Origin of the sequence: Pseudomonas protegens CHA0 (assembly GCF_000397205.1) — a bacterium.
GTDB lineage: Bacteria > Pseudomonadota > Gammaproteobacteria > Pseudomonadales > Pseudomonadaceae > Aquipseudomonas > Aquipseudomonas protegens.
Genome location: NC_021237.1, coordinates 5,148,831 through 5,204,068, shown reverse-complemented (window position 1 = coordinate 5,204,068; position 55,238 = coordinate 5,148,831). Strand labels below are relative to the sequence as shown.

The 55,238-nt window shown below is 61.1% G+C and carries 49 protein-coding genes, 4 tRNA genes, 2 pseudogenes and 1 riboswitch (1 of these 56 only partly in view); of the genes and pseudogenes, 33 read left to right on the top strand and 22 right to left on the bottom strand.

Going from position 1 to position 55,238, the window contains the following annotated elements; genetic code table 11:
* Positions 1-471, bottom strand: the 5' end (the start) of a protein-coding gene (locus tag PFLCHA0_RS23040; RefSeq protein WP_011062795.1) for a glycerophosphodiester phosphodiesterase. Its footprint begins 657 nt before the window's first position; the window shows 471 of its 1,128 coding nt (coding positions 1-471); its start codon is at positions 469-471; its stop codon lies beyond the left edge, outside the window.
* Positions 472-718: 247 nt separating this feature from the next.
* Between PFLCHA0_RS23040 and PFLCHA0_RS23035 the strand changes: the two genes are divergently transcribed.
* Positions 719-1,054, top strand: coding sequence for a DUF2025 family protein (locus PFLCHA0_RS23035; protein ID WP_011062794.1), 336 nt, complete (start codon positions 719-721; stop codon positions 1,052-1,054).
* 55 nt (positions 1,055-1,109) lie between these two features.
* Here PFLCHA0_RS23035 and PFLCHA0_RS23030 read toward each other — a convergent pair whose 3' ends face one another.
* Together PFLCHA0_RS23030 and PFLCHA0_RS23025 are read right to left on the bottom strand one after the other, a co-directional pair.
* The gene (locus PFLCHA0_RS23030; protein WP_011062793.1) at positions 1,110-1,433 is read right to left on the bottom strand and encodes an antibiotic biosynthesis monooxygenase family protein; all 324 of its coding nucleotides are present in this window, start codon (positions 1,431-1,433) and stop codon (positions 1,110-1,112) included.
* The gene (locus PFLCHA0_RS23025) at positions 1,430-2,149 is read right to left on the bottom strand and encodes a CTP synthase C-terminal region-related (seleno)protein (protein ID WP_015636694.1); all 720 of its coding nucleotides are present in this window, start codon (positions 2,147-2,149) and stop codon (positions 1,430-1,432) included. Before PFLCHA0_RS23025 ends, PFLCHA0_RS23030 begins: the two co-directional genes overlap by 4 nt.
* Positions 2,150-2,237: 88 nt before the next feature.
* Here PFLCHA0_RS23025 and PFLCHA0_RS23020 point away from each other — a divergent pair, with 88 nt between their 5' ends.
* Positions 2,238-3,116, top strand: a complete 879-nt coding sequence (locus PFLCHA0_RS23020; RefSeq protein ID WP_011062791.1) for a LysR family transcriptional regulator — start codon at positions 2,238-2,240, stop codon at positions 3,114-3,116.
* Positions 3,117-3,121: 5 nt separating this feature from the next.
* On the opposite strand, the gene PFLCHA0_RS23015 is transcribed toward PFLCHA0_RS23020, so the two are convergent.
* The 5 genes and pseudogenes from PFLCHA0_RS23015 to PFLCHA0_RS23000 form a co-directional block, all read right to left on the bottom strand.
* Positions 3,122-3,661, bottom strand: a complete 540-nt coding sequence (locus PFLCHA0_RS23015; RefSeq protein ID WP_015636692.1) for a DUF1003 domain-containing protein — start codon at positions 3,659-3,661, stop codon at positions 3,122-3,124.
* An 89-nt stretch (positions 3,662-3,750) separates the two neighbouring features.
* Positions 3,751-4,191: pseudogene (locus PFLCHA0_RS32400) on the bottom strand (methyl-accepting chemotaxis protein); the annotation flags it as partial.
* A 105-nt stretch (positions 4,192-4,296) separates the two neighbouring features.
* Positions 4,297-5,004 (bottom strand): annotated as a pseudogene (locus tag PFLCHA0_RS32395) (PAS domain-containing protein); the annotation flags it as partial.
* 411 nt (positions 5,005-5,415) lie between these two features.
* Entirely contained in the window at positions 5,416-6,486 is a 1,071-nt protein-coding gene (locus tag PFLCHA0_RS23005) for a diguanylate cyclase (protein ID WP_015636690.1), read from the bottom strand.
* A 183-nt stretch (positions 6,487-6,669) separates the two neighbouring features.
* Complete coding sequence (locus PFLCHA0_RS23000; RefSeq protein ID WP_041752496.1) at positions 6,670-7,278, bottom strand: TetR/AcrR family transcriptional regulator; 609 nt, start codon at positions 7,276-7,278, stop codon at positions 6,670-6,672.
* A gap of 203 nt (positions 7,279-7,481) precedes the next feature.
* On the opposite strand from PFLCHA0_RS23000, the gene PFLCHA0_RS22995 reads away from it, so the two are divergent.
* A complete protein-coding gene (locus tag PFLCHA0_RS22995) occupies positions 7,482-8,540 on the top strand; it encodes an MBL fold metallo-hydrolase (protein ID WP_015636688.1) in 1,059 nt (352 codons plus the stop codon).
* Positions 8,541-8,709: 169 nt separating this feature from the next.
* On the opposite strand, the gene PFLCHA0_RS22990 is transcribed toward PFLCHA0_RS22995, so the two are convergent.
* Both PFLCHA0_RS22990 and PFLCHA0_RS22985 read right to left on the bottom strand, forming a co-directional pair.
* Complete coding sequence (locus tag PFLCHA0_RS22990; RefSeq protein WP_015636687.1) at positions 8,710-9,027, bottom strand: XRE family transcriptional regulator; 318 nt, start codon at positions 9,025-9,027, stop codon at positions 8,710-8,712.
* A 106-nt stretch (positions 9,028-9,133) separates the two neighbouring features.
* Positions 9,134-9,925: an AraC family transcriptional regulator gene (locus PFLCHA0_RS22985; RefSeq protein ID WP_015636686.1), complete on the bottom strand. Its 792-nt coding sequence runs from the start codon at positions 9,923-9,925 to the stop codon at positions 9,134-9,136.
* Between the two features lie 114 nt (positions 9,926-10,039).
* Between PFLCHA0_RS22985 and PFLCHA0_RS22980 the strand changes: the two genes are divergently transcribed.
* Complete coding sequence (locus PFLCHA0_RS22980; RefSeq protein WP_011062783.1) at positions 10,040-10,855, top strand: sulfite exporter TauE/SafE family protein; 816 nt, start codon at positions 10,040-10,042, stop codon at positions 10,853-10,855.
* A 121-nt stretch (positions 10,856-10,976) separates the two neighbouring features.
* Complete coding sequence (locus tag PFLCHA0_RS22975) at positions 10,977-12,176, top strand: hypothetical protein (protein ID WP_015636685.1); 1,200 nt, start codon at positions 10,977-10,979, stop codon at positions 12,174-12,176.
* A gap of 12 nt (positions 12,177-12,188) precedes the next feature.
* Here the strand turns inward: PFLCHA0_RS22975 and PFLCHA0_RS22970 are convergent, their stop codons facing one another.
* The 3 genes from PFLCHA0_RS22970 to PFLCHA0_RS31395 form a co-directional block, all read right to left on the bottom strand.
* Complete coding sequence (locus PFLCHA0_RS22970) at positions 12,189-13,169, bottom strand: hypothetical protein (RefSeq protein ID WP_015636684.1); 981 nt, start codon at positions 13,167-13,169, stop codon at positions 12,189-12,191.
* Positions 13,170-13,325: 156 nt separating this feature from the next.
* Complete coding sequence (locus PFLCHA0_RS22965; protein ID WP_015636683.1) at positions 13,326-14,573, bottom strand: ribonucleotide-diphosphate reductase subunit beta; 1,248 nt, start codon at positions 14,571-14,573, stop codon at positions 13,326-13,328.
* Between the two features lie 751 nt (positions 14,574-15,324).
* Positions 15,325-15,588: a DUF2790 domain-containing protein gene (locus PFLCHA0_RS31395; RefSeq protein ID WP_011062779.1), complete on the bottom strand. Its 264-nt coding sequence runs from the start codon at positions 15,586-15,588 to the stop codon at positions 15,325-15,327.
* A 411-nt stretch (positions 15,589-15,999) separates the two neighbouring features.
* Between PFLCHA0_RS31395 and acs the strand changes: the two genes are divergently transcribed.
* The 14 genes from acs (at position 16,000) to astE (ending at position 31,970) form a co-directional block, all read left to right on the top strand.
* A complete protein-coding gene (gene acs, locus PFLCHA0_RS22955) occupies positions 16,000-17,955 on the top strand; it encodes an acetate--CoA ligase (protein WP_011062778.1) in 1,956 nt (651 codons plus the stop codon).
* Between the two features lie 603 nt (positions 17,956-18,558).
* Entirely contained in the window at positions 18,559-19,335 is a 777-nt protein-coding gene (locus tag PFLCHA0_RS22950; protein WP_011062777.1) for an ABC transporter substrate-binding protein, read from the top strand.
* A gap of 92 nt (positions 19,336-19,427) precedes the next feature.
* On the top strand, positions 19,428-20,117 hold the full coding sequence (locus PFLCHA0_RS22945) for an ABC transporter permease (RefSeq protein WP_011062776.1): 690 nt from the start codon (positions 19,428-19,430) through the stop codon (positions 20,115-20,117).
* The gene (locus PFLCHA0_RS22940; protein ID WP_015636682.1) at positions 20,114-20,812 is read left to right on the top strand and encodes an ABC transporter permease; all 699 of its coding nucleotides are present in this window, start codon (positions 20,114-20,116) and stop codon (positions 20,810-20,812) included. Before PFLCHA0_RS22945 ends, PFLCHA0_RS22940 begins: the two co-directional genes overlap by 4 nt.
* 1 nt (position 20,813) lies before the next feature.
* Positions 20,814-21,926 carry a succinylglutamate desuccinylase/aspartoacylase family protein gene (locus tag PFLCHA0_RS22935; RefSeq protein ID WP_015636681.1) on the top strand — a complete coding sequence of 371 codons (1,113 nt, stop codon included), beginning with the start codon at positions 20,814-20,816 and terminating at the stop codon, positions 21,924-21,926.
* A gap of 23 nt (positions 21,927-21,949) precedes the next feature.
* A complete protein-coding gene (locus PFLCHA0_RS22930) occupies positions 21,950-22,714 on the top strand; it encodes an ABC transporter ATP-binding protein (protein WP_011062773.1) in 765 nt (254 codons plus the stop codon).
* 112 nt (positions 22,715-22,826) lie between these two features.
* The gene (gene argR / locus PFLCHA0_RS22925; protein ID WP_011062772.1) at positions 22,827-23,807 is read left to right on the top strand and encodes a transcriptional regulator ArgR; all 981 of its coding nucleotides are present in this window, start codon (positions 22,827-22,829) and stop codon (positions 23,805-23,807) included.
* Between the two features lie 362 nt (positions 23,808-24,169).
* Positions 24,170-25,390, top strand: a complete 1,221-nt coding sequence (locus PFLCHA0_RS22920) for an aspartate aminotransferase family protein (RefSeq protein WP_011062771.1) — start codon at positions 24,170-24,172, stop codon at positions 25,388-25,390.
* Positions 25,391-25,523: 133 nt separating this feature from the next.
* Positions 25,524-26,543 carry an arginine/ornithine succinyltransferase subunit alpha gene (gene aruF, locus PFLCHA0_RS22915; RefSeq protein ID WP_015636680.1) on the top strand — a complete coding sequence of 340 codons (1,020 nt, stop codon included), beginning with the start codon at positions 25,524-25,526 and terminating at the stop codon, positions 26,541-26,543.
* An 84-nt stretch (positions 26,544-26,627) separates the two neighbouring features.
* A complete protein-coding gene (gene astA / locus PFLCHA0_RS22910; RefSeq protein WP_015636679.1) occupies positions 26,628-27,653 on the top strand; it encodes an arginine N-succinyltransferase in 1,026 nt (341 codons plus the stop codon).
* Entirely contained in the window at positions 27,650-29,119 is a 1,470-nt protein-coding gene (astD, locus tag PFLCHA0_RS22905) for a succinylglutamate-semialdehyde dehydrogenase (RefSeq protein ID WP_172621772.1), read from the top strand. The genes astA and astD overlap by 4 nt, the downstream gene beginning before the upstream one ends.
* 136 nt (positions 29,120-29,255) lie before the next feature.
* Positions 29,256-30,602 (top strand): N-succinylarginine dihydrolase, encoded by a 1,347-nt coding sequence (gene astB, locus PFLCHA0_RS22900; protein ID WP_011062767.1) that lies wholly within the window; start codon positions 29,256-29,258, stop codon positions 30,600-30,602.
* A 56-nt stretch (positions 30,603-30,658) separates the two neighbouring features.
* Positions 30,659-30,946: a hypothetical protein gene (locus tag PFLCHA0_RS22895; protein WP_011062766.1), complete on the top strand. Its 288-nt coding sequence runs from the start codon at positions 30,659-30,661 to the stop codon at positions 30,944-30,946.
* A 13-nt stretch (positions 30,947-30,959) separates the two neighbouring features.
* Complete coding sequence (gene astE / locus PFLCHA0_RS22890) at positions 30,960-31,970, top strand: succinylglutamate desuccinylase (protein WP_011062765.1); 1,011 nt, start codon at positions 30,960-30,962, stop codon at positions 31,968-31,970.
* Between the two features lie 58 nt (positions 31,971-32,028).
* Here the strand turns inward: astE and PFLCHA0_RS22885 are convergent, their stop codons facing one another.
* Positions 32,029-32,538 (bottom strand): 6,7-dimethyl-8-ribityllumazine synthase, encoded by a 510-nt coding sequence (locus PFLCHA0_RS22885; RefSeq protein ID WP_011062764.1) that lies wholly within the window; start codon positions 32,536-32,538, stop codon positions 32,029-32,031.
* 121 nt (positions 32,539-32,659) lie between these two features.
* Positions 32,660-32,830: riboswitch (FMN riboswitch) on the bottom strand.
* Between the two features lie 218 nt (positions 32,831-33,048).
* On the opposite strand from PFLCHA0_RS22885, the gene ltaE reads away from it, so the two are divergent.
* The 8 genes from ltaE (at position 33,049) to mgtE (ending at position 40,888) form a co-directional block, all read left to right on the top strand.
* On the top strand, positions 33,049-34,053 hold the full coding sequence (ltaE, locus tag PFLCHA0_RS22880) for a low-specificity L-threonine aldolase (protein ID WP_011062763.1): 1,005 nt from the start codon (positions 33,049-33,051) through the stop codon (positions 34,051-34,053).
* A 146-nt stretch (positions 34,054-34,199) separates the two neighbouring features.
* On the top strand, positions 34,200-36,824 hold the full coding sequence (alaS, locus tag PFLCHA0_RS22875; RefSeq protein WP_041752492.1) for an alanine--tRNA ligase: 2,625 nt from the start codon (positions 34,200-34,202) through the stop codon (positions 36,822-36,824).
* A gap of 97 nt (positions 36,825-36,921) precedes the next feature.
* A complete protein-coding gene (locus PFLCHA0_RS22870; protein WP_011062761.1) occupies positions 36,922-38,163 on the top strand; it encodes an aspartate kinase in 1,242 nt (413 codons plus the stop codon).
* Positions 38,164-38,350: 187 nt separating this feature from the next.
* The gene (csrA, locus tag PFLCHA0_RS22865; RefSeq protein ID WP_002554426.1) at positions 38,351-38,539 is read left to right on the top strand and encodes a carbon storage regulator CsrA; all 189 of its coding nucleotides are present in this window, start codon (positions 38,351-38,353) and stop codon (positions 38,537-38,539) included.
* A gap of 62 nt (positions 38,540-38,601) precedes the next feature.
* Positions 38,602-38,692, top strand: a tRNA-Ser gene (locus tag PFLCHA0_RS22860).
* A 107-nt stretch (positions 38,693-38,799) separates the two neighbouring features.
* Positions 38,800-38,876, top strand: a tRNA-Arg gene (locus PFLCHA0_RS22855).
* Between the two features lie 72 nt (positions 38,877-38,948).
* Positions 38,949-39,025, top strand: a tRNA-Arg gene (locus tag PFLCHA0_RS22850).
* Positions 39,026-39,445: 420 nt separating this feature from the next.
* On the top strand, positions 39,446-40,888 hold the full coding sequence (gene mgtE / locus PFLCHA0_RS22845; RefSeq protein ID WP_011062760.1) for a magnesium transporter: 1,443 nt from the start codon (positions 39,446-39,448) through the stop codon (positions 40,886-40,888).
* Between the two features lie 109 nt (positions 40,889-40,997).
* Here the strand turns inward: mgtE and PFLCHA0_RS22840 are convergent, their stop codons facing one another.
* Positions 40,998-41,324 (bottom strand): Arc family DNA-binding protein, encoded by a 327-nt coding sequence (locus PFLCHA0_RS22840; protein ID WP_003204761.1) that lies wholly within the window; start codon positions 41,322-41,324, stop codon positions 40,998-41,000.
* A gap of 379 nt (positions 41,325-41,703) precedes the next feature.
* Here PFLCHA0_RS22840 and phnN point away from each other — a divergent pair, with 379 nt between their 5' ends.
* Positions 41,704-42,285 (top strand): phosphonate metabolism protein/1,5-bisphosphokinase (PRPP-forming) PhnN, encoded by a 582-nt coding sequence (gene phnN, locus PFLCHA0_RS22835; protein WP_015636675.1) that lies wholly within the window; start codon positions 41,704-41,706, stop codon positions 42,283-42,285.
* Here phnN and PFLCHA0_RS22830 read toward each other — a convergent pair.
* Both PFLCHA0_RS22830 and PFLCHA0_RS32020 read right to left on the bottom strand, forming a co-directional pair.
* The gene (locus tag PFLCHA0_RS22830; protein WP_015636674.1) at positions 42,260-42,439 is read right to left on the bottom strand and encodes a PA3371 family protein; all 180 of its coding nucleotides are present in this window, start codon (positions 42,437-42,439) and stop codon (positions 42,260-42,262) included. The two genes, phnN and PFLCHA0_RS22830, sit on opposite strands and share 26 nt — an antisense overlap.
* 23 nt (positions 42,440-42,462) lie before the next feature.
* Positions 42,463-42,861: a hypothetical protein gene (locus PFLCHA0_RS32020; protein WP_230493578.1), complete on the bottom strand. Its 399-nt coding sequence runs from the start codon at positions 42,859-42,861 to the stop codon at positions 42,463-42,465.
* 134 nt (positions 42,862-42,995) lie between these two features.
* Here PFLCHA0_RS32020 and PFLCHA0_RS22820 point away from each other — a divergent pair.
* Positions 42,996-43,072 (top strand) — tRNA-Arg (locus PFLCHA0_RS22820).
* 287 nt (positions 43,073-43,359) lie between these two features.
* On the opposite strand, the gene PFLCHA0_RS22815 is transcribed toward PFLCHA0_RS22820, so the two are convergent.
* Genes PFLCHA0_RS22815 through PFLCHA0_RS22805 form a run of 3 tightly spaced genes read right to left on the bottom strand, consistent with a single transcriptional unit; the run spans position 43,360 to position 47,583 of the window.
* Positions 43,360-44,019, bottom strand: coding sequence for a DUF1266 domain-containing protein (locus tag PFLCHA0_RS22815; protein ID WP_015636673.1), 660 nt, complete (start codon positions 44,017-44,019; stop codon positions 43,360-43,362).
* A gap of 7 nt (positions 44,020-44,026) precedes the next feature.
* Positions 44,027-45,268 (bottom strand): hypothetical protein, encoded by a 1,242-nt coding sequence (locus PFLCHA0_RS22810; protein WP_015636672.1) that lies wholly within the window; start codon positions 45,266-45,268, stop codon positions 44,027-44,029.
* Positions 45,259-47,583 (bottom strand): hypothetical protein, encoded by a 2,325-nt coding sequence (locus PFLCHA0_RS22805; protein ID WP_015636671.1) that lies wholly within the window; start codon positions 47,581-47,583, stop codon positions 45,259-45,261. Before PFLCHA0_RS22805 ends, PFLCHA0_RS22810 begins: the two co-directional genes overlap by 10 nt.
* A 538-nt stretch (positions 47,584-48,121) precedes the next feature.
* Between PFLCHA0_RS22805 and PFLCHA0_RS22800 the strand changes: the two genes are divergently transcribed.
* Positions 48,122-49,726 carry a tetratricopeptide repeat-containing response regulator gene (locus PFLCHA0_RS22800; protein WP_015636670.1) on the top strand — a complete coding sequence of 535 codons (1,605 nt, stop codon included), beginning with the start codon at positions 48,122-48,124 and terminating at the stop codon, positions 49,724-49,726.
* Positions 49,723-50,412, top strand: coding sequence for a sensor histidine kinase (locus PFLCHA0_RS22795; RefSeq protein ID WP_011062753.1), 690 nt, complete (start codon positions 49,723-49,725; stop codon positions 50,410-50,412). The genes PFLCHA0_RS22800 and PFLCHA0_RS22795 overlap by 4 nt, the downstream gene beginning before the upstream one ends.
* Here the strand turns inward: PFLCHA0_RS22795 and PFLCHA0_RS22790 are convergent.
* Positions 50,400-51,344, bottom strand: a complete 945-nt coding sequence (locus PFLCHA0_RS22790) for a LysR family transcriptional regulator (protein WP_015636669.1) — start codon at positions 51,342-51,344, stop codon at positions 50,400-50,402. The two genes, PFLCHA0_RS22795 and PFLCHA0_RS22790, sit on opposite strands and share 13 nt — an antisense overlap.
* Positions 51,345-51,663: 319 nt before the next feature.
* On the opposite strand from PFLCHA0_RS22790, the gene PFLCHA0_RS22785 reads away from it, so the two are divergent.
* Both PFLCHA0_RS22785 and PFLCHA0_RS22780 read left to right on the top strand, forming a co-directional pair.
* Positions 51,664-52,905 (top strand): glutamine synthetase family protein, encoded by a 1,242-nt coding sequence (locus PFLCHA0_RS22785; RefSeq protein ID WP_172621771.1) that lies wholly within the window; start codon positions 51,664-51,666, stop codon positions 52,903-52,905.
* Positions 52,906-52,977: 72 nt separating this feature from the next.
* The gene (locus PFLCHA0_RS22780) at positions 52,978-54,351 is read left to right on the top strand and encodes an MFS transporter (protein ID WP_015636667.1); all 1,374 of its coding nucleotides are present in this window, start codon (positions 52,978-52,980) and stop codon (positions 54,349-54,351) included.
* Between the two features lie 58 nt (positions 54,352-54,409).
* Here the strand turns inward: PFLCHA0_RS22780 and PFLCHA0_RS22775 are convergent, their stop codons facing one another.
* Complete coding sequence (locus PFLCHA0_RS22775; protein WP_015636666.1) at positions 54,410-55,156, bottom strand: flagellar brake protein; 747 nt, start codon at positions 55,154-55,156, stop codon at positions 54,410-54,412.
* Positions 55,157-55,238: the final 82 nt, after the last annotated feature.

Here is a 55,238-nt window from a genome sequence, read left to right as displayed (position 1 = left end):
ATTGCCCTGGGCGATGTCGATGATTTCATCCAGGGTGAGGATCTTCAGCCCGGCAAAGCCCGGCCGCGCCCGCTCCGGGTGGGCCTGGTTGAACCAGCTGCCGGCGTCGAGGGTTTTCAGTTCCGCCATGGTGAAGGCGTTGGCCGGGCTGTCCTTGCGTTCGGGGAATTTCTGCGCCACGTCGGTGGTGCGTTGCAGGTTGTTGTCGTGCAGGGCGAAGAGCACGCCATCCTTGCTGCGTTGCAGGTCCATTTCCAGGTAGTCGGCGCCCAGGTCCCGGGCCAGCGTGTAGGAAGCCGCGGTGGATTCGGGGGCATCGAAAGAGGCGCCGCGGTGGGCGATCACCGCTGGCTGTGGAATCCCCTGGCGAGCGGCCAGGGCGTCCGGGTCAGGCTGTTCAGAGGCCTGGGCCAGTCCGCAAGCGAGCATCAGGCCCAGCATCAGGGCACAAGGGGTGAAGGTCGCGGGCATGCTCGAAATCCTTTCGTGGGGGCGTGTGCAAGGGGATATCTTTTAACAACTCGATGACGCTTGTGCTATCTCCAGAGCGACATAAATCCCTCTCATTTGCATTTTTCAGCACTTTTTTCCGGCGCTTTGCAGTACTCTTGGGCGCTGCAGTTTCCCCATCAGAGGGAGGCCCTGAAAACTCCGCTGTACCTTGCCTCGCGTGTAGACCATTGATCACCTGTCCTGCGGGACTCTAGTGAGGTTTACCATGAGCATCACCTCCGAACTCATCTGTCAGGCTGCCGACCAGCTCAAGGGCTTTGTCGGCTTCAATCGCAAGACCGGTCGCTATATCGTGCGCTTCAGCGAAGACTCTTTTGGCATGGACGTGGCCGACGACGCCATAGTGCCGGCCCACGAGTTTGTCTGGGCGCCGGTGTCGGACCAGGCCATGAGCCTCAAGCGCGAGCAGATCCAGCTGCTGCTGGATCAGAACATCGACGACCGGATCAATATCAGCGAGCCGCTGCGGGTATACATGCGCCGCAGCGACTTGCCGGAAATCCAGGCGGTGCGCAGCCTGCTGTCGACCACGCAGGGCTGATGCGTGCCCCCGAGCCGTCACCCGGGCGGCTCGGGAATCCGTGCCTGAAGCGGGCTCAGCCTGGAAAGCCGTAAGCCCGTTGGACCTTGCTCACCCGGGTGCTGAACTGGCGATACCACTGTGCCCGACCGCGCTCGCGGATCGCGCTGTGTTCGGGGTGCTGCTTCCAGGCCAGGATCGCCGCTTCGCTGCTCCAGTACGACACGGTGATGCCGAAGCCGTCCTCACCTCGTGCCGATTCGACCCCGAGAAACCCCGGCTGCTGGCGCGCCAGTTCGAGCATGCGTTCGGCTGCCTGTTCATAGGCGGGGTCGGCTTCACCGCGCTGGGAACTGAAAATCACGGCGTAGTAGGGCGGTGCGGGAGTCCGGTCAGTCATGCTTGGCACTCCCGGCAGGTCGTGAGCAAGGCCCTGACCAGAGGCGGTGTGCGGTCCTGGAGGGCCGCGCGCTCGGGTTGGAACAGGGTGGCGACGAAGAACGGATGCTCGTCCAGTTCCATGCTGCGCAGGTCGCCGGCGCTGTCATGGCCAGTGGGGAGCAAGGTGCCGCTGAGCAGGGCGCCAGCGAAGTCCGGATTGACGCCATAGCGGCAGCGATAACCTTCCTCGATGCAGGTTGTGCCGTAGGCCCTGGCGATGCGGCTGTTGGCGCGCAACTGAATTGAGTCCCGGGCTTCCACCATGGCGCAACTCAAGGGCGTGAGCAGCACGCGCTCGGCGTCGGGCGCGGTTTCGCCGTGTTCAGCATCGGCCCAGCCCAGCACATTGCGGGCGTATTCCAGGACCGCGTGCTGAAAGCCGCCACAGGTACCGAGAAATGGCCGCTGCTGTTCACGCGCCACGCGGATCGCCAGCAGGGCACCCTCGATGTTGCGGTAGGGGCTGCCGGGGACACACCAGATACCGTGGAAGCCCTCCAGGTCTTTCTCCTGGTGCAGATCGGCGGTTGCCAGCCACTGGTATTCCATTGGGCCGGCACCCTCCTGCGCTGCCCGCTCCAGGGCCAGGGGGATGGCCTGGTGCGCGGTGATCAGTGGGTCGTAATCCCCCACCAGGGCGATACGAATGGTCGGTGCTGGTACCTGTGGATGCATGGAACTCTCCGGTTGTGACCCTGACTTGTCGATGGCCTGGGCCCACTATAAATTGGCGCCTACGCAATCAATATTGGCGTTTACCCAAATGATCATTGCACCAGCGCACTATCAGTTGGACTATCCCGATCTCTCATTGATCCTGGCCCTGGTTCGCGGCGGCTCCCTGGCGCGTGCTGCGGCCCTGCTCAAGGTCGATGTCTCGACGGTGTTTCGCGCCGTGCGCCGGCTGGAGGCCGGGCTGGGCCAGCAGTTGTTCGACAAGAGCCGCGCCGGCTACTTGCCCACCAGCCTGGCCCAGGCCCTGGCGCAGCAGGCCGAACACGCGGAACAGGCCCTGGAAGCGGCGCGTATCGGCGTGGCCCGGGGCGGCGAAGTGGTCAGCGGCACGGTACGCCTGACTTGTACCGATTCGGTGTTGCAAGGCCTGTTGCTGCCGGCCCTGGCGCAGTTCATGGCGAACTACCCGGCACTGGTCATCGAGCTGTGCACGTCCAATGATTTCGCCAATCTCAACCGGCGTGATGCGGATATTGCCGTGCGCCTGACCGCCAGGCCTCCAGAGCACCTGGTGGGGCGCTGCCTGGGGGCGGTGTCCTACCGGGTATGCGCCAGCCCGGCCTATCGGCAACGGGTCGACTGCACTGATCTGTCGCGGCTGGCCTGGATCGCCCCGGACGATTTCCTGCCCGATCACCCCACCGTGGTCTGGCGTCGCCAGCAATGGCCCGGCGTACAGCCCAGTTACCGCTGCAACAGCATGCTTTCGGTTACCGAGCTGGTGCGCGCTGGCCTGGGCGTGGCCGCGCTGCCGGATTTCCTGGTGGGCAGCGCCGGGCTGGAAGCGTTGAGTGAACCCCTGGGCCAGGAAACCGCCCTGTGGCTGCTGACCCGCCCGGACTGTCGGGCCTTGCGTTCGGTGGTGACACTGTTCGACGAGTTGGCGCGGCACCTGCGCTGGCCCTGAGGCCTTCAGGCCTTGGGTTGATCCTTGCGCACGAAATGCTCATGCATCTCACTGGTGAGATTCTCGATGCGCTCGGTCAGTTGCTTGGTCATTTCGGTCAGGCGGGTGTTCTGTTCCAGCAGCTCCATCAGTTGCGTGGTGGTCTGTGCGGCCTGGGCCTGGCGCTCGCTGTTGGCAACGGCCAGGGCTTCGCGGTGCTGCGCATCGGCATCCGCCTGGCCCTTGTCCCGCGCGGCCTGGCGGGTCTGTGCGAGGAGAATCAGCGGGGCGGCATAGGCCGATTGCAGGCTGAAGGCCAGGTTCAGCAGGATGAAGGGATAGACGTCGAAATGGGTGACGCCGGTCAGGTTTAGGGCCACCCAGACCAGTACCACCAGGGTTTGTGCGCCGAGGAAGGTCGGGGTGCCGAAGAACCGGGCGAAGGCTTCTGCCTTCAGGGCGAAGTTATCGGTGCCGAAGGTCGGCGCCAGGTGGGCATGGGCGCGATGAAAGCGCAGGTGGTCGATGACCGGAGTGGGTTTCTTCGGGGTGTCGCTGGAACTCATGATGGCCTCCGCCAGGCACTGGGACGTCAGGCCACTATAGCCTCCCGGGCCAGGCCCGACGTCGCTCTCGACGCCGGGAAAGCCTGCCCTCAGGGGGCGCCGCGTTCGTTGGCGAACATGCTCACGGCCTCTACCGCCTCGCTGGCACCGTCGCGAATCTGCAGGATCACCGAGCCCGCCTGATCCGCCAGTTGCACGCCCTTGGCCGCCCGCTCCCGGGTACCGTCCATGCTCTTGATGGCTTGCTGCGTTTCGTTCTGGATCATGTCGATCATGCTGGAGATTTCCGCCGTCGAGCCGCTGGTGCGCGCCGCCAATTGCCGGACTTCATCGGCCACCACGGCAAAACCACGGCCCTGGTCCCCGGCCCGGGCCGCTTCGATGGCGGCGTTCAGAGCCAGCAGGTTGGTCTGGTCGGCAATGGCGCGGATGGTGTTGACGATGGCGGTGATCTGCTCGGAGCGTTCGCCCAGGCGCGCGATCAGCGATGAAGATCCCTCGATGTTCTCGGCGATCTGGCGCATTTCGCTGGCGGCTTGCTGGATCACTCCGGTGCCTTGTTCGGCGACTTTTCGGGTCTGCACCGAGATGTGATAAGCCTGGCTCGCGCTCTGGGCATCCTGTTCGTGTTTTTCCACCTGCTGGGTGACGTCGGCGGCGTACTTGACCACTTTGCACAGGCGCCCGCTGGCGTCGTAGACCGGGTTGTAGTTGGCTTCCAGCCACAGCGTACGTCCGTGCCTGTCGATCCGCTCGAACTGACCGTTGAAGAACTCACCCCGGTTCAGGCGGTTCCAGAATTCCTGGTAGGCGCTGCTGTTGATCAGCTCGGGTTTACAGAACATGCGGTGATGCTTGCCCTTGATCTCGGCCAGGCTGTAGCCCATGCGGCTGAGGAAATTGCTGTTGGCACCGATGATGCTGCCGTCGAGGTTGAACTCGATCACCGCCATGGCCCGGTCGATGGCGTCCAGCTTGTTTCGCGCCTCCACCTCTTCCTGCACTCGGGCGGTGACATCCAGGGCGTACTTGACCACTTTGTACACTGCGCCGGATGCGTCGCGGATGGGGTTGTAGCTGGCTTCCAGCCACAGGCTCTGGCCGTTGCTGGCCACCCGTTCGAAGGTGCCGGATTCGAACTGGCCGCTTCTGAGGCGGTTCCATAATTGCTGGTAGTCGCTGCTGCGAACGTACTCCGGGGTGCAGAACAGGCGGTGCGGCTGGCCTATCACCTGGTCTTCGCGATAGCCCAGGGTCTGGAGAAAGTTGGCGTTGGCTCGCAGGACGTTGCCCTGCAGGTCGAATTCGATCACCGCCATGGAGCGATCGATGGCTTCCAGCATTCGGGATTGTTCGGCAATGGTTTGCTGCAGGGAATCGATGGTCTTGTTGTGGCGGTTGAATAGCATGGTAGCTGGTGCTCTGTGGGAGAAACGTCGCGTCGATCCCTATTGAGTTCGCCGGTATGCCGAATGCTCCCCAGCGTTCGGCATTATCTGCTCAATGCCAGCGTTCCATGACTGACAGATAAATTCGCAGCGATGACGCGGGCGTGCATCGTTGGCCGCATCAAGAGGAGACGTAGTGGCTGCGAATCGATTTAGTTGGATTGATGGGCCACGGCATTTGACCCCGAATGGAGGTCTTGTGCGGTAGCGAAGTGACGGCATTATGATGTCAGTTGCCGGGATAAATCCAAATAAACTTGTACAAAAATATTTTTTACTCCCTTTTTGTATAAGTTTTTTGGGTTTTTATGCCATTTGTGTTTGCCGGGAATGAGCCTCGTCGTCATTGCTGGCAATTCGATTGCGGCCACTGTTTTTCGCCAGGTACAGGGCCTTGTCGGCGGCGTTGAGCCAACTTGAAGGGTCCTGGAATTCGCGGTCGAAGGCGGCCAGGCCGATGCTCAGGCTGACTTTCAGTTCAGCCACTTGCGGATGCCGGTACTGGCTGAAGACCTGGCGCAGGCGTTCCATGACCTCCAGTGCCTGCTGGCGGTCCATGCGCGGCAGGATCACGCAGAACTCGTCACCGCCGTAGCGGCCGGCGAGGTCGTCGTGACGCAGGTTGCGCCGCAGTTCGTTGCTCAGATGGCGCAGCACCGTATCGCCGATGATGTGTCCGTAGGTGTCGTTGATCGCCTTGAAGTGGTCGATGTCGATCAAGGCGATGCTGGCATCGATCTGTTGCTGCTGGCATTTGTGGAACTTGATATGCAGCAGGTCTTTCCAGGAGCCGTGGTTGAGCAGACCGGTGAGGCTGTCGGTGCGGCTCAGGGCGCTCAGGGCGCGCTTGTGCTCGGACAGCTTGATCGCCAGCCGGTAGCAGACCATGCCCACGGCCAGCGGATAGAGCGTGAGCATCGGCAGGCAGGCATAGATCTGCAGCGGACTGATCCGGGTATTGAAGCTGGCGCCGAACAGCGACCAGGACAACAGGACCCCGATGCCCTGGGCCAGAGCGCCACGGATGAACAGACGCACCCCCCCGGCGGCCACATTGTTCATGGCCATCATCGACAGGATGGTGACGGCGGGCAGGGGATTGAACTGCATGGTGGCAGCCCAGAAACCGCCCAGCATCGAGTCGTACAGCAGGTTGCGACGTTCTGCCTGGTAGGGAAAGGCAGAACGGGTGGAGAGTTGATAGGCCAGGTGAGGCCAGAGCAGGCCGTGGAACAGGAGCAGGGCCCAGATCCAACTGGGCAGTGCAAGGGGGTAGAGGGTGGCGAATACACTGATACCGCCGATACCCAGGCCGATGATCCTTGGCCGATAGATGCGCCGGGCAAATGACAGCCCCTTGCCGCGTTGGTTTTCCATAAATTCCTGCACCAGGTTCTGTACTGAAACACCTTGTGGTGTTTTTTCGGCTTAGCCGTTTATCGGATCAGTCTGGTGAATATTGTCATTTATTCCAGTGAGAATAATCAGTGTCCTTCCAAGCCATTTCACAGTGGTGGCGACCGCCGGCTGCGGTTCGGCGCGCATAGGTGCCCCGGGAACTCAGGCCTGGTAGCGGCCCAGGAACATGTCCAGCGCCGACTCGACGACCTGATTTTGCATGCCTGTTGCCAGTGGCGCCTGGCCCATGGTGATCTGCGGCCAGAAGGCGAAGCTCTTGAGCAGGCCGTGCATCTGGGTCGCGGCGAATTCCGGGTCTACCGGCTTGAGGCGACCGTCGGCCAGGGCGCCGCGAATCCACAGGGTCAGGCCTTCTTCCCGTTCGCCAAGCCGCGCCACCATGTTCTGCGCCCGTTCCGGCGAGTGAATGGCTGCGGCGATGGCCACCCGGGCCAGATCGAGAAAGTTGTCGTCCGCCAGCAGTTGCAGCTTGGCCCGCACGACCTTTTCCAACTGCTCGCGCAGGGGCAGGTCGCTGCGGTAGATGATTTCCGATTGCGCGCTGATGCTGGCCCAGAGCTGGTGCAGGATCTCGGCGAACAGTTCCTCCTTGCTGGGGAAGTGGTTGTACACCGTGCGCTTGGACACCCCAGCCGTAGCGGCAATCTTGTCCATGCTGGTGATCTCGAAACCGCTGGTGCGAAATTCACTGATCGCCGCCTGGACGATGGCACTGCGTTTGAGGTCGGTGAGGCGCTTCGGGGCTGTCATAAGTTGGGTTCGGTCAGGATGGTCGGTAAAAACACTCGGCAGTCTACTTCGTCTGTTTCCTGTTGCAATGTAGAAACTACACTGTGTAGTGTAATTCATCTTTGAAACGATGATTGGCGGCTGATGCTTGCGTGCCTTGGCCAGTAGATCGTCCCGCAATACCACGTCGCAACCTTGCTGCGTTCCATGGAGTCATTTCAATCATGGCCACTGTCTCGTCAAGCATCACCCGTGCTCCCCGCGAGGAAACCTCGCGCCAGGAGCAGGGGGCTTTTCGCAACCATGCGCCGGTGCGTCGTGCCGGCTTTGGCAAGACCCTGCAGATCTTCTGGAACATGTTGTTCCACAAGCCGCGCAATACCCGCCCGGCCGGAGCCATTCCGGTGCAGCCGCTGACCCGCGAGCAGTTGCTGGCGGCGCCCGATCACAGCGTCTACCGCCTGGGGCATTCCACCGTGCTGCTGAAGATGCGCGGCAAGTTCTGGATCACCGATCCGGTGTTTGCCGAGCGCGCGTCACCCGTGCAATGGGCCGGGCCGAAGCGCTTTCACCAGCCGCCGATCAGCCTGGAGCAATTGCCCGATATCGAGGCGGTGATCCTGTCTCATGATCATTACGATCACCTTGATCACAAGACCGTGCTGGTCCTGGCGGACAAGACTCGGCATTTCCTCACCCCGCTGGGGGTGGGCGATACCCTGATCAAGTGGGGCGTGCCGGCGGCCAAGGTCCGGCAACTGGATTGGTGGCAGGGCTGTGAGGTCGCTGGCGTCCGTTTCGTTGCCACCCCATCGCAGCACTTTTCCGGGCGTGGTCTGTTCGATGGCAACCGGACCTTGTGGGCCTCCTGGGTGATGATCGATGGCCCCACGCGGATCTTCTTCAGCGGCGATACCGGTTATTTCGACGGTTTCAAGCGTATCGGCCAGCAGTACGGCCCATTCGACCTGACACTGATGGAAACCGGGGCCTACAACGTCGAATGGCCCCATGTGCACATGCAGCCCGAGCAGACTCTGCAGGCCCACATCGACCTGCAAGGTCGTTGGCTGCTACCGATCCACAACGGCACCTTCGACCTGGCGATGCACGCCTGGCACGAACCCTTCGACCGCATCCTGGCCCTGGCCTGGGAGCGCAGTACCAACATCACCACGCCGCAAATGGGCGAAGCCTTCAACCTGGCGCAGCCGCAGCGGGGAGCCGCCTGGTGGCTGGAGGTGGAAGGTGCACTGGAGCAGGCGGGCGTCGAATCCGCCTGACCCAGGCCTTCTTCGCCCGGGCGGCGGGTTATGAGGATGGTGACCATGGCATCCGCCGTTTGCGGCGCCATGAGGCCCGGAAAAAAAACCTGGCCTGCCCGCCGGTTCGTCCGGGCTCGACCCCTCTGCCAGTACCGGCCTTGTGCGAGCACCTGCTCAGGCGGCTGGATCATTCGATCAGGGCGTAGTCGGGCCGCTCCATCGGGTTGGGAGTGGCTCCCTTGATGTTCATGCCGCGGCCCGGGGTGAAGCCCGGGAAGAACACCAGGCCCTGGGCCTCAAGGCAGAACGCCAGGGCCAGGCGGGTTACGTCACGGACCTCGTAGCCCGCTTCGAAGCGCTGGATGGCTTGCACCGAGACCGCGGACTCGCGGGACAGCTGATCCATGTCCCAGCCCAGCATGTCCCGGGCCTGGGAACAGTGTTGCGGGGTGAATTGATAGAGAGCGATACGTTCCAGGGTGATTTTCATCGCGAGAGAGGCCATGGTTTTCTCCGGGAGGTTAGGCAGTGCGTTGGCTTTGTACTGGATATTTGTACAGTTGTTTTGCGTCCGGATCAAACTCAATTTCTGCCACTGCGCCAGCCTTTGGTCACAAGGCTTTTCCAGGGGCTGGATGTTCTTGATTCAGGTAGGTGCTGGGGGATCGCCCCAGCACCCGACGGAACATGGTGGAGAACGCGCCAGGGCTGTCATAACCCAGGTCCAGGGCGATTCGGGTTACCGGCTCCGCGGCCGCCAGCCGGGCCAGGGCCTGGATCACGCAGGCCCGTTGCCGCCACTGCACGAAGCTCATATCGGTCTCCTGGCGAAACCAGCGATTGAAGGTACGCAGGCTGACATGCAGTCGGTCTGCCCAGTGCAGGGGGGATTGATGGACATCGGGCCGGGCGAGAAAAGCCCGGCACAGCTCCAGCAGTGGGCCGCCGGCCGGCAAGGGAATGTGCAGCGGCAGGCCAGGGCAACGCTGGATTTCGTGCAGCAGCAGGTTGATCAGCAGCCCGTCGCGCCCGTCCAGGTCGTATTCCAGGGGCATGTCCACTGCTTCCAGCAGTAGCTGGCGCAGCAGTGGCGAGATGCCGATGACCCGGCAGCCGCTGCTGTCCAGTGGCGCCGCGGCCGGCTCGATATACAGGCTGCGAGTGCTGACCCCAAGCATCAGCACCTCATGTTCCACCCCCGGTGGAATCCACACCGCCCGCTGCGGTGGCACCACCCAGTTGCCCTGATCGGTACTGACCTGCATCACTCCGGTGGCGCCATAGAGCAGTTGCGCCCGCCGATGCCGATGGCGCGGCAGGCGTTGCCCGTCTGGGTAGTCGGTGCCAATGGCGAGCACGGGGCGCGGGGTCTGATCCAGTTGGTCGATGGAGATATTGCGCATGCCGACACAGTCCCGTATTTGGCGTAAACGCAAACATTATTGGCCAATTTGCTGAAGCCGGCCAAGCGCTGGGGTTCTATCTTCCAGGGCGTCTACCTGAATGGAAACGCCTTGATGTTCTATCTACTGTTGGCACTTTTTGGTTGCATGACGGGCATCAGCGCCGTGCTGTTCGGCTTTGGTGGCGGGTTTGTGGTGGTACCGCTGCTGTACTGGATGTTGCTCGGCAGCCAGGGCGCCGATTCGGCGGTGGGACAGGCGGCGATGCATGTCGCGGTAGCCACTTCGACCTGCGTGATGATCGTCAACGCCTTGGTTGCCACCGGCAGGCACCAGCGCGCAGGCAATCTTGTCCGCCGCTATCTGTGGCCCCTGGGTGGCTATATCGGGCTGGGGGCGATAGTTGGCGCGGCGGGGGCCATGTGGGTGAGTGGCGAGGTGATCCGCTATGCCTTTATTGCCTACCTGGGCCTGACCATTGCCGACTGCCTGCTGCGCCGGGGGTTTCTTGAACAGTCGGTAGGGCAGAAAACCCGTGACCTGGGATCAGGCGAAACGCTCTTTGGCGGTGTAGGAATAGGCGTCATTGCTACCTTCCTCGGAGTGGGCGGCAGTGTCATGACTGTTCCCCTGCTACGTCGCTGCGGCCTGAGCATGACCCAGGCCACCTCCATGGCCAATCCGCTGAGTGTCCCCGTGGCGCTGGCGGGTACTGCGACCTATATGGCGCTGGCAGGCTATAGCCGCTTCGATCTGGGCCCCTGGTTTGTCGGTTATGTCGACCTGCTGGCGTTTTTTGTCCTCACCCTGGGTTCGTTGCTGGGTATTCGTCTGGCCGCGCCCTGGATCGGCAGGATCCCTGACCGGGTACATGCGAGGGTTTACATCGGTCTGTTGTTTCTGGTGCTGCTGAGCATGTGCCTGAAGTGATAGAAGCGTCACGCTTGGCCGCTCGATTGTCCTGGGGCGCCGGTCCATAATTGCTCGTCGCTTACCACAGGCCCAGGCGCTGCTGACGACGCTGGCGGCCTTTTCATGCAAGGGAGTTTCCATGTTCAACGGATTGATGCGCCAGATCCTCGGTGCCCTGTTGCTGTGTATCTACCTTCAGGGTCTGCAGGCCTCGCCCTCTCGACAGGTTCTCAGCGGCACTCTGGGCAAGATGCCGATTGTGCTGGAAATCAATACCGGCGATCCCAAGGACGTCACAGGGCGATATTTCTATCAGAAGTATCACCATGATCTGGCACTCAACGGCACGCTTGTCGGGCAGGCGCTGGAGCTGCGGGAGGGAGGAGGCCGCCCTGACGATGAGCAGGCGGCCCTGCCCACCTTCAAGTTGCAGCAAACTGCCGATGGCTGGCAGGGGCAGTGGCAGGACTCCAAGGGCAAGACTCTCGATGTGCAGTTGTCCACGGCCAAGGCTGAGGCGCCCAAGCCGGATGCGTTGCCCTATCTGGCGCAGCTTTATCCGAATGATCTGTACGAATACCTGCGCCTGCAGGGCCTGGCCCTCAAGCAGGGCAAGCAGCAGAGCTTCATGGGTTACACCCTGCAATGGTGGAGCGAGCCAGGGTCGAAGCTGTCGATGTTCAAGGTGGTCGGCGGTTACCCGGAAGCTCAGCAACAGCGTCTCAATCAGTTGTTGATGGAGCGTCTGTGGCGCGAGGTGAGCGCCTACCACGAGTGCCTGCTGGGAGCCGGCTCCCAGGAGGGCGAATTCATGCAGACGGTAAAACCACAGTTCTTCTCAGCGGCGGTACTGAGCGTGAATATCTCCACCAGCTATTCCTGCGGCGGTGCTCACCCGGACTTTGGCGACTCCCCCATGAATATCGACGTGAACAGTGGCCACCCGTTGTCACTGTCCGATGTGCTCTGGGTGGGGCAAGGCAAACCGCTATTGCACAGCGACCGCAATGGCAAAGGGGACACTCGTCTCACCGAAGCTGAGCGCACAGGCCTCTACGAATACACCCAGGAAAAACTGGCACCCTGGCTGGTCCAGCAGTTTCGCGCCTTGTACCCCGCCAAGATGCGCGAGCCGACCGACCCCGACGAGGGCTGCAACTACAGCGATGAGAGCGTCTGGGGCGATAACAGTTGGTACTTCACTCCCAAGGGGCTGTTCCTCAAGGCCTACTTTCCTCGGGTAGCGCGGGCCTGTGACGGGCCTGAGTGGGCGGTGCTGCCGTATGCGTTGGTCAGGAAGCACCCCGGGGCCGTCGCTCTGGAGCTGCCCAAGCATTGAAACCGAAGGAGGTTATTTTGCTTCCAGCCCCGGCGCCTCACGGATCACGAAGTGATCCAGGTTCTCGATATTGGCGCTGAAGACCCCGAAGGTCGACTCGGGGTCTTTCTTGCTCGGCACTTGCTTGAGCGCCGGCGTCACGCCATAGAAGAAACAGTACAGCTCCCGCTGGCTGTCGGCGGCGCCCTTGATCTCCTCGAGGAAGGCTTTGCGCTTGCGGTAGCTGTCGATCAGCTTCTTGCTCAGGTAGACATTGACCGAGTAGGGCTTCTTCTTGGTTTCGCCCTCTGCCTTGAACCAGACTTTCTGCTCGAAATCGATGCGAAAGCTTTGGGTGTAGTCCTTGATCTCCTTGATCTTGCCCCAGTAGATAAGCCCCTTGTTGTCCAGCAGGTACTCGATCTTCTTGAAGAATGAGGCGTAGCTGGCCGTGTGTTCGCCGACCTTCAGCGGCATGCGCTTGAGCAGTTCCTTGTCGTCGATGTTCGACACAAAGCACTCCACTGGGTGGGCGAAGACGCTGGTCTTGTCCGGGGTAGTGTCGCGCCCGGGATGGGGCTTGTGCGAACTGGCCGTAGCGGCTGGCGGAGTGTCCTGTGGGGCATCCACTGCCGCTTGGGGGCTAGCCGGCTTGCGCACGTATTCACGGCGGCTTAAGAGCAGCTCCGAGGGGAAATGCTCCTCGCGTTCCTCTTCGGTCGCGGTGCCTTCCACGCTACCGGCGCTTTTGCTGACCCCATAAGGGCATCCTTCTATATGAAGCGTGGCGGGCAGGTTCTTGAAATGCGGCGTGCGGATGTAGTTGACGTTCTTGGCGTTGAAAGTGCCTAGTTGATTAGTGCTATCGAACGCTGCGCGGCATGCATCGTTGGGGCACTGGAAACTTTCCCTGGCCGAATCGAAGACCAGGGTTTCATCGAAATTCAGATCACGCACGTCATAGATCGACAACTTGTCGTCGAGGCTGATGCAGTACGCGGTATCGAATTTCATGGGCGCTTTGATCCTTAAGCGGAAGAGGGTTCTTTATAGCGGCAGGTCATGCAGCCTGCACGTACTTTGATGAGCCAGTCCCTGTGTACATTGGTGCGGCCAATAAAAAAGCCCTGACCAGGTCAGGGCTTCTTGTTTGTGTCATTGATCCGGGAATCAATCCCAGCTCAAGGCTCCGCCAGTCTGGTACTCGATCACGCGGGTCTCGAAGAAGTTCTTCTCTTTCTTCAAGTCCATGATCTCGCTCATCCATGGGAACGGGTTGGTGGTACCTGGGTACTCTTCCTTCAGGCCGATCTGCGACAGGCGACGGTTGGCGATGAACTTGAGGTAGTCCTCCATCATCGCGGCGTTCATGCCCAGTACACCGCGCGGCATGGTGTCGCGAGCGTATTCGATCTCCAGTTGGGTGCCCTGGAGGATCATCTGGGTCGCCTCTTCCTTCATCTCGGCATCCCACAGGTGCGGGTTTTCGATCTTGATCTGGTTGATCACGTCGATGCCGAAGTTCAGGTGCATGGATTCGTCGCGCAGGATGTACTGGAACTGCTCGGCAACACCGGTCATTTTGTTGCGACGGCCCATGGACAGGATCTGGGTGAAGCCGCAATAGAAGAAGATGCCTTCCAGAACGCAGTAGTAGGCGATCAGGTTGCGCAGCAGTTCCTTGTCGGTGTCGACGGTGCCGGTTTCGAACTTCGGATCGGAGATCGAACGGGTGTACTTCAGGCCCCAGGCGGCTTTCTTCGCGACCGATGGAATCTCGTGGTACATGTTGAAGATCTCGCCTTCATCCATGGCCAGCGATTCGATGCAGTACTGGTAGGCGTGGGTGTGGATCGCCTCTTCGAACGCCTGGCGCAGGATGTACTGGCGGCATTCCGGGTTGGTGATCAGGCGGTACACGGCCAGTACCAGGTTGTTGGCAACCAGGGAGTCGGCGGTGGAGAAGAAGCCCAGGTTGCGCATGACGATGCGACGCTCGTCGTCGGTCAGGCCTTCCGGGTTTTTCCACAGGGCGATGTCGGCGGTCATGTTGACCTCTTGCGGCATCCAGTGGTTGGCGCAGCCGTCGAGGTACTTCTGCCAGGCCCAGTCATACTTGAACGGCACGAGCTGGTTGAGGTCGGCGCGGCAGTTGATCATGCGCTTCTCGTCAACCGCGACACGGGCGGAAGAGCCTTCCAGCTCGGCCAGGCCTTCGGCGATGTCGAGCTGATCCAGAGACGCCTTGGCGCGGGCTACGGCAGCGGAGTCGCTGGCAGTCACGGTACGGGCTTCGAGAGCGGCGGCGCCACCGGCGCTGTCGAGGCGGTCCATGTTGGCTTCAGTAGCGTGGCCGGCGTTGGCGCCTTTGACCGCAACTTCACCTTCTTCTTTATCGAATTCGTCCCAGCTCAGCATGACGTGTCGTCTCCTGCTCGAGGGCCAGATGCCCGTGTGAAAACAAAAGGGGTGGTTTTTCACACGGCACGCTGGCCGCGTTAAATCATTGGAAATCGTTTGTTGCAGCAGTGAACGCAGGCAATAAACAGAAATACGTGTCCGGGTGCCTGGAGGCCGCTGTCGGGCGGAGCTTGGCGTGCCAGCTCCTGCGCAGGATTCAGCAGGTCGTTTTCATCCGGTAAGGGAATGTTGCAGGCCCGTTTTGAGGACGCATTATAAGGATATTTTCGGGGGCGTGGGGCGACCGATGGGCGCAGGCGAGCCCGAGAAGGGGGGGGGACTTGGAGCAGAGCGCGGGTTTACAAGGCTTTGGCGGTTGAAGATTTTTTTTCACGCTTGAAAAAAATAGCCGGAAATGGCCAAAAAATAGCCAATTTTACTAGATGTTGTGTTTTTGCAAGCTTTTTTGAGGTTTTGAACACAACTCGAATCGCTCGGTATTGCCTTGGGAAATCTCCTGGAGCAGGTCTTCAGGGGGTGGCCGGATTTCCTCCGTCGAAGCGGTCGCTGGAGTTGCTCGCAAGGTCGTGGGCGGTGCTATGAGAAGGCCATCAACCTCAGGAGGAAAGGTGCGTGCGATTGCCGGGCTCGCACGTCGTCAGGCTGAGGCCTTTTGCTGCCCATGGGTGGGTAGACATCAGGCATCTGTGCCGCAAGAGGGATTTCTTGCGGCCGGCAGTCATCAAGGTATGTGCAATGAACTTTGCTATTAGCCGTTAGAGCAACCGTTGCCCATTACGCGATATTGAAGAATATGTCGCTGGCCGTGGGAGTCTTCATATTCCATGCGCGCTGGTACAACTTCGCATACTTCTGGAACTTCGCTCATGGAGATAACTTTGGCGATATCCAGATCAGTCGAGTAAGTGTATTCCTCTACCGGTACTTGCTGGTTGGCGACATCAGTCGGGATCTCATCAGCCATCGCGGTTACGCACAGACTGCTGAGGGCCAGAACTAATAAAGCTTTCATTTGCGTTTTACCTTTCTAAGGTCGTGTGAGGTCACGCAGCCTTTATGGGGCTGCGTGTGGAACTTGAGTAGAAGTTTGATTAACTGCCTTCGTGGGGGCTGCAACTTGGTTAATCAGATTGCCTGTTGGGCGAGGCAGATTTTAGGCGCGGGGGCCGCAGTCATATAGGCGTACTTTTGATAAACACCTTTGACAGTTTTTGTAACAATCGCCGAAAAAGGGCTGTTTGGCAGCTGGCTGGAACTTTTTTGGGTAGGGTGGATATCGCTGTAAGGCGCATTCTTGAAGGGGGTTGGCAAGTGAAGGGGTATTTCGCAGGGGGTTGTTACTACCATCGTCGAATGGTTCTATAGACGCCCCCCGGCTACAAGGGGGTCATACAAAAACAACTATGTCACCGAGGTAAGAAAGATGAGTGCGGCTTCTCTGTATCCCGTTCGTCCCGAGGTTTTGGCCAATACGCTGACTGACGAGGCGACCTACAAGGCCATGTACCAGCAGTCGGTCGTGAACCCGGACGGTTTCTGGCGCGAACAGGCCAAGCGTCTCGACTGGATCAAGCCTTTTACCACGGTGAAGCAGACCTCCTTCGACGATCACCATGTCGATATCAAGTGGTTCGCCGACGGCACCCTGAACGTCTCCTACAACTGCCTGGATCGCCATCTCGCCGAGCGCGGTGATCAGATCGCGATCATCTGGGAAGGCGACGATCCTTCCGAAAGCCGCAACATCACCTACCGCGAACTGCATGAGGAAGTCTGCAAGTTCGCCAACGCCCTGCGTGGCCAGGACGTGCACCGCGGCGACGTGGTGACTATCTATATGCCGATGATTCCCGAGGCGGTGGTGGCCATGCTGGCCTGTACCCGCATTGGCGCGATCCACTCGGTGGTGTTCGGCGGCTTCTCCCCTGAAGCCTTGGCCGGGCGCATCATCGACTGCCGCTCCAAGGTGGTGATCACTGCCGACGAAGGTATCCGTGCCGGCAAGAAAGTGCCGCTCAAGGCCAATGTCGACGATGCCCTGACCAACCCGGAAACCAGCAGCATTCAGAAGGTCATCGTGTGCAAGCGCACCGGTGGCAACATCAAGTGGAACCAGCACCGCGACATCTGGTACGAAGACTTGATGAAAGTCGCCGGCAGCGTCTGCGCGCCGAAAGAGATGGGCGCCGAAGAAGCGCTGTTCATCCTCTATACCTCCGGTTCCACCGGCAAGCCCAAAGGCGTGCAGCACACCACCGGCGGCTACCTGCTGTATGCGTCGCTGACCCATGAGCGGGTGTTCGACTACCGCCCGGGCGAAGTCTACTGGTGCACCGCCGACGTCGGCTGGGTCACCGGCCACACCTATATTGTCTACGGCCCGCTGGCCAACGGCGCCACCACCGTGCTGTTCGAGGGTGTGCCGAACTACCCGGATGTCACTCGGGTGGCGAAGATCGTCGACAAGCACAAGGTCAACATCCTCTACACCGCACCGACCGCAATCCGCGCCATGATGGCTTCGGGCACCGCTGCCTGCGAAGGCGCCGATGGCAGCAGCCTGCGCCTGCTGGGTTCGGTGGGCGAGCCGATCAACCCGGAAGCCTGGGACTGGTACTACAAGAACGTCGGTCAGTCCCGCTGCCCGATCGTCGACACCTGGTGGCAGACCGAGACCGGCGCCACCCTCATGAGCCCGCTGCCGGGGGCGCATGCCTTGAAGCCGGGTTCCGCAGCGCGTCCGTTCTTCGGCGTGGTGCCGGCCCTGGTGGATAACCTGGGCAACATCATCGAGGGCGCGGCCGAGGGCAACCTGGTGATTCTCGACTCGTGGCCAGGCCAGGCACGGACCCTGTACCGCGACCACGATCGTTTCGTCGATACCTACTTCAAGACGTTCCGTGGCATGTATTTCACCGGTGACGGCGCCCGTCGCGACGAAGATGGCTACTACTGGATCACCGGTCGGGTGGATGATGTGCTCAACGTCTCCGGGCACCGCATGGGTACCGCCGAAATCGAAAGCGCCATGGTTGCGCACCCGAAGGTCGCCGAAGCGGCGGTGGTGGGCGTGCCTCACGACATCAAGGGGCAGGGCATCTACGTTTATGTGACCCTCAATGGTGGCGAAGAGCCGAACGAAGCCCTGCGCCTGGAATTGAAGAACTGGGTGCGCAAGGAAATCGGGCCGATCGCCTCGCCGGACGTCATCCAATGGGCGCCGGGCCTGCCGAAAACTCGTTCCGGGAAGATCATGCGGCGGATTCTGCGCAAGATCGCCACGGCGGAGTACGACGGTCTGGGCGATATCTCGACCCTGGCTGACCCGAGTGTGGTGCAGCACCTGATCGATACCCACAAGACCATGAACGTCGCCTGAGGCGGTTTTCGAGTCACCCAGCCCCGCCCGGCCCTGTGCCGGGCGGGGCTTTTTTGTGCGGTGGCGATGGGCCGCAAAGCCCTCTGCGTGGCTGTTGCAGGTGCCGGCTTGCCCGCGAAGAAGGGGCGAATAAATATCGGATTTATCCGTTCGGTGTATCCGAATGTTACCGGTACGGCCGAAGATGTAACCTTGCGCCTACTTTCGGGGCAATGGGAAACGCCGGGCCCCATTTCAGGGCCTTTTATATCCTTATAAAAAATAAGTCATCACGCTGCGCTTGCCGGAATAGAAGGCTTTGCCAATAATAGGCCCGCAATTTGCAGCATAGATCGGTTCCCCGTCTTTCGCTCTTACATAGAATTGAAGAGCTGTCAATGCGCTGGCCAGGCATTCTCGATGCTTCTGTAATTTGTTGTCGCATTGAGGAAATATCGGCTTCCAGCCTGTCGTTAGAATGCCGGTCACTCGCTCGTCGTTGCCTGTGTGTGAGCCCCCTGCGGGCTGCCCGGGCCGCAGCGCCGCTATTTGCTATTTCACCCATTCGCATATTGGGCTGTCGCTCACTCTGCCGTTTTCGCCCTTTACCGATGGAGTTCTAAGATGAAGAAACTCGTGCTTCTTGGCGCCCTGGCACTGTCCGTGCTGTCCCTGCCGACTTTCGCCGATGAAAAGCCGCTGAAAATTGGTATCGAAGCGGCTTACCCTCCGTTTGCCTCCAAGGCGCCGGACGGCAGCATCGTCGGTTTCGACTACGACATCGGCAACGCCCTGTGCGAAGAGATGAAGGTCAAGTGTGTCTGGGTCGAGCAAGAGTTCGACGGCCTGATCCCGGCACTGAAGGTTCGCAAGATCGACGCCATCCTCTCGTCCATGTCGATCACTGACGATCGCAAGAAATCCGTGGACTTCACCAACAAGTACTACAACACCCCGGCGCGTCTGGTGATGAAGGCCGGTACCCAGATCAGCGACGGCCTGGCCGAGCTCAAGGGCAAGAACATCGGCGTGCAGCGCGGTTCGATCCACGAGCGTTTCGCCCGTGAAGTGCTGGCTCCCCTGGGTGCGCAGATCAAGCCTTACGGCTCGCAGAACGAAATCTACCTGGATGTGGCCGCCGGGCGCCTCGACGGTACCGTGGCGGACGCTACCCTGTTGAATGACGGCTTCCTGAAGACCGACGCTGGCAAGGGCTTCGCCTTCGTCGGTCCGGCCTTCACCGACGTCAAATACTTCGGCGACGGCGTAGGGATCGCCGTGCGCAAGGGCGACAAGGCCGATCTGGACAAGATCAACGCCGCCATCGCTGCCATTCGTGAGAACGGCAAGTACAAGCAAATCCAGGACAAGTACTTCGACTTCGACATCTACGGCAAGTAAGACCGTCGAATCAGTCAGTCCGAGATGGCGCAAGCAGCAGAGTCTCTGAAGTTTGCGCCATTTTTTCATCCCAATTTTCGAGGACCTGAATCATGTTGAAAGGCTACGGGGCTGTCATCCTCGATGGCGCTTGGCTGACGCTTCAGCTCGCCTTGTCGTCCATGGCCCTGGCCATTGTTCTGGGTCTGATCGGGGTTGCGCTGCGCCTCTCGCCGGTGCGCTGGCTGGCCTGGCTGGGCGACCTGTACTCCACGGTAATCCGCGGTATTCCCGACCTGGTGCTGATCCTGCTGATCTTCTACGGCGGCCAGGATCTGCTCAACCGGGTGGCGCCGCTGCTGGGTTATGACGATTACATCGACCTCAATCCGCTGGCGGCCGGTATCGGCACCCTGGGCTTCATCTTCGGTGCCTACCTCTCCGAAACCTTCCGTGGCGCCTTCATGGCGATCCCCAAGGGGCAGGCGGAAGCCGGCATGGCCTACGGCATGAGCAGCTTCCAGGTGTTCTTCCGGGTGATGGTGCCGCAGATGATTCGCCTGGCGATTCCCGGCTTCACCAACAACTGGCTGGTACTGACCAAGGCGACCGCGCTGATTTCCGTGGTGGGCCTGCAAGACATGATGTTCAAGGCCAAGCAGGCGGCGGATGCCACTCGCGAGCCATTCACCTTCTTCCTTGCAGTGGCGGCGATGTACCTGGTGATCACCAGCGTCTCGTTGCTGGCACTGCGTTACCTTGAGAAGCGCTACTCGGTAGGCGTAAGGGCGGCTGATCTATGATCTTCGACTACAACGTCATCTATGAGGCCCTGCCGCTGTACTTTGGCGGCCTGCTGACCACCCTGAAACTGCTGGCGCTGTCGCTGTTCTTCGGTTTGCTGGTGGCGCTGCCCCTGGGGCTGATGCGGGTGTCCAAGCAGCCGCTGGTGAACATGTCAGCCTGGCTCTACACCTATGTGATCCGCGGCACGCCAATGCTGGTGCAGCTGTTCCTGATCTACTACGGCCTGGCTCAGTTCGAAGCGGTGCGCGAGAGTTTCCTCTGGCCCTGGCTGTCCAGCGCGACCTTCTGCGCCTGCCTCGCCTTTGCCATCAACACCAGCGCCTACACCGCGGAAATCATCGCCGGCAGCCTCAAGGCCACGCCCAATGGCGAGATCGAGGCGGCCAAGGCCATGGGCATGTCGCGCTACAAGATGTATCGCCGCATTCTCTTGCCATCGGCTCTGCGCCGCGCACTGCCGCAGTACAGCAACGAAGTGATCATGATGCTGCAGACCACCAGTCTGGCGTCCATCGTGACCCTGATCGACATCACCGGCGCGGCGCGGACGGTCAACGCGCAGTACTACCTGCCGTTCGAGGCCTACATCACCGCCGGCGTGTTCTACCTGTGCCTGACCTTTATCCTGGTGCGCCTGTTCAAGCTGGCCGAAGGCCGCTGGCTGCGCTACCTGGCGCCGCGGAAGCACTGATATGGAACGCATCGATCATCCATTGCCCTGGAATCACCTGGGTAGCGAGCGGCATATCTCGGTGTTCCGTTTCGGCAGCGGCGAGCGCAAGGCCTATATCCAGGCCAGCCTGCATGCTGACGAGTTGCCGGGCATGCGTACTGCCTGGGAGCTGAAGAAGCGCCTCGGCGAACTGGAAGCCCAGGGGACTCTCAACGGCGTCATCGAGCTGGTGCCGGTGGCCAACCCGCTGGGCCTGGGCCAGTTGCTGCAAGGCAATCACCAGGGGCGTTTCGAGGCCGGCAGCGGCAAGAACTTCAACCGTGATTTCGTCGAGTTGAGCGAGCCGGTCGGCCAGCGCCTGCAAGGGCGCCTGGGGGATGATCCGCACGCCAATGTGCGCCTGATTCGCCAGGCCATGGCCGAGGTGCTGGCGGAGCTACCGCCGGCGTCCAGCCAGTTGCAGGGCATGCAGCGGGTGCTCCTGAGCCATGCCTGCAGCGCTGATGTGGTGCTGGACCTGCATTGCGATGCCGAGGCGGCGCTGCACATGTATGCATTGCCGCAGCATTGGCCGCAGTGGCGCTCCCTGGCCGCGCACCTGGATGTGAAGGTCGGCCTGCTGGCGGAAGATTCCGGTGGCAGTTCCTTCGACGAAGCCTGTTCGTTGCCCTGGTTGCGCCTGTCGCGGCAGTTCCCTGAAGCGCAGATCCCCTTGGCTTGCCTGGCAACCACCCTCGAGCTGGGCGGCCAGGCCGACACCGGGCGGCCTCAGGCCCAAGCGCACGCCGAAGGCATCCTGGCGTTTCTTGCCGAGCAGGGGTTGATTGCCGGTGATTGGCCGGCCCCCGGGCGCGAAGCCTGCGAGGCCATGCCTTTCGAAGGCACCCAACTGCTGTATGCGCCGCACCCCGGCGTGGTGAGCTTTCTGCGTCCGGCCGGTAGCTGGGTGGAGGCGGGCGAGCCGGTTTTTGAAGTGATTGATCCCCTATTCGATCGGGTCAGCACGGTGTGTGCTGGCACCAGCGGCGTGCTGTTCGCCGTTGAGCGGCTGCGTTATGCCCAACCCGGTTTCTGGCTGGCCAAGGTGGCGGGGCGCGAAGCGCTGCGTCACGGGCGCTTGCTCAACGACTGACTGTTTTTGTGAGAACCGACCGCATGTACAAACTTGAAGTCCAAGACCTGCATAAGCGCTATGGCAGTCACGAAGTGCTCAAGGGCGTGTCCCTGAAGGCCGCAGCTGGCGATGTAATCAGCATCATCGGCTCCAGTGGCTCGGGCAAGAGTACATTCCTGCGCTGCATCAACCTGCTGGAGCAGCCCCATGCGGGCAAGATCCTGCTGAACAACGAAGAGCTGAAGCTGGTAGCCAACAAGGACGGCGCCTTGAAGGCCGCCGATCCCAAGCAGTTGCAGCGCATGCGCTCGCGCCTGTCGATGGTGTTCCAGCATTTCAACCTGTGGTCGCACATGACCGCGATTGAAAACATCATGGAAGCGCCGGTGCATGTGCTGGGTGTGTCCAAGGCCGAGGCTCGCGAGAAGGCCGAGCACTACCTGGCCAAGGTCGGTGTGGCGCACCGCAAGGATGCCTATCCGGGGCACATGTCCGGTGGCGAGCAGCAACGGGTGGCGATTGCCCGGGCTCTGGCGATGGAACCGGAAGTCATGCTGTTCGACGAGCCGACCTCGGCCCTGGACCCGGAACTGGTGGGCGACGTCCTGAAGGTCATGCAGGCCCTGGCCCAGGAAGGCCGGACCATGGTGGTGGTGACCCACGAAATGGGCTTTGCCCGTGAGGTGTCCAACCAGCTGGTGTTCCTGCACAAGGGTGTGGTGGAAGAGAGCGGCAACCCGCGTGAAGTGCTGGTGAACCCGCAATCAGAACGTTTGCAACAATTCCTCTCGGGCAGCCTCAAGTAATAGCTGCCGTTGTGCACCAAATTAGGTCATGCTGCGCACCGCGCGCCAGATGGTCTAACTTGGTGCTGCCGCCCTTGGCTTCTCACCTTGTTTTCGTTTCGGATTGCCCGCCATGACTGCCCATCGAATTGGTTTCCTGATTTGGCCCAGCACTAAAGCCTTGACGCTGGCGCTGGCTGAGGAGGCCTTGCGTGTTGCCCAGCGGGTGCACCCGGAAGTGGTCTATGAGCTGGCTTTCCTGCAGGCTGAGGCCCCGGCCGAAGGCGCCTGGCAACTGCCGGGCGAGCCTTGGGCGGGCAAGCTGGAAGGTTGTCAGAAACTGTTCCTGCTGGCGGACGAGCCGCCGGCGCCGATGAGTTCCGGCTTGAGCAGTGCCCTCAAGCAGCTGGTGCGTGCCGGCTGTGTGATTGGTGGGTTGTCAGCCGGGGTTTACCCCTTGGCACAACTGGGGTTGCTCGATGGTTATCGGGCAGCGGTGCACTGGCGCTGGCAGGATGATTTCGCCGAGCGTTTTCCCAAGGTCATCGCCACCAGCCATCTGTTCGACTGGGACCGTGATCGCCTGACCGCGTGCGGTGGCATGTCGGTGCTGGACTTGCTGCTGGCGGTGCTGGCCCGGGATCATGGCGCCGAGCTGGCCGGTGCGGTGTCCGAGGAACTGGTGGTGGAGCGCATTCGTGAAGGCGGCGAGCGCCAGCGTATCCCGCTGCAAAATCGCCTGGGCTCCAGCCATCCGAAGCTGACCCAGGCAGTGCTGCTGATGGAGGCCAATATCGAGGAGCCGCTGACCACCGACGAGATTGCCCAGCACGTCTGTGTTTCCCGTCGTCAGTTGGAGCGGATCTTCAAGCAGTACCTGAACCGCGTGCCCAGCCAGTATTACCTGGAGCTGCGCCTGAACAAGGCCCGGCAGATGCTGATGCAGACCAGCAAGTCAATCATTCAGATCGGCCTGTCCTGTGGTTTTTCTTCCGGCCCGCACTTCTCCAGCGCTTATCGCAACTTCTTTGGCGCCACCCCGCGTGAAGATCGCAATCAGCGGCGCAGCAGCAGCCCGTTCGAACTCTCCTCCGTGCCTTCCGAGCGCGGCTGACCCCGTATTGTAGGAGCCGGCTTGCCGGCGAATCCCACAGGCCACCCGCTCGCCCGCAAAATCCCGTTCGACGCCCTCTTGTCGTAACGTCGATAACCTTTTCGAGATTTGGGGCCGCCCGCCACGTAACTACCTGGGTAATTACCTTGGGCAAATTGCCCGGCAAATCTGCCGCTGAGGCTGTGCGCAGTTTAAACTGCGCCTTTGCGACGCTATTTGTCGCATTGCCATAAACCCGCTTAAAACCTGGGTTGGCGCTATAAGAAGTTGTCGCTTGGCGACAAGGCCGGGCACAAAACTGTCCTTACAATCCCTCCATCGCTCGCCAGTTTCAGGCGGGTGTTCCTCTTCAGGAGACTCCGATGTCCGTTGAGCAAGCTCCGGTGCAACGCGCCGATTTCGACCAGGTGATGGTTCCCAACTACGCACCTGCGGCCTTCATTCCTGTGCGTGGCGCGGGGTCCCGAGTATGGGATCAGTCGGGTCGGGAACTGATCGACTTCGCCGGCGGCATCGCGGTCAACGTACTGGGCCACGCCCATCCGGCCCTGGTAGGCGCACTGACCGAGCAAGCGGGCAAACTGTGGCATGTGTCCAACGTCTTCACCAACGAGCCGGCCCTGCGCCTGGCCCACAAGCTGATCGACGCCACCTTCGCCGAGCGCGTGTTCTTCTGCAACTCCGGCGCAGAAGCCAACGAGGCCGCCTTCAAGCTGGCCCGTCGCGTGGCTCACGATCGTTTCGGCGCCGAGAAGTACGAAATCATCGCCGCCCTGAACAGCTTCCACGGTCGTACCCTGTTCACCGTGAACGTGGGTGGCCAGTCCAAGTACTCCGATGGCTTCGGTCCGAAGATCACCGGCATCACCCATGTGCCGTACAACGATCTGGCCGCCCTGAAAGCCGCGGTTTCCGACAAGACCTGCGCCGTGGTGCTGGAGCCGATCCAGGGCGAGGGCGGCGTGCTGCCGGCCGAGCTGGCCTACCTGCAAGGCGCCCGCGAGCTGTGCGACCAGCACAACGCGCTGCTGGTGTTCGACGAAGTGCAGACCGGCATGGGCCGCAGCGGCGAGCTGTTCGCCTATCAGCATTACGGCGTGACCCCGGACATCCTCACCAGCGCCAAGAGCCTGGGCGGCGGTTTCCCGATCGCGGCGATGCTGACCACCGAAGCGCTGGCCAAGCACCTGGTAGTCGGCACCCACGGCACCACCTACGGCGGCAATCCGCTGGCGTGTGCGGTGGCCGAGGCGGTGATCGACGTGATCAACACCCCACAGGTGCTCAATGGTGTGAAAGCCAAGCACGACCGCTTCAAGACCCGTCTGTTGCAGATCGGTGAGAAGTACGGCCTGTTCACTGAAGTCCGCGGCCTGGGCCTGTTGCTCGGCTGCGTGCTCAGCGAGGCTTGGAAGGGCAAGGCCAAGGACGTGTTCAACGCGGCCGAGAAAGAAGGCCTGATGATCCTGCAAGCCGGCCCTGACGTGGTGCGCTTCGCGCCGAGCCTGGTGGTCGAGGATGCCGATATCGACCAGGGCCTGGACCGCTTCGAGCGCGCCGTGGCGAAATTGACTCAAGCCTGATCCAGGGCGGCGGTGCTTCTCGGCGCCGGCCTTTGCGGCCGGCGTCGAGCCTAATTCCTGTGCCGGGCTATCCCGGCATTTTTTTCCCTGAGTCGGACGGTTTCCGACCTGTTTTAGAGTAAGGAGTGACACCATGCTGGTGATGCGCCCCGCGCAAATGGCTGATCTGGGCGAGGTACAGCGTCTGGCTGCAGACAGCCCGATTGGTGTCACCTCCTTGCCGGATGATGTGGATCGCCTGAGCGACAAGATCGCCGCAAGCGAGGCTTCGTTCGCCGCTGAAGTGAGCTTCAACGGTGAAGAGAGCTACTTCTTCGTCCTGGAAGACAGCGACAGCGGCAAGCTGGTGGGCTGCTCGGCGATTGTCGCCTCGGCCGGCTACTCCGAGCCGTTCTACAGCTTTCGCAACGAAACCTTCGTCCACGCTTCCCGCGAGCTGAAGATCCACAACAAGATCCACGTCCTGTCCCAGTGCCACGACCTCACCGGCAACAGCCTGCTGACCAGTTTCTACGTGGTACCGGAGCTGGTGGGCTCGGCCTGGTCGGAGCTCAACTCCCGCGGCCGCCTGTTGTTTGTCGCCAGCCACCCGGAGCGCTTCGCCGATTCGGTGGTGACCGAGATCGTCGGCTACAGCGATGAGCATGGCGACTCGCCGTTCTGGGATGCCATCGGGCGCAACTTCTTCGACCTCAACTACGCCGAGGCCGAGCGCCTGTGCGGCCTGAAAAGCCGGACCTTCCTCGCCGAGCTGATGCCCCATTACCCGATCTACGTGCCGCTGCTGCCGGATGCGGCCCAGGAAGCCATGGGCCAGGTGCACCCGCGGGCACAGATCACCTTCGACATCCTGATGCGCGAAGGTTTTGAAACCGATCACTACATCGACATCTTCGACGGTGGCCCGACCTTGCATGCGCGGGTCTCGGGTATCCGCTCGATTGCCCAGAGCCGCGTGGTGCCGGTGAAGATCGGTGAAGCAGCCAAGGGCGGCGGCCGCCAGTACCTGGTCTCCAACGGCCAGTTGCAGGATTACCGCGCCGTGTTGCTGGAGCTGGATTACGCCCCGGGCAAACCGGTGACCCTGGACCTGCAAGCCGCCGAAGCCCTGGGCGTCGGCGAAGGCGCCAGCGTGCGCCTGGTGGCGGTTTAACGCCTGCTTTCACTACCTGGAAAGCAAGCCTAGAAGCAGCGAGTTTCGCGCAGGCCGCCAGCGGCCTGCGTCTGAGGAGATAGCATGATCGTTCGTCCCGTACGCAGCAGCGATTTACCCGCGCTGATCGACCTGGCCCGCAGCACCGGCACTGGCCTCACCACCTTGCCGGCCAACGAAGAGCGCCTGACCCACCGGGTCGGCTGGGCGGAAAAGACCTTTCGCGGTGAAGCCGAGCGCGGCGATGCGGACTACCTGTTCGTGCTGGAAGACGACAACGGCCGGGTGGTGGGCATTTCCGCCATCGCCGGCGCCGTCGGCCTGCGCGAGCCCTGGTACAACTTCCGGGTCGGCCTGACGGTCAGCGCCTCCCAGGAGCTGAACATCTACCGCGAGATCCCCACGCTGTTCCTGGCCAATGACCTGACCGGCAACTCCGAGCTGTGCTCGCTGTTCCTGCATGCCGATTACCGCACCGGCCTCAACGGCCGCATGCTGGCCAAGGCGCGGATGCTGTTCATCGCCGAGTTCCCGCAGCTGTTCGGCAACAAGATCATTGCCGAGATGAGGGGCATGTCCGACGAGAATGGCCGCTCGCCGTTCTGGGAAAGCCTGGGCCGGCACTTCTTCAAGATGGAGTTCAGCCAGGCCGACTACCTGACCGGCGTCGGCAACAAGGCCTTCATCGCCGAGCTGATGCCCAAGTTCCCGCTCTATACCTGTTTCCTGTCCGAAGATGCGCGCAACGTCATCGCCAAGGTCCACACCGACACCGAGCCGGCGCTGGCCATGCTCAAGAGCGAAGGCTTCAGCTACCAGGGCTATGTCGACATCTTCGACGCCGGCCCGGCGGTGGAGTGCGAGACCAGCAAGATCCGCGCAGTGCGTGACAGCCAGGCGCTGGTGCTGGCCATCGGCACCCCGGGCGACGACGCCACGCCGTTCCTGATCCACAACCGCAAGCGCGAGGACTGCCGCATCACCGCGGCACCGGCGCGCTTTGCCGCCGGCACCCTGGTGGTCGATCCCCTGACCGCCAAGCGCCTGCAACTCAACGCCGGCGACCAGGTCCGCGCGGTTCCGCTGTCTGCTTCTCGGGAGTCGAAATAATGAGCACGCTGTACATTGCCGGCCAATGGCTGGCCGGTCAGGGCGAGGCCTTCACCTCGGTCAATCCGGTGACCCAGGCGGTCATCTGGTCGGGTAACGGTGCCACTGCCGCACAAGTGGAGAGCGCCGTGCAGGCTGCCCGCCAGGCGTTTCCGGCCTGGGCCAAGCGTTCCCTGGAAGAGCGCATCAGCGTGCTCGAAGCCTTTGCCGCCAGCCTGAAGAGCCGTGCCGACGAACTGGCCCGCTGCATTGGCGAGGAAACCGGCAAGCCGCTGTGGGAAGCTGCCACCGAAGTCACCAGCATGGTCAACAAGATCGCCATCTCGGTGCAGAGCTACCGCGAACGTACCGGCGAGAAGAGCGGCCCGCTGGGCGACGCCACCGCCGTGCTGCGGCACAAGCCCCACGGTGTGGTGGCGGTGTTCGGCCCCTACAACTTCCCTGGCCACCTGCCTAACGGGCACATCGTTCCCGCTTTGCTGGCCGGTAACAGCGTGCTGTTCAAACCCAGCGAGCTGACGCCGAAAGTCGCCGAGCTGACGGTGCAGTGCTGGATCGAAGCCGGCCTGCCGGCCGGTGTGCTGAACCTGCTGCAAGGCGCTCGGGAAACCGGCATCGCCCTGGCGGCCAATCCGGGTATCGATGGGTTGTTCTTCACCGGTTCCAGCCGTACCGGCAATCACCTGCACCAGCAGTTCGCCGGGCGCCCGGACAAGATCCTGGCCCTGGAAATGGGCGGCAACAACCCCCTGGTGGTGGAGCAGGTCGCCGACCTGGACGCTGCGGTGTACACCATCATCCAGTCGGCCTTTATCTCGGCTGGCCAGCGTTGCACCTGCGCGCGGCGCTTGCTGGTGCCGCAAGGCGCCTGGGGTGACACGTTGCTGGCGCGCCTGGTGGCGGTCAGCGCAACCATCGAGGTCGGCGCGTTTGACCAGCAGCCTGCGCCGTTCATGGGCTCGGTGATCTCCCTGGGCGCCGCCCGCGCACTGATGGATGCGCAGCAGCAGCTGTTGGCCAACGGCGCCGTAGCCTTGCTGGAAATGACCCAGCCCCAGGCCCAGGCCGCCTTGCTGACCCCGGGCATCCTGGACGTTAGCGCCGTGGCCGAGCGCCCTGATGAGGAGCTGTTCGGGCCGTTGCTGCAAGTGATCCGCTACGCTGATTTCGATGACGCGATCGCCGAGGCCAACAACACTCAGTACGGCCTGGCGGCCGGTCTGTTGTCGGACTCCGCCGAGCGCTACCAGCAGTTCTGGCTGGAAAGTCGAGCAGGTATCGTCAACTGGAACAAGCAGTTGACCGGCGCCGCCAGCAGCGCGCCATTCGGTGGCGTGGGGGCCTCGGGCAACCATCGGGCCAGTGCCTATTACGCGGCGGACTACTGCGCGTACCCGGTGGCTTCCCTGGAAACCCCGAGCCTGGTGCTGCCGAGCGCGTTGACGCCGGGTGTGCGCCTGTCCTGATTGGCGTGGCCTTTTCGCCGGCAAGCCGGCTCCTGCAGATCTGTGCAGGAGCCGACTTGCCGGCGAACGAGCGCACCGCGTTCGCCATGTGTAGATATCGATTGCCTATAACAAACAGATTCGTGGAGCCTCGCTGATGAAATCCTATGAAGTCAATTTTGACGGGCTAGTGGGGCCGACCCATAACTACGGCGGCCTGTCCTACGGCAACGTTGCCTCCCAGAGCAACAGCCAGCAGGGCTCCAATCCCAGGGAAGCGGCGCTGCAAGGCCTGGCGAAAATGAAAGCGCTGATGGAAATGGGCTTTCAGCAAGGCGTGCTCGCCCCGCAAGAGCGCCCGGACGTGGCCGCCCTGCGCAACCTGGGTTTTGCCGGAACAGACGCCCAAGTCATCCAGCAGGCCGCCAAGCAGGCGATGCCATTGCTGGTCGCCAGTTGCTCGGCATCGAGCATGTGGGTGGCCAACGCCGCCACGGTCAGCCCCAGTGCCGACACCGCCGATGGCCGTGTGCACTTCACTGCCGCCAACCTCAACTGCAAATACCATCGCAGTATCGAGCACCCCACCACCAGCCGCGTGCTGGGGGCCATGTTCGCCGACCAGAAGCATTTCGCCCATCACGCGGCCCTGCCGGCGGTAGCGCAGTTCGGCGACGAAGGCGCCGCCAACCACACGCGCTTCTGCCGTGACTATGGCCAGGCCGGCGTGGAGTTCTTCGTCTTCGGTCGCAGTGCTTTCGATACTCGCTACCCGGCACCGCAGAAGTACCCGGCACGCCAGACCCTGGAAGCTTCCCAGGCCGTCGCCAGGTTGCATGGCCTGAGCGAGGAAGGGGTGGTCTATGCCCAGCAGAACCCTTCGGTGATCGACCAGGGCGTGTTCCACAACGACGTGATCGCGGTGGGCAATGGCGAGGTGTTGTTCTATCACGAGGACGCCTTCCTCGAGACCGATAAGATGCTCGCCGAGTTGCAGGGCAAGCTGGGCAAGCGCGGCGGCAACTTCCAGTCGATCTGCGTGCCGCGTTCGCAGGTGACGGTGGAAGATGCCGTGCGCTCCTACCTGTTCAACAGCCAGTTGCTGTCACGCGCCGACGGCTCGATGCTGCTGATCGTGCCCGAGGAATGCCGCGGCAACGAGCGGGTCTGGCAGTACCTGCAAAGCCTCACCAGCTCTGGCGGGCTGATTCGTGAAGTGAAGGTCTTCGACCTCAAGCAGAGCATGCAGAACGGCGGTGGCCCGGCGTGCCTGCGCTTGCGCGTAGCGCTCAAGGAAACCGAGCTGGCGGCGGTCAATCCTGGGGTTATCATGACCGCGCCGTTGTACGACACCCTGACCCAATGGGTCGGCAAGCACTATCGCGACCGCCTGAGCGAAAGCGACCTGGCGGACCCGCAACTGCTGCTTGAGTGCCGGACGGCACTGGATGAACTGACGCAAATCCTTAAACTGGGCGCGGTTTATCCCTTCCAGATCAATTGAAAGCCAGCGCCCGGCGATCCCGGGCGCGCAGCTTTACCCCAGATGAGAACCGACCCATGAGCGATACCCTGCAGCTGATCCTTGAAGACACCGACGGCACTCAGCTGGAAACGTCCTGCACCCGTTTCGCCGTGCTGTGGCAGGGCAAGGAAGTGTGGATCCAGCAGGACGGCCGCGGCCAGCTGCTGATCGGCGTGGATGTGGAAGAAGGCGATGCGGAATACGCCAGCCTGCTGCTGCGCCCACTGGCGACCAACCTGGTCAGCCTGCAACTGGAAATGGAGCCGGCCGACGCCGGTGACGATGATCACGTGCACGGCCCTGACTGCGGCCACGCTCACTAAGGAAGTCCGCTCTATGCTCGCCCTCGGCAAACTGCTTGAACTGACCCTCGCCGGCCGTGAACCGGCGGAGAAGACTCAACTGACTGTCGACGGCGTGCGCATGCGCTGGCTGAGCGAGGGGGCGCTGGAAGTGCGGCCGCCCGAGGCTCGCGATAACGGCCTGGACCTGCTGCTGTCAGCGGGAATCCATGGCAACGAGACGGCTCCCATCGAGCTGCTCGACCGCTTGTTGCATGACATCGCCCGGGGCGATCTGAAGCCCCGCGCACGTATCCTGTTCCTGTTCGGCAACCCCGAGGCCATGCGCCGCGGCGAGCGTTTTGTCGAACAGGACGTCAACCGGCTATTCAATGGCCGGCATGAATCGAGCAGTGGTTTCGAAGCCCTGCGCGCTTGTGAACTGGAGCGATTGGCGGCGAGCTTCTTCAGCCAGCCCGATCGCCAGCGCCTGCACTACGACCTGCACACGGCAATCCGCGGCTCGAAGATCGAGCAGTTTGCCCTGTACCCATGGAAGGACGGGCGTCAGCATTCACGCCGTGAGCTGGCCCGCCTGCGGGCTGCCGGTATGGAAGCGGTGCTGTTGCAGAACAAGCCCTCCATCGTTTTCAGTGCCTACACCTACGATCAGCTGGGGGCCGAGTCCTTCACCCTGGAGTTGGGCAAGGCACGGCCATTCGGGCAGAACCAGGGGGTCAATGTCGAACGCCTGGAAACCCGGCTCAAGCAGATCATCGACGGTAGCGAACCACCTGCGGAGCAGGACAGCCTCGACGGGTTGCAGTTGTTCAGCGTGGCTCGGGAAGTCATCAAGCACAGCGACAGCTTCCACCTGCATCTGCCGGCAGACATCGAGAACTTTTCCGAACTGGAAGTGGGTTACCTGCTGGCCGAGGATATCGCCCAGACCCGCTGGGTCATCGAGGAGACGGGGGCACGGATCATTTTCCCCAATCCCAAGGTGAAGAACGGCTTGCGCGCAGGGATTCTGATTGTGCCGGCCACGGCCGACGGCCTGGCCTGAGGTTCGCCGGCAAGCCGGGCCCCCGCAGGAGCCGGCTTGCCGGCGATACCGCTACCGCTTAAACCGCTACCGCACGCTGCTCGTTACGGCGCAGGGCGCGGACCTTCTGCAGGGTGTCGGCACAGGTTCTCGCCGCTTCCTGGCCTTTGTGCACGAAGTGCTCGAAGAAGAACTTCTGATGCTCTTCACCCGCATGGAAATGATGCGGGGTCAGCACCACCGAGAAGACCGGCACTTCGGTTTCCAGTTGCACTTGCATCAGGCCGCTGATGACCGACTGGGCGACGAACTCGTGACGGTAGATGCCACCGTCCACCACCAGGCCGGCAGCAACGATCCCGGTATAACGACCGGATTTGGCCAGCAGCTTGGCGTGCAGCGGGATTTCGAAGGCGCCGCCGACTTCGAAGAAGTCGATATCGGATTCCTGATAGCCCTGGGCGAGCATTTCAGTGACGAAGCCCTGACGGCTCTGATCGACGATTTCCTTGTGCCAGCAGGCCTGGATAAAGGCGACGCGCTCGTTGGGGTGGTGTTTGCTTTTGCTATCGATTGCAGTGGGTTGCATCTGTTCTGACTCCTGTTTGTGTGAAAAACAGGGCATATATGAATCGAATGGGATTTAAGGGTGCGCGCAGAACGGTCGTGGATTTCCCACGAACTGCCCGGCAACGGCCCTTTGGCGCCAATCCCGTTCTCTCTTCATCCGGACTATGACCGTCGGCCCCGGAATCACACCGGGTCTGCTGACCTTGTCGTCACCTGTGGCCAAGCCACCGGTCTCGCCAAGCGCTCGCGGGCTATGCGCATTGCACGCAATTACCGCCGGTGGGGAATTGCACCCCGCCCTGAGAACGTTTGCCCGCAATTTTTCGCGGGCGGTGAGTTTTTAACACAGATCCTCTCGAGACGCATCGCACCTTTTGGATAATTCTCATCGGATTTTTCAACGCCAGACTCAGGCTTTTCTACAGTTGTTGCTTGATTATTGCCGGCCATGGCCGCAGTTTCGTTTCGAAAGGGAGTTCCCCCTGTTCAAGAGCGGACCTTGCAGGTCCCACAGCCGAGGCCAGATGTGATGAGCGTGATCGATCTTCGTAGTGACACCGTGACCCAGCCGACCCCTGGCATGCTCGATGCCATGGCCAGTGCGCCCACCGGGGATGATGTGTACGGCGAAGATCCGACAGTCAATCGGTTGGAAGGTGAATTGGCGCGGCGCCTGGGTTTTGCTGCGGCGCTGTTCGTGCCCTCGGGCACCATGAGCAACCTGCTGGCCTTGATGGCTCACTGTGAGCGGGGCGACGAGTACATCGTCGGGCAACAGGCCCATACCTATAAATATGAAGGCGGGGGCGCGGCGGTACTCGGCTCTATCCAGCCCCAGCCACTGGAATTGCAGGCTGACGGTTCGCTGGACCTTGTCCAGGTGGCTGCGGCCATCAAGCCCGATGACTTTCATTTTGCCCGCACCCGCCTGCTGGCCCTGGAAAACACCATGCAGGGCAAGGTGCTGCCCTTGGCCTACCTGGCCCAGGCGCGGGCCTTTACCCGGGAACACGGGCTGGCCCTGCATCTGGATGGCGCGCGGCTGTACAACGCAGCGGTCAAGCTGGGGGTGGATGCACGGGTGATTGCCGAGCATTTCGATTCGGTGTCGGTGTGCCTGTCCAAAGGTCTAGGTGCGCCGGTGGGCTCGGTGCTGTGTGGCTCGGTGGAACTGATCGCCAAGGCCCGGCGCCTGCGCAAGATGGTCGGTGGCGGCATGCGCCAGGCAGGCGGTTTGGCGGCAGCGGGGCTGTATGCCCTGGACCATCAGGTACAGCGTCTGGCCGACGACCACGCCCATGCACAATTGCTGGCCGATGGCCTGCGGCGGGTGGGCTACAGTGTCGAGCCGGTGCAGACCAACATGGTGTATGTAGAGATGGGGGATCGGGCCGAGGCGCTCAAGGCGTTCGCCGCCGAGCGCGGGATCAAGCTCAGCGCCGCATCACGGTTGCGTCTGGTCACTCATCTGGACGTCAGCGCCGGGCAAATCGAGCACGTGCTGAGCACTTTTGCCGAGTTTTCCCGTAACTGACAGTGTTCTCCGTCCAATTGACTGTTTGTATCGTACAAACACGCTGTACCTAGTGATTAACGCCGATATAATGCGGCCCTTTGCCGTCGTTTCGTCTGTTGACGTTGCGCACAGGCCTTTGGCCGCAGTCTCCGTGGAAGAACCTAATGAAAAGCGCAGAAATCCGTGAAGCCTTCCTCCGCTTCTTCGAAGAGCAAGGCCACACCCGTGTAGCCTCCAGCTCCTTGATCCCAGGCAACGACCCCACCCTGCTGTTCACCAACGCGGGGATGAACCAGTTCAAGGATTGCTTCCTGGGGCAGGAAAAGCGCGCCTATACCCGCGCTGTCAGCAGCCAGAAGTGCGTCCGCGCCGGCGGCAAGCACAACGACCTGGAAAACGTCGGTTATACCGCTCGTCACCACACCTTCTTCGAAATGCTGGGCAACTTCAGCTTCGGTGACTACTTCAAGCGTGATGCGATCACCTTCGCCTGGACCTTCCTGACCTCCGACAAGTGGCTCAACCTGCCCAAGGAAAAGCTCTGGGTCACGGTGTATGCCACCGACGACGAGGCCTACGACATCTGGACCAAGGAAGTCGGCGTACCCGCCGAGCGCATGGTGCGTATCGGCGACAACAAGGGCGCGCCTTACGCTTCCGACAACTTCTGGACCATGGGCGATACTGGCCCGTGCGGCCCTTGCACCGAGATTTTCTACGATCACGGCGCCGATATCTGGGGCGGCCCGCCCGGCTCGCCTGAAGAGGACGGCGACCGTTACATCGAAATCTGGAACAACGTGTTCATGCAGTTCAACCGCACCGCCGATGGCGTGTTGCACCCGCTGCCCGCGCCGTCGGTGGACACCGGCATGGGCCTGGAGCGGATCAGCGCGGTGCTGCAGCACGTGCACTCGAACTATGAGATCGACCTGTTCCAGAGCTTGCTGGATGCGGCAGCCAAGGCCATCGGCTGTACCAACGATGCCCAGGCTTCGCTGAAAGTGGTGGCGGACCATATTCGTTCCTGCGGCTTCCTGATTGCCGACGGCGTACTGCCGTCCAACGAAGGCCGTGGCTATGTGCTGCGCCGGATCATTCGCCGCGCTTGCCGTCACGGCAACAAACTGGGCGCCAAGGGCAGCTTCTTCTATCAGATCGTTGCCGCCCTGGTTGCCGAGATGGGCGAAGCCTTCCCGGAGCTGAAGTCCCAGCAGGCGCACATCGAGCGTGTGCTCAAAGCCGAAGAAGAGCAGTTCGCCAAGACCCTGGAGCAGGGCTTGAAGATCCTCGAGCAGGACCTGGCCGAGCTCAAGGGCTCGGTGGTGCCGGGCGACGTGGTGTTCAAGCTGTACGACACCTACGGTTTCCCGATGGACCTGACTGGCGATATCGCCCGCGAGCGCAACCTGACTCTCGACGAGGAAGGCTTCGAGCGCGAAATGGAAGCCCAGCGTGTGCGTGCCCGCTCCGCCAGTTCTTTCGGCATGGACTACAACAGCCTGGTCAAGGTCGACGTGGCCACCGAGTTCACCGGTTACCACGCCACCAGCGGTTCGGCGAAAGTGGTTGCTCTTTATAAGGAAGGGCAATCGGTCGACGTGCTGAGCGAAGGCGAAGAGGGTGTGGTGATTCTTGACCAGACCCCGTTCTATGCCGAATCCGGCGGCCAGATCGGTGACTGCGGTTATCTTCAGGCTGGCAACGCGCGTTTCGACGTGCGCGACACCACCAAGACCGGCGGTGCCTTCCTGCACCATGGCGTGCTGGCCAAGGGTAGCCTGACTGTTGGTGCGCCGGTTGAAACCCAGGTCGACGCGCAAGTGCGCCACGCGACCTCGCTGAACCACTCGGCCACCCACTTGCTGCACGCTGCGCTGCGCCAGGTATTGGGCGAACACGTACAGCAGAAGGGCTCGCTGGTGGACAGCCAGCGCCTGCGTTTCGACTTCAGCCACTTCGAGGCGATCAAGCCCGAGCAGATCAAGGCGCTGGAAGACATCGTCAACGCCGAGATTCGCAAGAACACCCCGGTGGAAACCGAAGAAACTGATATCGATACCGCCAAGAAGAAGGGCGCCATGGCGCTGTTTGGCGAGAAGTACGGCGACAGCGTGCGCGTACTGAGCATGGGCGGCGACTTCTCGGTAGAGCTGTGTGGCGGTATCCACGCCAATCGTACCGGCGATATCGGCTTGCTGAAAATCACCAGCGAAGGCGGTGTGGCTTCCGGCGTGCGTCGTATCGAGGCAGTGACTGGTGCTGCGGCCCTGGCGTACCTGAATGCGGCGGAAGAACAACTCAAGGAAGCGGCGACCCTGGTCAAGGGCAGCCGCGACAACCTGATCGACAAGCTGTCAGCAGTGCTGGAACGCAACCGCTTGCTGGAGAAGCAACTCGAGCAGTTGCAGGCCAAGGCTGCAAGCGCCGCGGGCGATGATCTGTCCGCTCAGGCGGCAGACGTCAAGGGCGTGAAAGTGCTGGCTGCGCGTCTTGACGGCCAGGACGGCAAGGCGCTGCTGGCGCTGGTGGATCAGTTGAAAAACAAACTCGGCCGCGCAGTGATCCTGCTCGGCAGTGTCCATGAGGAAAAGGTCGTACTGGTTGCCGGTGTAACCAAGGACCTGACTGGCCAACTCAAAGCCGGTGATTTGATGAAGCAAGCCGCTGCGGCAGTGGGCGGGAAGGGCGGTGGTCGTCCAGACATGGCGCAGGGCGGCGGTGTTGATGCCGCTGCACTGGATGCCGCGCTGGCCCTGACCGTGCCATTTGTCGAGCAGGGTATTTAAGGCGCCGAGCCGGGCCCGTCGTCTAGTGGCGGGTCCTTGCGCTGTGCAGTTTGATTGTTTAACGGGCGCCCCTTTACGGGCTGAGGCGGCTTAGAAAATGGCTTTGATCGTACAGAAATTTGGAGGCACCTCGGTCGGCTCTGTCGAGCGGATCGAGCAGGTCGCCGACAAGGTGAAGAAGTTCCGCGAAGCCGGCGATGACCTGGTGATCGTGTTGTCGGCGATGAGTGGCGAAACCAACCGCCTGATCGATCTGGCCAAGCAGATCAGTGGCGAAGCCAAACCGGTTCCCCGTGAGCTGGATGTGATCGTCTCCACCGGCGAGCAAGTGACTATCGCGTTGCTGGCCATGGCGTTGATCAAGCGCGGTGTTCCGGCGGTGTCCTATACCGGTAACCAGGTGCGCATCCTCACCGACAGCGCTCACAATAAAGCGCGAATCCTGCAGATTGATGATCAGAAGATTCGTGGCGATCTGAAAGCCGGTCGTGTGGTAGTGGTTGCCGGTTTCCAGGGCGTTGACGAGCACGGCAACATCACCACCCTGGGTCGTGGTGGTTCCGACACCACCGGTGTGGCGCTGGCGGCGGCTCTGAAGGCCGATGAGTGCCAGATCTATACCGATGTGGACGGCGTCTACACCACCGATCCGCGGGTTGTGCCCAAGGCTCAGCGCCTGGACAAGATCACCTTCGAAGAGATGCTGGAAATGGCCAGTCTCGGTTCCAAGGTGCTGCAGATCCGTGCGGTCGAGTTTGCTGGCAAGTACAACGTTCCGCTGCGCGTTCTGCACAGCTTTCAGGAGGGTCCGGGCACCCTCATTACTATTGATGAAGAGGAATCCATGGAACAGCCGATCATTTCCGGCATCGCTTTCAACCGCGATGAAGCCAAGCTGACTATCCGTGGCGTGCCAGACAATCCTGGCGTGGCCTTCAAGATCCTTGGCCCGATCAGCGCGGCGAACATTGAAGTCGACATGATCGTGCAGAACGTTTCGCACGATAACACCACCGACTTCACCTTCACCGTGCACCGCAATGACTACCTGGCGGCCCAGACCGTGCTGGAAAACACCGCACGTGAAATCGGTGCCCGCGAAGTGGTAGGCGACACAGACATTGCCAAGGTATCGATCGTTGGTGTCGGCATGCGCTCCCACGCGGGCGTTGCCAGCCGCATGTTCGAGGCCCTGGCTAAAGAGAGCATCAACATCCAGATGATCTCCACTTCTGAAATCAAGGTTTCGGTGGTGATCGAGGAGAAGTACCTGGAGTTGGCGGTACGTGCGCTGCACACCGCTTTCGAGCTCGACGCTCCGGCCCGACAGGGCGAGTGATGCGTGTTTGAAAGGGCGCGGTCTGACCGCGCCCTTTGTGTTTTTGATCGGCACGGGAGAAAACTGTTCTTTTGCCCGTGCTAGTCAATACTTAGGCGTGTAGGACTGCAGCCGACCCGGTTGTAGGCCAACACCCTTTTTTTTGCAGACTGTAGTCCCTGAAAATGTAATGCGTGAGGAGAAAGGTATGCTGATTCTGACTCGTCGGTGCGCAGAAAGCCTGATCATTGGTGATGGCGAGATCACTGTGACCGTGCTCGGCGTCAAAGGTAATCAAGTGCGTATTGGTGTCAACGCCCCCAAAGAAGTGGCGGTTCACCGTGAGGAAATTTACCTGCGGATTAAGAAAGAGAAGGACGAAGAACCAAGCCATTAATTTTTATCGTTTTTTTTGTTTGCAAACGGGGAGAAAGCTGGTTAATATACGCCCCGTGTTGCGGAGAGCTGGCCGAGTGGCCGAAGGCGCTCCCCTGCTAAGGGAGTACACCTCAAAAGGGTGTCGGGGGTTCGAATCCCCCGTTCTCCGCCATTATTTGCTTAGTACGTTGTAATCTGGCTTCTTCTGTAAGTTGTTGAAATTACTAGAAAAAGTGCTTTACAAAAAGATTTAACGGCCTATAATGCGCGGCAACAAATGCACTCGTAGCTCAGCTGGATAGAGTACTCGGCTACGAACCGAGCGGTCACAGGTTCGAATCCTGTCGAGTGCACCATTTAAGAGTTAGTTACAGTTATGTAGTTAACTTGGCTTCAACCAGTTGTGGTCTGGTCTAAAAACACAAAATGCACTCGTAGCTCAGCTGGATAGAGTACTCGGCTACGAACCGAGCGGTCACAGGTTCGAATCCTGTCGAGTGCACCATACATCAGGAAGCCCGCATCGAAAGATGCGGGCTTTTTGCTTTCTGCCTTTTTATCCTCCTTTATCTCTTTTGCCCTCCTGGGCTGGAACGGCTTTGCCCGGCGGAAGTCGAATGCAATGCCTGTGAGTCTGTCTCTCCGACTTTTTTCCTGTGCTGTGTGTTTTCTTTTTCTGTCGAGGCGTCGCAGTCTCATAGATTCGGACGTTGCTCAGCTTTATGCCGCAAGCGCTTGTTCTTGCCGCGATTTTTTAACGTTTAAAACCGTCAAGCGGTGTATGATTGCGCCCGTCAGCCCCGCCGGGGCTTGTGGAATACCTCCATGGACTTACCCAGTAGTTACTCAGTATCCCGTTTTAACAATCATGAACTGACTGATTGATCCTTCCGGCGTGCTCCTCTGCTGGGAGTGGAGTTCGCCTATGACCGAAGTAGAAGTAAAGAAAACGCAGGAAAGCCTGCAAGACCGCCTGGCTCAAGTCGTCGAGCTGCTGCAGCGCCAGCGGGTAGTTGAAGACCTGACGCACCGTCAGGAAGGCCATCATCATGACCGGGTCGAGAACCTGGTCCATCGGCAGAACCTCGTCGAGTTGCAACGCAAGCTCGATGATCTGCACTCTGCTGACGTTGCCTACATCCTTGAAGCCTTGCCTCTGGAAGAGCGTCTGACCGTCTGGCAGTTGGTCAAGGCCGAGCGTGACGGCGACATCCTCCTCGAAGTATCCGATTCCGTACGTGAAACCCTGATCGCCGACATGGACGATCACGAGCTCCTGGCTGCCGCCAAGGAGATGGACGCTGACGAACTTGCTGACCTGGCCCCCGAGCTGCCGCGAGACGTCGTCCATGAGCTGATGGAGGCTCTCGACGGCCAGCAGCGTGAGCGCGTTCGCTCCGCGCTGTCCTATGATGAGGAGCAGGTCGGTGCGCTGATGGACTTCGAGATGGTGACCATCCGCGAGGATGTCAGCCTGGAAGTGGTCCTGCGTTATCTGCGTCGTCTGAAAGAATTGCCAAGCCACACCGACAAACTGTTCGTGGTGGACTACGACGGCGTGCTCAAAGGGGTGCTGCCGATCAAGCGTCTGCTGGTCAATGACCCGGACAAGCAGGTCGCCGAGGTCATGGCCAGTGATCCGGTGAGTTTTCATCCGGATGAAGATGCCTACGACGCGGCTCAGGCGTTTGAGCGTTATGACCTGATTTCGGCCCCTGTGGTCGACAAGAACGACAAGTTGATCGGTCGTTTGACCATCGACGAAATGGTCGACCTGATTCGTGAGGAAAGTGAGACCGAAGTCCTCAACATGGCCGGTCTGCGGGAAGAGGAAGACATCTTCGCCTCGGTCTGGAAATCCCTGCGCAACCGTTGGGCCTGGCTGGCGATCAATCTGATTACCGCGTTTGTCGCGTCCCGGGTGATTGGGCTGTTCGAGGGCTCGATTGAAAAGCTGGTGGCGTTGGCGGCCCTGATGCCCATCGTTGCGGGTATCGGTGGCAACTCGGGTAATCAGACTATCACCATGATTGTCCGGGCAATGGCCCTGGACCAGGTGAGCACTGGCAACACCTCGCGCTTGATGCGTAAAGAGCTGGCCGTAGCCCTGATCAATGGCCTGGTCTGGGGTGGGGTGATCGGTGTCGTGGCGTACATGCTCTACGGGAGCTGGTCGCTGGGGGTGGTCATGACTGCTGCCATGACCTTGAACCTGCTGCTGGCGGCGCTGATGGGAGTTCTGATCCCCATGACCCTGGCGCGCCTGGGGCGTGATCCGGCGATGGGCGCTAGCGTGATGATCACCGCCATGACTGACAGTGGCGGCTTTTTCATCTTTCTCGGCCTGGCGACCATTTTCCTGCTTTGAGCCGTTCTTCCCTGTTGGTTACCGACGAAGCGCCTAAATGGCGCTTCGCTGCTTTTGGCGGGGCAAAAAAAAGCCAGCGACTAGGCTGGCTTGAGCTTGCGAGATGCAATCAGGTGGCGTCTGCGGCCATTTCAGCGTCATGGGCGATCAGCGAAACCAAAGCGTTTTGCTGGCGATGTGAGAGTTGGCGGAAACGTTGAAGCAGTTCGCGCTCATGCAAGGACAGTTCGGGGCTGTCCAGGCGCATGCTCAGCTCTTCACCCAAGGCGCCTTCCTGAATAAGACTCTGTTCCAGGCGCGCGATGATTTCGGAGTTCATGCTGCGGTGATGATTGCGAGCCACCTCGGCAATGCGTTCACGCATCCCGTCGGGTAGACGTACGACGAACTTGTCAGCCGTACGGCTGGAATAAATTGCCTGTTTCAATGGGCGCATATATTTAACCGGTTAGTTCAGGGGGAGCGGTTCTCGGAATTGGCCGCGGGCTGTCTTTTAGGACAAGCCTGAATGCCAAATGTTCAACCTGAATTGTTAAGAGGCCCGCATCATGCCTCAAAATTGCCAGATCCTTGGCGTCAATTCTGTGACAAATATTGAACTGGATAAAGGCGTTATGCCAGCACCAATTATCAGAAATGCGGACTGGTTTGAAAAGTTCGTCGGGTCCGCGTTGCTGGCCGCATTCTCCCATCCTGCGGGAGTGTCAGTGCACCGACGAAGGTGCATGCTATGCGGGTGAAAGTGTAATCCCTACCTCTCAGAGGATAGTGGCAAATGGCCGATTTACTAGTTGTGCTCTGCGGAGCAGCCACCCATGCCGGGTAGGTTGATCTACTTGATGGGGCCTTCAGGGGCCGGCAAGGATAGCCTGATTGATGCGGCCCGGCAGCCTTTAAGTGCGTTGGGCTGTGAAGTGGCAAGAAGGGTGATCACGCGCTCTGCCGAGTCGGTGGGAGAGGAGGCGATTGAGGTCACCGCCGAGGAGTTCGCGGGACGAGTAGGCCGGGGGGATTTCGCTTTGTTCTGGCAGGCCAATGGCCTGGGTTATGGGATTCCCGTGGTGATCGATAGCTGGTTGGCGCAGGGGCGCAATGTCCTGGTCAACGGGTCCAGAGGCTATCTGTCCAGGGCACGAGCTCGGTATCCCGATCTGATTCCGATAGTTCTGACGGTTGATAACGAAGTATTACGCCGTCGCTTGCTGCGTCGGGCCAGGGAAAGCCTGCCGGAGATAGAAGAGCGCCTGCAGCGTAATGAACAGTTTGCCCATGCCGGCTGGCTGGATGAGGAGGGAGTGGTTCGCCTGGATAATTCTGCCGAATTGCAGGTTACCTTGAGGCGCCTCTTAGGCATACTGCAAGAGCACGGTATCAGCGCAATACAGGGTCGAACTTGATCTTGCGGCCAGCCAGCAGTGCCAGCAGGAACAGGCCGAACAGTGAGCCGCTGATGATCAGTGGCGCGCTGCCCAGAGGTTCTTCAGGCAGGAACACAGCGGAAATGGCGCTGAGTAGCGTCAGAACAAGCAGGCTTTTGGCGGCGGTGGACATAAATGGCTCCTGTAGTCTCGGTCTCAAAATACCCAGCGTTCAGTGGGTGCGGCGGCTGGCTGTTGCGAGGCTTTTCCCTGGGTAACCCGGGTCACTGAGCCAGGCTCAATCTGGGTGTTCATGACTGCCAGCTGGGGTGCCAGGCGTTGCTGGTAATGGGCGAAGGATGTCCCGCCAGGGGCAGCGTCATCTGCAGGTTGAAAGTGAAAGGCCGCCAATACGGCGATGGCAATCGCATTCAAGAGCAACAGAGCGCTATTCATGGGCGGCATCTCCTCAGTGTTTATCCACTGATTAAGCAGCCTGCGTGCCAAGAGTTTACCTGGCGATAAAGTCTTTAAAAACAATATGTTGAGCTGATTTTTAAAGTCTCTTGAATTGCATTTTGCAATGATGGCTTTTTGCAGTGATGCAATTTGCACGACGCGGCATCGAAGCCGCGGGGCGAGCCTGATGCTTCCTGCAAAAAGCCCTATGGATCACATGACAAATGCAGCCTTGGCCGTTAACATGCACGCCGTCCTTCGCGCCGTGCCGCAATGGCGCTCGCTGTTTTGTCTCAGTAGCTCAATTGGATAGAGCATCCCCCTCCTAAGGGGAAGGTTGGCAGTTCGAACCTGCCCTGGGACACCATATAATTCGTATCTTTCTGGGCTGATCCCTGCGCGGTTGATCTGTTCTTGGACCCCGGAGCGAAAGAATAAAGAAAAGCCCCACCGGGCGATCCTCGGGCGGGGCTTTTTTGATTTCGTCTATCCGAGGGGCACGTTAAACAACGGGCTCTTTTTCTTGTATTGGTGACAGCCTGACCAGCGTGGGGCTACGTGCTTGTGAATAGGGCCACAGTGAGTGTTTTTGATGGCCTGCAAGGATTCACGTTGTTTTGCTGATCTGGCTGCTTGTCACCAGGGCCAGAAATGTCAATCCGCTACCGGACAGAGCGCCGGCAATCCCTTCCAGTCAACGCTTGCCCACACTCCGCTGCCGGGTGCAAGCAACTGGCTCAGCTTCGCTTCATTGAATGAAGTTCCCAGCGAATCGGCCCTGAATGCGGCTATCCATTGCTGGCGGCCCAGCATGAAGGCCTTGCCGAAGTCTTCCCAATCGTTGAAGCAGTCCTGGGCCCGCTGGGCGTTGAGCAGCATGATGCGCCACCCTGTTTCAGGTTCGAGCCAGCTCATCAACATGGCGCAACGGACAAAAAATGCGCTGCGCACGCAGGCGAAGGCCATGGCTGCTCGCGGGTCGTCGCTGGGATTCAGGCCATGCAGGTCAATACGAAACCACTGGCGCTCCAGGGTGCCATTGAGGTGGGCGCAGACTTCGTCGTCGGTGGCGTTGCTGCGAAAACCGATCTGGTGCAGCAACGAGGCCCGCAGGGTGCTTTTCGCCTGATCCATGAAGTGGGTGGTATCGGGGTCGTAGAAACCGGTCATTCCGGTGGCATCGACCATGGGTTGTGCCAGTGTTAGTGCCCAACGCTTACGTGGTGTGAATACCACTAGGGATGTTCCCGACGGGCGGCGAAAGTGACGCCAGCCCAGCCAGGCGCCGAATAGCACGACAATTACCGTCATCATCTGCGTATTACCTGCTTCTGTTTTGCCATGTGCTGATTTCTTCGGCCAGGGATGGGGACATATCTGACCAGGGCACGCCTTCGGTCCGATACTGCGGGTCCTCGGCCTGACGTGGTGGCAAGGGGGTTTTCTTGAAGATGTGACGGGTGGCGTACTTGACGGTCGGCGCCTGGGGCGCGACCTCCAGCAGCAGGTCGGACTGGCGTGCCGCGACCAGCCACTCGACCATGGCCGAAGGGGCTTCCAGCCGTCGGAACAACTGTGGGTAACGGGCTACCAGACGGGTCTGGGTTTGAGGATCACTGACTTCTTCGATACGCAGCCAACCCGCCTCGGTACGTACTATGCCGATGGCAATGCAGTCGGCCGGGGTCTGTTGGTCGGTACCCAGGGTGTTGAGAAAGCGCAGCAGGTCGTGGAAATAACGTTCGACGGGCGGGCGGTTCTGCTTGCCTTTGACCTGCTCCACCGTCAGTGCACCGTCGTCCTGGATGATCAGGCTGATGGTGATGTGGGGTTGGCCTTGAGCATCGCGCAGGCTGAACACGCGCATGCCCTGTTGTTCCACCGCTTCGGCGTAACGCTCTCCGTAGCCGCCGGTCAGGGCCCGACGGTCGGCGAACTGCCCGAGGCAATGGCGCATCACGTAGCTTTCAAAAGCCATCTCGGCACGCAACAGCGGGCTTTGCGGGCGCAGTTCGACCCAGGTGTGCTCGGCACAGGTAAGGGTCACGGTCAGGGCTTGGGCAGAGCTCTGGCGCCACCCCTGGTCGACCCGGGCCGCCATTTGTGCATGCTCCCTTTCCCACAATGCCAGCGCTTGCGGGCAAGTGATGCGATCCAGCTTGCCCTCAAGAGCCGTGCCTTTGCGTGAGGTCAGGAACTCCACCAGTTGGGCTTCCTGGTGCAGCAGCTGCGGGTCCTGCGGGTCGATCCAGACCAGGGGCGCCAGGGCTTTGGCGGGGTCTTCGGATTGCGCCTTGGCAGCGCGCTCGAAATAGCCGCTCACCCAGGCCGGCACCGAGTCGCTACCCAGAGCCGTACAGGCGTCATCCAGGGACTGGATGCGCCGTGCCGGTTCGAAGTTGCCCGCCAGGTGGCGATAGAAGTGGTTCAACAGCCAGCCCTGCACTGCTTGCTCGTCCCTGCGCTGCTGGCTGCGCTGGGTGATGCCGCGTTTCAGTTCATCGGCATTGAGCAGGTTGCGCGGGGCGTAGCTGGGGCTGCGCTTGTCGGCGCTTACTTCCATATCTGCCACCAGTTTTTCTTGCCGGCCGGTTGAGCCGGGGCTTGCAGCTCGCTCAGAATTTGCTCGATCCGGGCACGGCACCGGATGTCGTAGTCATCGTCCGGGGCACACAGGGCCAGGGTGCGTGCGCAGTAGTCAATGGCTTCGGCGGCGCGCCCCCGGGCCTTGAGGAAGTCCACCGAGGCGGACATGACCGAGACCTCGTTCAGGGACAGTACCGCCGGCTGGTAACGCTGCCAGAGGCTGTCGGCGTTGTCCGGATGGGCATGGGCCAGGTAGCGTGCGACCTGGATCCGGGCAAACAGCGCCGAGCTGTCCAGTTGCTGATCGCTGACGCCTTGCTCTTCCTGCCACTTGAGCAGGCGTTCGAGCCAGATGAGGATCTCATTGTCGCGATCGAGCTTGTACAGGGCGTACGCCACCGAGGCTACGTATTCATCCGGGTTGTGGCGGCTGTAGCCGAACTCGGCCGAATAATGCCAAAGCTGTTCCGCAGCATCGATAATGCCGGGCAGATCCTCCAGGCTGATACGCGCACTGAGCAGCCCATTGTAGTGTTCGGCGAACGGGCTGGCGGCGATGCCCCGTGTATGCAGTTCGATGGCGTCTTCGTAGCGAATCGGGTTGTAGTAGCGGTAGTTGATCGCCAGGTTGTTGCAGAGCATGGAATACAGGTGCGCGCAGGCATCGTACGGGTGGCCGCTGCCGCTGGCGAAATAGCGCTCCATATGGGCCTGGCCCTGCTCGTAGGCATCTCTCTGGGCTTCGCGCAGCAACGAATAGGCCTGGTCCCGGGCGTCCGGGGGCAGTTTGTCGGCTTCTGCTTCGGCCAGGTCTTCAATGCCCAGTGCGTAGTTGTAGGCGTGCTTGCCGCAGGACAGGACGGGCTTGGGCGCTTTGAGTGCCTCGATAATCCCTTGGCTGTTGATCCGAGCGGCAAACAGCGAAAACGCACTGCGGTTGTCTTGCATGCGGCCTGCCTGGATGGCGTTTTGCAGCAGGCTGGCTTCAGTGGCCGCATCGATCAGGCCGTGCTCAGCGTCGTGCACGGCTGCCAGGCGGGTGATCCAGGGGTGATCGGGCGCCCGACGCACCGCTTCTGCACGAGCTTCGGTATACAGCGCGTCGCCAGCTTGCAGGTCCTCCATGGCCAGGGAGAGGGCGGCCAGCAGTGGCGTGGCAGGCTTGCTGGTTTCGAGGCTGGGCAGCGCTTGCAGGAAGCTCTGCAGCACTTCCTCGGTGATACAGGCACGCATCACGCAAATCGGCCACCAGGCACTGTGCTCATCAGGGTCTTGCAGGCGATCGAGTACCAGGCGGGCGGTGGCAGGCCATAGCTCGGTTTGCCGGTCATAGACATCGATGAATGCGCGAAATCCGGCTTCGTCGATGCGGCCAGCTTCCATCAGCCAGGGCAATTCGTATTCGATGAAGTTGTTGCCTCCGTCGGAATCCAGGCTCAGGGCCGCGGCATTGCAGATCTTCAGGGCGCCGGCCAGGTCGCCCTGGGCGTGCAGGGCGCGGGCCGCCAAGCGTGCAGTGCGCACTTCCCATTCGCGGCGCTGGGGCTGGGAGCGGCCAGCGGTCAGTTGCGCGATGGGTTGCTCGAACAGTGCCAGGCGCAGCGGAATGATCTCGATCAGCGAGTTGCCCAACCACAGCCAGTCGCCTTCATCGATATCCTGGTCCGGGCCGGCGGTACGTACGGCGTTGACCGCCTCCAGGGCTGCACTGCGGGCCTCTTCATTGCGGTCGTGGTAGGCCAGGACTCGGGCGCGGCGCTGATACTGATCGGCGGCATCCCAGGCACGCAGGGCCGCGCGGGCAGGGTTGCCCAAGGTCAGGGCGTAGCGCACTTCGATGGTTTTCAGTGCTATTTCACAACTAGCGCGTTCCAGATCGTCGAAGATCCGATAGCGGCGGTAATGCTCGACATTGAAATCCAGGGTTTGCGTGGCCATCTGTTCGAGCTGTCCGAGCACTTCGATCAGGGTTGGCTCGTCATCGAGGTAGTTGGCGACCCGCAGGCGCAGGATAGCCAGGTTCATCATCAGCTCGGCGCGGGCCGGCTCTGGGGCGGCTTGTACAAGAGCGTCGCCATCCTGATCGATGACGGCCCGGGCTGCCGCTGAATTACCGGCCTGCATCCACAGGGTGTGCAGGCGATCGATGGACGCCAGGGAGTCGGCCTGCAGCGGTTGTGCCTGCAACTGAGCCAGCAGGGCATCGGTTTCCTGTTCTTGCTGTTGCGCCTCCAGGCGGTCCATGAACTGTTCCAGTTCAATGCCGGTTATCGCACTGCTGTTATGCGCCATCGTTAACTCCATTTGATAATGACCTGCGCATCACGTGATGCACTGCCTGGCAGACCGGCATTTCCTCGTCGTTGGTGCCGCCGTGGGGTGTCATGCCGATCCTTCGACACCCGGGTCGCAAGCCTGCGACGCTTGCGACTGATGGACCCTTTATTGCGCGGCAGACCCTCTGCAATGCAGGGGCATTTCCGGCCAGAAACGATCGAGGCTGTGAGGCGCAGCACGCTATCAGGTGATGTTTCAGAATCCAAGGTTTGAGCGTGCAAACAGGCCTCTTTTACGGCTGAGTACACGGGCTGGTCGAGACTTGTGTAATCCGCGGTGAAATGCCGCCCGTCGGCTATAAGGGAATGCGTAATCCGGCCGATAACCTCAGTGGACAATTGTGTTCCCAAGTGGCGGCCTGGATCACAGGCCGACCGGAAAGTGCTTGATAGCCCGTGGCCAGCAGCTATTATCTGCGCGCCAAAAACAGGCTGCGAAGCCGGGTGGGTCCTGCTGTCTTTGGATTGATCTTCTTACTTGCCTGGAATCTTCGATGCTGGCGTACCACCAAAAGAGCTTTTTGATCGTCGATGATTTCTCGGACTTCCGCAGTTCGGTGCGTTCGATGCTGCGTGAGCTGGGCGTCAAGGATGTAGACACCGCCGACACTGGCGAGCAGGCCCTGCGCATGTGCGCGCAGAAGCGCTACGACTTCATCCTCCAGGACTATCACCTGGGCGACGGCAAGAAAAACGGCCAGCAGGTGCTCGAAGACCTGATGCTGGAAAAGCTCATCAGCCATGAGAGCGTGTTCCTCATGGTCACCGCCGAGAGCAGCCAGGCCATGGTGCTCAGTGCCCTGGAGCATGAGCCCGATGCCTACCTGACCAAGCCTTTCAACCGCTCCGGTCTGGCCCAGCGCCTGGAGCGCCTGCAGCAGCGCAAGACGTTGCTCAAACCCATTCTCCAGGCCCTTGACCGGGGCAAGCCGGTGGAGGTGCTCAACGCCTGCATCGCCCTGTGCAAGCAGGACCCGCGTTACGCGCCGTTATGCTTGCGCTACCGCGCCGATGCCCTGCGCGACATGCATCAGAACGAGGCCCTGGAGCGCCTGTACAACAGCATCCTGGCGGACCGGCCGCTGCCCTGGGCTTACGTCGGGCTGGGGCGCCTGCTGTTCAAGCGCGGGCAGGTTGGCGAGGCCAAGGCGGTTTATGAAAAGGCCTTGAAGGCCTTTCCGATGATGCCGGGCCTCTACGACGGGCTGGCAGAGGTGCTGGTAGCCGAAGGCGATACCCAGCGGGCCCAGAACGTGCTGGAAGAGGCGGTGCGCCTTTCTCCCCTGGCCGTGCGGCGCCAGGCATTGCTGGGCAAGCTGGCCATGGCCAACGAAGACTTTGACAGCGCCTCCCGGGCTTATCGCCAGGCGGTGTCCCAGGGCGCGCAGTCGCGTTTCAAGGACCCGGAAAGCAACCTCGGGCTGGCCCATGCCCTGATCAGCAAGGGCAGCGAGAGGGGCCTGGACACGCGCACCCGGCTGGAAATCAACCAGACCCTGAGTGCCGTGGCCAAGGAGAATCCCACTGACCCGGGCCTGCAGATTCGCGCGCGGCTGATGAAGGCCACGAGTCTGTTGCTCAATGATGCCGAGACCGCGGAAAAACTCACCGAGCAGGCGCTGCTGCGCCTGGACGGCATGGAGCAGTTCATGAGCCCCGAAGCGGCGCTGCTGGTGGCCAAGCAACTGCAGATGCTGGGGCAGGCCAGTGCCGGTGCTTCGATGCTCAAGAACTGTGCGGAGATCTATGGTGACGATCCGAAGGTCATGCAGAACATCGCCAAGCTGACCGACGACCCGACTATCCTCAGTTCTTCCAATGCCGCCGCCGATATCAACCGTCAGGGCGTGCGCAGCTACAAGGGCGGCAACCTCGCGGAAGCGCGGGAGTTGTTCCGCAAGGCCCTGGCCATGCAACCGAAGAACATCAGTATTGCCCTGAACATGGCCCAGTCGCTGCTGCACGGCGCCGACGCCAATCCGGACGCGGCACTCCTGGAAGAATGCCGGGCGTGCCTTAAATTGGTGGGCATGATGCCCGATACCGACGCGCGTTATCCGCGCTATCAGAAGCTGCGAAGCAAGGCGTTTGGCCAATGATCGAAAAGCAACAGGCGCTCGACTTTTCCACGGTGATCGCCTCCACCGTACATGACATGAAGAACTCCCTGGCCATGCTGATGCAGGCTCACGCCCAGTGGCTGGCGCGCTTGCCCGAGCAGCAGAATGCGCCAGAGCAGGGGGTGATCGACTATCAGTTCGCCCACCTCAACGGCATGCTGGTGCAACTGCTGGGGCTGTACAAGCTGGGGATCAACCAGCTGCCGTTGCAGCCGGCCTACCACGAACTGGATGACTTCATCGAAGCGCAACTGGTGAGCCACCAGGACGTGTTCAAGAGCCGTGGCATTTCCGCCGCCTATGAAGTCGATCCGCTGAGCCCCCTGGGGTTCTTCGATCGTGAGCTGATCGCCTCGGTATTGGCCAATTGCATCAACAATTCCATTCGCCATGCACGTCATGCCCTGCTGATCAGCGTCAGTGATGAGGAAGGGCAGGTGGTGCTGTCCATCAACGACGATGGCGAAGGCTATCCCCAAGGGATGATCGAGCGTCAGGCCGACTATGTGCAGGGCATCAATCAAAGCAGCGGCAGCACCGGGCTGGGCCTGTACTTTGCCGGGCGCATTGCCGAATTGCATCAGCGCAATGGCGTGTGCGGCCACACTCGGATCAGCAACGGCGGCCCATTGGGCGGCGGGTTGTTCAAGCTCTACTTGCCCTGAGCCGCGAGTGGTTGAAGGTGTGCCTCGCCCAGTTGCCGCCCGGCCAGGGCCAGGCATTCCAGAAAGGTTGCCAGTGCGACCTTGGGTTCCTGGCCCTGGCGGGTGATGCAGTGAAAGTGCGAGCGGTAGGCCAGGCGCTCGGGTAGCAAGGCGCGCAGTTGGCCCTTGGCCACCCAGGCCGCCGCATAGTGGCTGGGCAGGTAACCCAGGTAGGTGCCGGAGAAAATCAGCGTGGCGATGGCCTCCATGGCGTAGGCGCTGACGCTCTGGTTGAAGTGCAGGTCATGGGGGCGCTGGTGCTCCGCCATGTAGCCCCGGCTCACATAATCGGCGGCGCAGATCTCTTCCAGGGTCAGTGTTTCGTCGGTGCGCGGGAACAGTGGATGGCCATTGGCGCAGTAGAGGTTCTGTTCCTCCTCGAACAGGTGCTGATAGTGCAACCCCGACAGTTGATGGTGGAAAGCGCCGATGGCCAGGTGCAGGCGTTCGTCGAGCACGGCCTGTTCCAGTTCGTCGGGGCGCATCAGGTGCAGGTTCGGCCGTACCTGGGGCAGGCGCCGGCGCAGATGGCCCAGGGCCAGGGACAGGGGGGCATAGGGCAGGCTGATCAGGCTGTCGACACTGCCGATCTGCAACTGCTCGCGGGTGATGGGGCCGAGGCGGTTGGCGTGCTGGCGAAAGCGCTCGATGTCGGCGAACAGCAACTGTGCTGCCTCGAACAGCTCCTGGCCCTGATCGGTCAGCTGAAATCCGCTGCTGCCGCGCCTGCACAGGGAGTAGCCCAGGCGCTCCTCAAGGTCCCGGACCACCACGCTCAGTCGCGACAGGCTGGTGTTGAGCCGTGCCTGGGCTGCGGTGAACCCGCCGGCATCAACGATGGCGCAGAACACCCGCAGCATCCGCAAATCAATATCGGCAAGGCTTCCCAGCATGGGCGCTCCCTCAAGTTGGCGTAGGCGACTTGTCGAGCCTACTCCCTTGTCCTGATTGATGGACACCATGGACCTGTAACAAGGCTGGCGGCCTGCTTGCCCCGCCAGTGGGGGCAGGGCCGGGGATTTTACTCACGCCTGCTTGAAATCCTGAACGGGTGGTGCGTATTTTGTACGGGTCGCCGTTCGCGGCTCGTATAACAACAAGGATTGAGTCATGACAACCGATGGCCACAGTTCACTCGCCGAGCGATTGACGGGCATTGATGAGATCGAATGTGTCACCGCGGATCTCAATGGCGTGCCGCGGGGCAAGGTAATGACCGCCGAGGGGTTCCTCGAAGGGCGGCGCTTGCAGATGGCGCGGGGGGTGCTGCTGCAATGCATCATGGGCGGTTATCCGCCAGCACGTTTCTACGGCAGCGACGACGGCGACCTGGCGCTCAATGCCGACCCCCGGCAGATCTACCGCCTGCCCTGGAGCGAAACGCCCAGAGCGCTGGCCATCTGTGACGCCGATGAGCTCAGCGGCGAGAGTTCGCGGCTCTCCACTCGTGGGCAGCTCAAGCAGGTAATCGCCCGTTATGCCGCCCTGGGCCTGGCGCCGGTGGTGGCCACCGAGCTCGAGTTCTTCGTGTTCGCGGCCAATGACGATCCAGCGCAGCCCTTCCGGCCGCCGGTCGGCCTGGATGGGCGCCGGGAGGAAGGCTATTCGGCGTTCAGCGTGAGTTCCAACAATGGTCTGCGGCCATTCTTCAAGGAGGTCTACGAAGGCATGGCCGCCCTGGGCCTGCCCCGCGATACCTTCATGCACGAGATGGGCGTCAGCCAGTTCGAAATCAACCTGTTGCACGGTGACCCGCTGTTGTTGGCGGACCAGACCTTCCTGTTCAAGCACCTGCTCAAGGAGGTGGCGCTCAAGCACGGCCTGATCGTGGTCTGCATGGCCAAGCCCTTGGCTCACACGCCGGGCAGCTCGATGCATATACACCAGAGCCTGGTGGAGATGGGTAACGGCCGTAACGTTTTCAGTGACGACGCCGGGCAACCTACGGCGATGTTCCGGCATTTCATTGGCGGCCTGCAGGCCGGCCTCGCCGACTTCACTGCCTTGTTCGCCCCCAATGTGAACTCCTATCAGCGCTTGTGTCATCCTTACGCTTCGCCGAACAATGCGTGCTGGTCCCACGACAATCGGGCCGCTGGCCTGCGGATTCCGGCCAGTTCACCGGTGGCGCGACGGGTGGAAAATCGTCTGCCGGGGGCGGACGCCAATCCTTATCTGGCGATCGCCGCGAGCCTGGCAGCAGGTTTGCATGGCATCGAGAACGAGTTGGAGCCAACCGCTGCCATCCAGGGTGAGTTCGAAGTGCCGGACAATCTTTCGTTGCCCTGTACCTTGCATGCGGCCCTGGAGCGTCTGAAACGTAGCCAGTTGGCCAGGGAACTGTTCGGCAACGAGTTCATCGAAGGCTACATCGCTTCGAAGACCATGGAGTTGACCAGTTTCTTTGATGAAATTACTCCCTGGGAGCGGCGTGTGTTAGCGGCCCAGGCATAACCGAACCGTCGCTGGTCGGGCCCCGGTTTGCCGGGGCTCGATACCTCATTCAAGGAGCCGCTCGGAACGCCGATGCGCCAAATCTGGAAATCCTTTCGAGCGCTTTATTTCGCGTCGCTGATGATGCTGATTGGCTCTGGCCTGCTCAGCACTTATCTGGCCCTGCGCCTGGCCGCCGATCATGTCGACGGGCTATGGGTGGGGGCCTTGATGGCGGCCAACTATTTCGGCCTGGTTTTGGGGGGCAAGCTGGGGCACCGACTGATTGCCCGGGTCGGGCATATCCGTGCCTACGCCACCTGTGCCGGGATTGTCGGCGCAGCAGTGCTGGGCCACGGCCTGGTGGACTGGTTGCCGGCCTGGCTGGTGCTGCGGATGATCGTGGGCCTGGGGATGATGTGCCAGTACATGGTCATCGAAAGCTGGCTCAATGAGCAGGCCGACGCCAAGCAGCGCGGGCTGGTGTTCAGCGGCTACATGATTGCCTCTTACCTGGGCCTGGTGCTGGGGCAGTTGATACTGGTCATGCACCCGGCCCTGGGCCTGGAGCTGCTGATGCTGGTGGCGCTGTGCTTTGCCCTGTGCCTGGTGCCGGTGGCCATGACCCGGCGCATTCACCCGGCACCCTTGCGCCCTGCACCCATGGAGCCGCGCTTCTTTATCAAGCGTGTACCGCAATCGCTGAGCACGGTATTGGGTTCGGGGCTGATCGTCGGTTCGTTCTACGGTCTGGCGCCGCTCTATGCCTCGCAACAGGGCTTGAGCACCGAGCAGGTGGGTCTGTTCATGGGTAGCTGCATTTTCGCCGGGCTGGTGGTGCAGTGGCCGCTGGGCTGGCTGTCCGACCGCTATGACCGGGCGCTGCTGATCCGCTGTTTTGCGTTGTTCCTGGCGGTGGTGGCCTTGCCCCTGGCGATCCTGCCTTCGGTGCCGCTGGAGGTCCTGTTTGTTCTGGGCTTCCTGTGTTCCCTGGTTCAGTTCTGTCTCTATCCACTGGCGGTGGCGTTCTCCAATGACCATGTGGAAGGGGATCGACGGGTCTCGCTGACGGCGATGCTGCTGGTGACCTATGGCGTGGGTGCGAGTATTGGTCCGTTGGCGGCAGGCGTGCTGATGAAGTTGTTCGGTAGCCAAATGCTCTACGCCTTCTTCAGTTTCTTTGCCCTGGTGCTGGTCTGGCGGATTCGGCCGAAGGCCGTGACCAATCTGCATCAGGTCGACGATGCGCCACTGCATCACGTGGCGATGCCGGACAGCATGTCCAGTTCACCGTTGGTGGCGGCTCTGGACCCGCGGGTTGACGAACAGGTGGTTCAGGACCAGATGCAGAGCGCGCCCGCGCCGGAAGCTGTGCCTGATGAGCCTGCAGCGGATACCCCGCAGGCTGCGGACGAACCGCCTGCCGAGGAATGCGCCCGGGAACACCTCAGCGGGGCCAGGCCTTAGGCGCAAAAAAACGGGCAGTTGCCGCAAGGCACTGCCCGTTTTCATTGATGCCTTTGAATCAGAGGTCGTCTTTATCGAAGCGCCGCGCTTCACGCTGCAGTTGATAGACGAAGCGTTCGACCTGGCGCTGTACCAGGCCGCTCATGTTGTGGAAGCGTACGCCGGCAAAGGTGGTGTCGATGCGTTCTTCGTGGTGCAGGTAACGCAGTTCCACCGGGGCCGTCATGCTGCCGAAGGGCAGGGCGGCGATAAAGCGCTCGTAAACCTGGCCCAGTTGCAGGCGTGAGGAAATATCGCCGTCGAAACGCAATTTGCAGCCGGTGGCGGAAATGTCCAGCAGCTTGCCGCTGAGGGGCGATTTGAGTTTTTCGCCGCTCAGTTCGATGTCTACCAGTTGTGCCAGCTTCAGGGCGGCACGAAAGGCGTTGCGGCGCTGGTGGTAGACCACTTCGTCCGGCAGGGTGGTGCGGTAGCAGCGGCCGCCGTTGGATTCGTCGAGGGTGGGCAAGCCGTTGCTTTCCCAGGCGATGCGTACGCCTTCATGAAAGCCTTCAACGCGAAACGGTTCGCCTGCGAGCAGGAAGCGTTCACCGTCGCGGGGGATCATTTCGTCGAGGGCGATCATGCTGCTATCGCGGTCCACTTCCACCAGATAGCTTTGGAAGCGCTGGCTACGCTCGTGGAAAGTGATGATCAGCGGGTCATGGCTCTCTTGCAGCAACCGCAGGTTGGAAGAGATCTCCAACGCAGTGGTGAGCACCTTGGGTGGCTGCGGAGTATCTTCCGCATTTGAGGCGTTGAACACGGTTCATCAATCTCCAGACAAAATACAACTACACGCAGGAGCCAGCATTTTGCCAGCATGTTTCACGGCTTGGTAGCGCGCG

What these genes read in the sequence shown, in the direction of transcription:
- PFLCHA0_RS23035 (WP_011062794.1), top strand. Translation starts at nt 719, where the DNA reads ATGAGCATCACCTCCGAACTCATCTGTCAGGCTGCCGACCAGCTCAAG.
- PFLCHA0_RS23030 (WP_011062793.1), bottom strand. Translation starts at nt 1,433, where the DNA reads ATGACTGACCGGACTCCCGCACCGCCCTACTACGCCGTGATTTTCAGT.
- PFLCHA0_RS23025 (WP_015636694.1), bottom strand. Translation starts at nt 2,149, where the DNA reads ATGCATCCACAGGTACCAGCACCGACCATTCGTATCGCCCTGGTGGGG.
- PFLCHA0_RS23020 (WP_011062791.1), top strand. Translation starts at nt 2,238, where the DNA reads ATGATCATTGCACCAGCGCACTATCAGTTGGACTATCCCGATCTCTCA.
- PFLCHA0_RS23015 (WP_015636692.1), bottom strand. Translation starts at nt 3,661, where the DNA reads ATGAGTTCCAGCGACACCCCGAAGAAACCCACTCCGGTCATCGACCAC.
- PFLCHA0_RS23005 (WP_015636690.1), bottom strand. Translation starts at nt 6,486, where the DNA reads ATGGAAAACCAACGCGGCAAGGGGCTGTCATTTGCCCGGCGCATCTAT.
- PFLCHA0_RS23000 (WP_041752496.1), bottom strand. Translation starts at nt 7,278, where the DNA reads ATGACAGCCCCGAAGCGCCTCACCGACCTCAAACGCAGTGCCATCGTC.
- PFLCHA0_RS22995 (WP_015636688.1), top strand. Translation starts at nt 7,482, where the DNA reads ATGGCCACTGTCTCGTCAAGCATCACCCGTGCTCCCCGCGAGGAAACC.
- PFLCHA0_RS22990 (WP_015636687.1), bottom strand. Translation starts at nt 9,027, where the DNA reads ATGGCCTCTCTCGCGATGAAAATCACCCTGGAACGTATCGCTCTCTAT.
- PFLCHA0_RS22985 (WP_015636686.1), bottom strand. Translation starts at nt 9,925, where the DNA reads ATGCGCAATATCTCCATCGACCAACTGGATCAGACCCCGCGCCCCGTG.
- PFLCHA0_RS22980 (WP_011062783.1), top strand. Translation starts at nt 10,040, where the DNA reads ATGTTCTATCTACTGTTGGCACTTTTTGGTTGCATGACGGGCATCAGC.
- PFLCHA0_RS22975 (WP_015636685.1), top strand. Translation starts at nt 10,977, where the DNA reads ATGTTCAACGGATTGATGCGCCAGATCCTCGGTGCCCTGTTGCTGTGT.
- PFLCHA0_RS22970 (WP_015636684.1), bottom strand. Translation starts at nt 13,169, where the DNA reads ATGAAATTCGATACCGCGTACTGCATCAGCCTCGACGACAAGTTGTCG.
- PFLCHA0_RS22965 (WP_015636683.1), bottom strand. Translation starts at nt 14,573, where the DNA reads ATGCTGAGCTGGGACGAATTCGATAAAGAAGAAGGTGAAGTTGCGGTC.
- PFLCHA0_RS31395 (WP_011062779.1), bottom strand. Translation starts at nt 15,588, where the DNA reads ATGAAAGCTTTATTAGTTCTGGCCCTCAGCAGTCTGTGCGTAACCGCG.
- acs (WP_011062778.1), top strand. Translation starts at nt 16,000, where the DNA reads ATGAGTGCGGCTTCTCTGTATCCCGTTCGTCCCGAGGTTTTGGCCAAT.
- PFLCHA0_RS22950 (WP_011062777.1), top strand. Translation starts at nt 18,559, where the DNA reads ATGAAGAAACTCGTGCTTCTTGGCGCCCTGGCACTGTCCGTGCTGTCC.
- PFLCHA0_RS22945 (WP_011062776.1), top strand. Translation starts at nt 19,428, where the DNA reads ATGTTGAAAGGCTACGGGGCTGTCATCCTCGATGGCGCTTGGCTGACG.
- PFLCHA0_RS22940 (WP_015636682.1), top strand. Translation starts at nt 20,114, where the DNA reads ATGATCTTCGACTACAACGTCATCTATGAGGCCCTGCCGCTGTACTTT.
- PFLCHA0_RS22935 (WP_015636681.1), top strand. Translation starts at nt 20,814, where the DNA reads ATGGAACGCATCGATCATCCATTGCCCTGGAATCACCTGGGTAGCGAG.
- PFLCHA0_RS22930 (WP_011062773.1), top strand. Translation starts at nt 21,950, where the DNA reads ATGTACAAACTTGAAGTCCAAGACCTGCATAAGCGCTATGGCAGTCAC.
- argR (WP_011062772.1), top strand. Translation starts at nt 22,827, where the DNA reads ATGACTGCCCATCGAATTGGTTTCCTGATTTGGCCCAGCACTAAAGCC.
- PFLCHA0_RS22920 (WP_011062771.1), top strand. Translation starts at nt 24,170, where the DNA reads ATGTCCGTTGAGCAAGCTCCGGTGCAACGCGCCGATTTCGACCAGGTG.
- aruF (WP_015636680.1), top strand. Translation starts at nt 25,524, where the DNA reads ATGCTGGTGATGCGCCCCGCGCAAATGGCTGATCTGGGCGAGGTACAG.
- astA (WP_015636679.1), top strand. Translation starts at nt 26,628, where the DNA reads ATGATCGTTCGTCCCGTACGCAGCAGCGATTTACCCGCGCTGATCGAC.
- astB (WP_011062767.1), top strand. Translation starts at nt 29,256, where the DNA reads ATGAAATCCTATGAAGTCAATTTTGACGGGCTAGTGGGGCCGACCCAT.
- PFLCHA0_RS22895 (WP_011062766.1), top strand. Translation starts at nt 30,659, where the DNA reads ATGAGCGATACCCTGCAGCTGATCCTTGAAGACACCGACGGCACTCAG.
- astE (WP_011062765.1), top strand. Translation starts at nt 30,960, where the DNA reads ATGCTCGCCCTCGGCAAACTGCTTGAACTGACCCTCGCCGGCCGTGAA.
- PFLCHA0_RS22885 (WP_011062764.1), bottom strand. Translation starts at nt 32,538, where the DNA reads ATGCAACCCACTGCAATCGATAGCAAAAGCAAACACCACCCCAACGAG.
- ltaE (WP_011062763.1), top strand. Translation starts at nt 33,049, where the DNA reads ATGAGCGTGATCGATCTTCGTAGTGACACCGTGACCCAGCCGACCCCT.
- alaS (WP_041752492.1), top strand. Translation starts at nt 34,200, where the DNA reads ATGAAAAGCGCAGAAATCCGTGAAGCCTTCCTCCGCTTCTTCGAAGAG.
- PFLCHA0_RS22870 (WP_011062761.1), top strand. Translation starts at nt 36,922, where the DNA reads ATGGCTTTGATCGTACAGAAATTTGGAGGCACCTCGGTCGGCTCTGTC.
- csrA (WP_002554426.1), top strand. Translation starts at nt 38,351, where the DNA reads ATGCTGATTCTGACTCGTCGGTGCGCAGAAAGCCTGATCATTGGTGAT.
- mgtE (WP_011062760.1), top strand. Translation starts at nt 39,446, where the DNA reads ATGACCGAAGTAGAAGTAAAGAAAACGCAGGAAAGCCTGCAAGACCGC.
- PFLCHA0_RS22840 (WP_003204761.1), bottom strand. Translation starts at nt 41,324, where the DNA reads ATGCGCCCATTGAAACAGGCAATTTATTCCAGCCGTACGGCTGACAAG.
- phnN (WP_015636675.1), top strand. Translation starts at nt 41,704, where the DNA reads ATGCCGGGTAGGTTGATCTACTTGATGGGGCCTTCAGGGGCCGGCAAG.
- PFLCHA0_RS22830 (WP_015636674.1), bottom strand. Translation starts at nt 42,439, where the DNA reads ATGTCCACCGCCGCCAAAAGCCTGCTTGTTCTGACGCTACTCAGCGCC.
- PFLCHA0_RS22815 (WP_015636673.1), bottom strand. Translation starts at nt 44,019, where the DNA reads ATGATGACGGTAATTGTCGTGCTATTCGGCGCCTGGCTGGGCTGGCGT.
- PFLCHA0_RS22810 (WP_015636672.1), bottom strand. Translation starts at nt 45,268, where the DNA reads ATGGAAGTAAGCGCCGACAAGCGCAGCCCCAGCTACGCCCCGCGCAAC.
- PFLCHA0_RS22805 (WP_015636671.1), bottom strand. Translation starts at nt 47,583, where the DNA reads ATGGCGCATAACAGCAGTGCGATAACCGGCATTGAACTGGAACAGTTC.
- PFLCHA0_RS22800 (WP_015636670.1), top strand. Translation starts at nt 48,122, where the DNA reads ATGCTGGCGTACCACCAAAAGAGCTTTTTGATCGTCGATGATTTCTCG.
- PFLCHA0_RS22795 (WP_011062753.1), top strand. Translation starts at nt 49,723, where the DNA reads ATGATCGAAAAGCAACAGGCGCTCGACTTTTCCACGGTGATCGCCTCC.
- PFLCHA0_RS22790 (WP_015636669.1), bottom strand. Translation starts at nt 51,344, where the DNA reads ATGCTGGGAAGCCTTGCCGATATTGATTTGCGGATGCTGCGGGTGTTC.
- PFLCHA0_RS22785 (WP_172621771.1), top strand. Translation starts at nt 51,664, where the DNA reads ATGACCGCCGAGGGGTTCCTCGAAGGGCGGCGCTTGCAGATGGCGCGG.
- PFLCHA0_RS22780 (WP_015636667.1), top strand. Translation starts at nt 52,978, where the DNA reads ATGCGCCAAATCTGGAAATCCTTTCGAGCGCTTTATTTCGCGTCGCTG.